This window comes from Caulobacter sp. Root487D2Y (assembly GCF_001427165.1).
Lineage (GTDB): Bacteria > Pseudomonadota > Alphaproteobacteria > Caulobacterales > Caulobacteraceae > Caulobacter.
The window spans coordinates 1-55,908 of record NZ_LMFD01000001.1 but is presented as its reverse complement, the minus strand read 5'-3'; the positions used below and the strand labels follow the sequence as shown (position 1 = coordinate 55,908).

Sequence of the window (55,908 nt, the reverse complement as noted above, 5' to 3'; positions counted from 1 at the left end):
CGATCCTGGATCTGGTCATTGCCTCATAACTCCCCCCTCCGGCTGCGCCGACACCTCCTCCACAGGGGGAGCGCCTGGGGCGCACGGCTTCGCGACCTGACGGGATGTCCCGAAAGGCAGTGGGGAGGCGCGGAGCGGTCCGGGCCGAGCCCGGATGACCGTGAGGTTGTGTGTGCGTTTCGGCTAGACCTGACCGCTCCGCCGAACCGTTTTTACCGAGGGACGGCGATTGAGGGCCTGTTTCATCCCGATCGACGTTTCCCCTCGGACGGGCAGGATCAGGTCGCCCGGAAGGGGCCGTCGGCGACTCCGACTGATCCTGGAACAGGCCGGTTTGAACTCCCGGCCCCGTCGACCCACGCAGCTCCCGGCGAGGTTTCGCGGGTTCCCGGATCTATCCACGAACAGACCCCGACCTGCCTCGCGCGCGGCCCTGCGCGGCCCCGCTCGGTTCGATCCCCATCGCCTGCTTGGGCCGGTACCAAGAGCCCTCCCCCGCGATGGGGACCTGTTCAGTATGGCGAGGCCGTGAACGCGCCAGTGATTGTGACGCTGATTATTTTCAGAAGGTTGAAGTTGTTGATGTTCTTCGCGGCGCTGACGGGGATAGACGCCGCTCGATCCCCGCCGGGGACATGCACTCACGCCACGGCCTCGGCCAATCGCCCCCCGAACGTGGGGTGAGTGCGTGTCCCCAACGCCATCCACGACGCGTCCAGGCTGCCCCCGCTCAAAGCCGGCAAGCTCAGCGGATGACGTTGGGGACACGCACTCACGGCAGTCCTCTGCAACCCGGCCGAGCCGGGGCGTGAGTGCATGTCCCCCGCAGTCCCCCGCAGTCCCCCGCGTTCCCCGCGGCTCGCCCCTCACCCCCCGGCCAGCGCGCGGCAGAACGCCGCCGTCTCGTCGTCGGCGGGGAACATGCATTCGACCCGCAGCTCCTCCAGCGTGATGTCGCGCGAGGTCCCGAAGGTGGTCAGGGTCGAGAAGAAGGTCAGGCGCCGGTCGCCCTTGCGGAAGGTCACGGTCAGCAGCGGCAGGGGCGCGGCGCCCAGCTCACGCCGTTCCCAGCGGGCCGGCACGTCCGGATAGGCCAGCACCTCGTCGAGCAGGGCGCGGGACGTCCTGTCGGTGGCCGCCTCGTGATGCAGATGGCCGATCAGGTCGCCGGCCACCTCCTCCCAATTTTCGATGAAGGGCCGCATGTCGGCGGGGTCGAAGACCTGGCGCATGATGTTGCCGTGCGGCTGGACCCCGTCGCGCAGCCAGTCGAACACCCGCGCCAGGCCCGCATTGGCCATCAGCACGTCCCAGTGCCGGTTCGCCACGAAGGCGGGATAGGGCTCCTGCTGGGCCAGGATGAACTCGATGGCCCGCCGCACCAGGGTCATCTGCGGGTCCGACAGGGCGGTCTCGCGATAGCCCGGCGCGTAGCCGGCGACGACCAGCAGGGCGTTGCGGTCGCGCATGGGCATGTCCAACGCCCCGGCCAGCAGGGCGACCAGCTCGCGGCTGGGCCGCGCCTTGCCGGTTTCGACATAGCTGAGGTGGCGGGTCGAGATCCCGGCCTCCAGCGCCAGGTCCATCTGGCTCATCCGGCGGGCGCTCCGCCACTGGCGCAGCAGGTCGCCCAAAGGATGGTCGCCCAAGGCGCTTGGCGAGGCGAGAGCGCCCCGAGGCGGCGGAGAAGTCATCGTGTTCATGACCTGACACTAACCGCGACGGGCATGATCGCCATAACCTCCCAGGTCATGGAGCCGCTGATCCCGCGGTCCTAGTCCTTCCGCTCATCGGGGCGCCGCGTCCCCGCCATGAGGATCGGACCATGCAAAGACGACAGTTCCTGACCGCCGCGGCGGGCCTGGGGGCCCTCACCGCCGCCGCCGCGAGGGCCGAGGGCGCCTTGCCCCGCGCCGAGGACGACGCCAGGGCCGCGCGGGCCTGGAACGCCGCGCGCCGCCATCTGCCCACCAAGTTCGGCGACATCGCCTATGTCGAGCGCGGGGCCGGTCCGGTCGCCCTGTTCCTGCACGGCTTTCCGCTCAACGGCTTCCAGTGGCGCGGCGCCTTCGACCGGCTGTCGCGCCACCGGCGCTGCATCGCCCCGGATTCCATGGGCCTGGGCTTCACCCGCGTGGCCGCCGGCCAGGGCGTCGCCCCGTCCGACCAGGCCGACATGCTGGCGGCGTTCCTCGACGCCCTGGGCGTCGCCTCGGTCGACCTGGTCGCCAACGACAGCGGCGGGGCGGTGGCCCAGATCTTCGTCACCCGCTTTCCGGATCGGGTCCGCACCCTGCTGCTGACCAATTGCGACGTCGAGCCCGACAGCCCGCCGCCCGCCCTGCAGCCGGTCCTGGCCCTGGCCCGCGCGGGAACCTATCCGGACGAATGGCTGGTCCCCTGGTTCAACGACCCTGGAGCGGCCCGCTCGCCGAAGGGGCTCGGCGGCCTGTGCTTCTCCGACCCCAGCCAGCCCACCGACGCGGCGATCGCGATGTATTTGGGTCCGCTGGTCGCCAGCCCGGCCAGCAAGGCCCTGGTCAACGCCTACACCCTGGGCCTGGACCCCAATCCCCTGGCCGGGATCGAGGCGGCCCTGCGCCGGTGCGAGGTTCCGACCCGCATCGTCTGGGGCATGGCCGACGACATCTTCGCCAAGGAAAGTCCGGACTATCTGGACCGCGTGCTGCCGAACGCGAAGGGCGTGCGCCGGCTGCCGACCGCCAAGCTGTTCTGGCCCGAGGAGTATCCGGACGTCGTCGCCGAGGAGGCGCGGAAGCTTTGGGGCGTGTGAAGGCGGTCGCCGGATATGGAAACGGCCGCTCCCTTTAGGGAAGCGGCCGTTTTGGTGGAGCTAAGCGGAGTCGAACCGCTGACCTCTTGAATGCCATTCAAGCGCTCTACCAGCTGAGCTATAGCCCCAAGGTTCGAAGATCTCCGGCGGGAAATCCAAGAATTCCTGAGTGTCTTCGGCGGTTCCCGGTGGGTGGCCCCCGAAGAGGCGCGGAACCTATGCCGGGAGGATTTTTGGATCAACCCTCCCGGCATACTTTTTTCGGAAAATTTTTCGGACCGTTGTTCGATCAATTTTCCGGCGGGTGCGGATGACGTCAGTCGTCGTCGTCCGCGCCCGGCAGGCCCTCGATTTCGTCTTCCAGGACGTCCTCGTCGTCTTCGTCCTCGAGGAACGGAACGTCGTCGGCTTCGTCCTCGGCGAGATCCTCGTCTTCCGAGAAGTCGACGCCCAGGTCGTCGGCGGCCGGGGCCGGGGCGACGGTCGGGTCGGTGTCGTCGTCTTCGGCCTCGACGACTTCCTCGGCGGCCGCGTCGATTTCCGGGGTCTCATCGACCTCGTCCTCGTAGCCATCCTCCTCCTTGGGAGCGGGGGCGGGCTTCTCGTCCTCGGCGTCGTAATCCGGCGTCACGGCGCGAGCCCGGACGCGGCGCGACTTCAGCGCCTCTTCAGGATCGAACGACTCGCCGCACTTGGGACAAACGGCCGGGCGGCGGCCCAGGTCGTAAAATTTCGATTGGCAGTTGGGGCAAATTTGTTTTGCGCCCAGTTCGGGATTGGCCAAGTTGGCGACCCTTTGATCCAGATGGGGAAAGCGGCCGGTCACTTGCCATGGCCGAGGGCCGCTGTCAAAAGCAAACCCCTCGCGAAAAGCTCATGATACGGAGGCCGGTGGCGGCATGACGGCGGCTGGATTGAAGAGCACCCCCGGTGGGCCCCTCCGTGGAACGGTTCGCGCGCCCGGCGACAAGTCGATTTCGCACCGGTCGATGATCCTCGGCGCCCTGGCTTCGGGGACCACCACGGTGGAAGGCCTGCTCGAGGGCGCCGATGTTCTGGCGACCGCCCAGGCCATGCGGTCGTTCGGCGCGCGGGTCGAACAGGAAGGCGGCGGCCGCTGGCGGATCGAGGGCCAGGGCGGCTTCGTCGAACCCTTGGACGTGGTCGACTGCGGCAACGCCGGCACCGGCGTGCGGCTGATCATGGGCGCGGCGGCGGGTTTCCCGCTGTGCGCCACCTTCACCGGCGACAATTCCCTGCGCGGCCGTCCGATGAGCCGGGTCCTGGACCCGCTGGCCAGGATGGGCGCCACCTGGCTGGGCCGCGACAAGGGCCGCCTGCCGCTGACCCTGAAGGGCGGCAACCTGCGTGGCCTGTCCTACAAGCTGCCGATGGCCTCGGCCCAGGTGAAGTCGGCCGTGCTGCTGGCCGGTCTGCACGCCGAGGGCGGGGTCGAGGTGATCGAGCCGGAAGCCACCCGCGACCACACCGAGCGCATGCTGCGGGCCTTCGGGGCCGAGGTGATCGTGGAAGACAAGGACGGCGTGCGGCATATCCGCCTGCCGGCCGGCCAGAAGCTGACCGGAACCCACGTGGCCGTGCCGGGCGATCCGTCGTCGGCGGCCTTCCCGCTGGTGGCCGGCCTGATCGTCCCCGGTTCGGAAGTGACGGTCGAGGGGGTGATGCTCAACGAACTGCGCACGGGCCTGTTCACCACCCTGCGGGAGATGGGCGCGGACCTGGTCATCTCGAACGTGCGCGAGAGCAGCGGCGAGCAGGTCGGCGACATCACCGCCCGCTATTCGCCCGACATGAAGGGCGTCGTCGTGCCGCCCGAGCGCGCGCCGGCGATGATCGACGAATATCCGATCCTGGCGGTGGCCGCGGCCTTCGCGACGGGCGAGACGATCATGCGCGGCGTCGGCGAGATGCGCGTCAAGGAAAGCGACCGCATCGCCCTGACCGCCGCTGGCCTGGAGGCCTGCGGCGTCGATGTCGAGGAAGAGCCCGAGGGCTTCATCGTCCGCGGAACGGGCCAGGCGCCGCGCGGCGGGACCATGGTCGAGACCCATGGCGACCACCGGATCGCCATGAGCCACCTGGTCCTCGGCATGGCCGCCCAGGCGCCGGTGTCGATCGACGAGCCCGGCATGATCGCCACCAGCTTCCCCGGCTTCGCCGACATGATGCGCGGGCTGGGCGGGACGATCGAGGAAGCCTGACCATGGCCCCCAAGAATGCGGCCTTCGTCATCGCCGTCGACGGTCCCGCCGCCTCGGGCAAGGGCACGGTCGCCAGCCGGCTGGCCAAGCTCTACGGCTACCCGATGCTGGACACCGGCCTGCTCTATCGAGCCGTCGGCATGCGCCTGCTGAACGCCGACGGCGACCTGGACGACGCGATCGCCGCCGAAGCCGCCGCGCGGCGCCTGGAGCTGGCCGAGCTGGAGATGCCGGAAGTCCGCACCCGGCAGGCCGGCGAGGCCGCCAGCCGGGTGGCCGTGCATCCGGGCGTCCGCGCGGCCCTGTTCGACCTGCAGCGCGACTTCGCCCTGCGCGAGCCGGGGAGCGTGATCGACGGGCGCGACATCGGCACGGTCATCGCCCCCGAGGCGCCGGCCAAGCTGTTCGTCACCGCCAGCCCCGAGGTCCGCGCCGACCGGCGCTGGAAGCAGCTGGTCGGCCAGGGCGAGGCCGTGACCTTCGACGAGATCCTGGCCGACATCCGCAAACGTGACGAGCGCGACGGCGGCCGGGCCAGCGCGCCGATGACCCAAGCTCCCGACGCCGTCTTGCTTGATACGTCGGAAATGACTATAGAGCAGGCCTTCGATGCGGCCCGCCGCATCGTCGAGACGGCGCGCGCCCGGTGGGGAAACCCCAAGGGCTAATCCACCGCCCGCCTCGCCGCCGCTCAGGACGCGACGGATCCGCATCAAAATCACCCAACCCGGAATCCCGAGAACCGTCATTCGACGGCGCTCATCGCAGGGCTTCCCTCAACACGAGACTAAACATCAGCATGGCTGACGATATGAGCTTCAACCCGACGCGCGACGATTTCGAAGCGCTGCTGAACGATTCTATGGGCGGCCGCGACTTCCAGGAAGGCACCGTCGTCAAGGGCATCGTTGTCGGGATCGAGAAGGACTTCGCGATCATCGACGTCGGTCTGAAGACCGAAGGCCGCGTTCCCCAGAAGGAATTCGGCGTCGACGAAACCGGCAAGCCCACCATCAAGGTCGGCGACTCGGTCGAAGTCTTCCTGGAACGCCTGGAAAACGCCCTGGGCGAAGCGGTCATCAGCCGCGAAAAGGCCAAGCGCGAAGAAGCCTGGACCCGTCTGGAAGGCGTCTACGCCAAGAACGAACCCGTGCTCGGCGCCATCGTCGGTCGCGTCAAGGGCGGCTTCACCGTCGACCTGGGCGGCGCCTCGGCCTTCCTGCCCGGCTCGCAAGTCGACATCCGCCCGGTGCGCGACGTCGGCCCGCTCATGGGCAAGGAACAGCCCTTCGCCATCCTCAAGATGGACCGTCCGCGCGGCAACATCGTCGTCTCGCGTCGCGCCATCCTGGAAGAAGCCCGCGCCGAGCAGCGCACCGAACTGGTGTCGCAGCTGCAAGAGGGTGAAATCCGCGAAGGCGTCGTCAAGAACATCACCGACTACGGTGCGTTCGTCGACCTGGGCGGCATTGACGGCCTGCTGCACGTCACCGACATGAGCTGGAAGCGCGTCAACCACCCGAGCCAAGTGCTCGCCGTGGGCGACACCGTGAAGGTCCAGATCGTCAAGATCAACCCGGACACCCAGCGCATCAGCCTCGGCATGAAGCAGCTGCAGTCGGATCCGTGGGATGGTGTCGAAGCCAAGTACCCGGTCGGCGCCAAGTTCACGGGCCGCATCACCAACATCACCGACTACGGCGCGTTCGTTGAGCTGGAAGCCGGCGTTGAAGGCCTGGTGCACGTCTCGGAAATGTCCTGGACCAAGAAGAACGTCCACCCCGGCAAGATCGTCTCGACCTCGCAAGAAGTCGACGTGGTCGTGCTGGACGTCGATCCGTCCAAGCGCCGCGTTTCGCTGGGCCTGAAGCAGGCCCTGGCCAACCCGTGGGATTCGTTCCTCGAAACCCACCCGGTCGGCTCGACCGTCGAAGGCGAAGTCAAGAACGCGACCGAATTCGGTCTGTTCATCGGCCTCGACAACGACATCGACGGCATGGTGCACCTGTCGGACATCGACTGGAGCGCCTCGGGCGAAGAAGCCATGGCCCGCTACAAGAAGGGCGACATGGTCAAGGCGAAGGTTCTCGACGTCGACGTCGAGAAGGAACGCATCTCGCTGGGCATCAAGCAGCTGGGCGGCGATCCGATGTCGGGCGACACCTACCGCAAGAGCCAGACCGTGACCGTCACGGTGACGGAAGTCACCACCGGCGGCATCGAAGTGCGCTTCGGTGAAGACGACGCCCTGATGACCGCCTTCATCCGCAAGTCGGACCTGTCGCGCGACCGTCAGGAACAGCGCCCCGAGCGCTTCGCCGTGGGTGACCGCGTCGACGCTCAGATCACCAACATCGACAAGGCGGCTCGCCGCGTTTCGATGTCGATCAAGTCGCTGGAAATGGCCGAAGAAAAGGAAGCCATCGAGCAGTTCGGCTCGTCGGACTCCGGCGCTTCGCTGGGCGACATCCTGGGCGCGGCCCTGCGCGAGCGGGCCACCAAGGACTAAGGCTTCGCCTCATCGCGAGCAAAAGAGCGGCGGCCGGAGCGATCCGGCCGCCGTTTTCTTTGGGTCCGCCGTTAACCCAATGGGTCGTAAACCCGACTCGGATATCAAGCTTTCCCCTTGAAGACTCAGGCTTGCTTGGGCAAAGGTCGCACGCGCGCCGGGTCCTGCCTCCCCAGGGCCGCTTTGCCGCGTCGGGGATATCGATGATCAAGTCCGAACTCATCGCCAGGCTCGCGAACGAAAATCCGCACCTGACCCAGAAGGACGTCGAACGCGTTGTCGGCGTCATTCTTGAACGCATGATCGGTGCGCTCGAGGAGGGCGGCCGCGTGGAGCTCCGCGGCTTCGGCGCCCTGTCCGTGCGCTCGCGCCCGGCCCGCGCCGGTCGCAACCCTCGCACCGGCGAGACCGTCGACGTGCGCGCCAAGCACGTGCCGTTCTTCAAGAGCGGCAAGGAACTGCGCGGACGCCTGAACGCCGACGAATAGGGCCGTCTCCGGACGCTCGACTCCCTCTGATTCTCGCCCCCTCCGAGCCTTGACCCAGGGGCGCGAACGCGTTCAGCCTTTCCGACCTTGATCGGAAGAGGTCCCGCATGAGCATCATCAAGGAATTCCGCGAGTTCATCGCGCGCGGCAACGTCATCGACCTGGCCGTCGGCGTGATCATCGGCGCGGCGTTCAACTCGATCGTCAAGAGCCTGGTCGACCAGGTGGTCATGCCGCCGATCGGCTTGGCCATGGGCGGGCTGGACTTCTCCAAAATGGAATGGGTGCTCAAGCCCGAGGACCCGGCGACGACGGCGGTCGAGAAGGTCGCCGTGCAGTACGGCGCCTTCATCAACACCGTGATCCAGTTCCTGATCGTGGCGGTGGTGGTGTTCCTGCTGGTCAAGCTGGTCAACCAGCTCCGCCGCGCCGAGGCCGCCGAACCCGCGCCGGAAGCCCCGGCGGCCCCGACGCCCGAGGAAAGGCTGCTGACCGAGATCCGCGACCTGCTGGCCAGGCCGGCGGCGTCGGCCAAAGTCCCGGCTAGGCCGAAGCCCAAGGCCTGACGCCACAGCTCCTCCCCCTGTGGGGGAGGTGTCGGCGAAGCCGACGGAGGAGGGAGTGATCGGCCGGTTCGGCCCAATCCCCCCACCGGCCTTCGGCCGCCTCCCCCACGGGGGGAGGGCCTAGAGCAGCGCCGCCAGCACCTCGCGCGCCGCCCGCTCGCCCGTCTCCCAGGCGCCGTGGGCGGTCGAGAAGGCGTGCGGCGAGCAGGCCTCGCCGGCGAAGAATAATCGCCCGTCGACCGGCGCGGCCAAGACGGCGCGTTCGCCGGCCCGGCCGGGCAGGGCGTGGGAATAGGAGCCCCGCGCCCAGGGATCGGCCGCCCAGGCGGTCTGGGCCAGCACCGAGACCCGCCGCCGGAGCCCCGTCCCGTAGATCCCGACCAGCTCGTCGATCGCGAACGCCGCCGACCCGCCCGGACCTTCGGCCTCGAGGGCGCGGGCGTGGGCGCCGCCGAAGAACGCCTCGATGACCGGGCGGCCCAGGGGGCGCAGGTGATAGGCCCCCGTCGCCGTCCGCCCTGGCGCTCCGTAGACCATCGACTCCGCCGCGAAGGCGTCCGGTTCCTCGAGCTTCAGGAACACCTTGTCGGCCAGGCCCAGCGGCAGGCCCTCGGCGGCGGCCAGCTTGGCGGGCAGCTCGGGCAGGATCCGCAAGCCCCCGGCGGCCAGGACGGCGGTGGGGACGCAGACGACGGCCGTCCGGGCCCGGACCACGCCCTTGGGCGTCTCCAGGCTCAGCAGAGCCCCGTCATGGCGCAGCACCGACACCGGGCAGTTGTCGATGATCCGCGCGCCGCGCGGCGCCAGTCCGGCGATCCCCGCGCCATAGCCCTCGGCGACCCGCCAGTTGAGCTCGCTGTCGTCATAGGCGGCGTAGTCCTTGACCGAGACCTGGTCGAACTCCGCGCCGTTGTAATAGGCGCTGAAGGCGTTCAGCAGCGGGGTCCAGCGGTCGCCGAGCTCCAGCAGGTCCGAGGCGGGTCGGTCCCCCGCCTCGCCGGCCGCCGTCCCGATCCGCTCGTCGAACGTCGCGAAGGCTTCGCCATAGGCCTGACGCTCGGCGGCGCTGAAATTGGCGGTGGCGCCGGGATTGGCCCAGGGCGGCGGGGTCTTGTCGATCGTCAGGCCCAGGGCGTCGATCTTCTCGACCAGCGGGTTGCGGTCGGCCGAGTGCAGCCACTCGCACCCCAGGTCCAGCGGCAGGCCGTCCAGCGATACGGTGTGGGCCCGGCCGCCGATCCGGCCCTGGGCCTCCAGCACCACGACGCGCAGCGGCGCGGCCGCCAGGACCGAGACGGCGGCCAGGCCGGCGGCCCCGGCCCCGATGACGGCGACGTCGACCTCTGTCATGGGGCGGGGGTCACGGGATGGGCGGCTCCGTGGGCGGGACCTGATCGCGCGCCAGCTCGATCGACTCGCCGGGCTTCAGACCGCAGGCCAGCAGGTTGGACCACACCGCCTCGGCGCTCTCGGCGAAGCGGAAGAGCTCCAGGTCGTCGGCGTTGATCATGCCGTGCTCGACCAGGCTGTCGAAATTGACCACCGAGCGCCAATAGGCCTCGTCGAACAGCACGATGGGAATGCGCGCCGCCTTGTCGGTCTGGCGCAGGGTCAGGATTTCGAACAGCTCGTCGAAGGTGCCGAAGCCGCCGGGGAACACCACCAGGGCGTTGGCCCGCATCGCCAGGTGCATCTTGCGCATGGCGAAATAGTGGAAGCGGAACGACAGGTCCGGCGTGGTGTACGGGTTGGGCCGCTGCTCGTGCGGCAGGGTGATGTTGAAGCCGACCGAGGGAGCGCCGGCCTCCCAGGCCCCGCGGTTGGCCGCCTCCATCACCCCCGGCCCGCCGCCGGTGGCGATGACGTTGTCGCGGACCCCCCCCGTGGCGTGGACGGCCCCGCCGCGCTCGGAGGCGATGACGCCGAAGCGCCGGGCCTCCGCATACCAGTGGGCCTGACGCCCGGGGCCGTCCTCGCGGACCCGGGCGCTGCCGAACACCACGATGGTCGAGCGCACGCCCCAGGCCCGCAGAGCCTCGTCGGCCTTGGCGAACTCCAGCAGGAACCGCACGCCCCGCATCGAGTCGCCGAGCAGGAAGTCCTGGTCCAGCGCCGCCAGGCGATAGGAGGGCGAGGCGAGCTGGGCCTGGCTATGAAGATCGGCCTGGCGGTCGTCGGTCACGCGTCTACTTGGCCTTCCTGAGGGTCGGGCTGTCGAGGTCTAGCTGGTCGATCGGGATCTGCACGGCGGCCGGCAGGGCCGTCTTGACGCCGTCGCCCATCGTCTTGGCGTCGCCGACCACGATGACGCTGGTCTGGGTCGGATCCAGCACGGCCTTGGAGAAGGCCTGGACGTCGGCGGCGCCGACCGCCTCGACCTTGCCGGTATAGGCCTGGATCTCGTTCAGCGGGATGCCGTAGATCGCCAGGTTGCCCAGGATGTCGGCCAGGCCGCCCGAGGTGCCCAGGTCGCGGCCGAAATCGCCGACCAGCACCGACTTGCGCGCCGCCAGCTCGGCGGCCGAGGTCGGCTCGGCGGCCAGGCGGGTCAGCTCGTCCTTGATCAGGCCCACCACCTGGGCGGCGGACTCGTTCTTGGTCTGGACGGTGGCGGTGAAGCCGCCGATGGCCGCGCGCGGCGACAGGCTGGAACCGGCCCCGTAGGACAGGCCGCGCTTGATGCGGATCTCCTGGTTCAGGCGGGACGAATAGCCGCCGCCCAGCACGCCGTTGGCGACGAGGCCGGCGTAGTAGCGCGGATCGGCGCGCAGGATCGCCGGCTTGGTCACCACCACCGCGGCCTGGCCGGTGCCCGGCAGGTCGACGATGACGTTCTTGGCCGCGTAGCCGGTGGGGCCCTTGACCGGGGCCGGCGGCGGACCGGCCGGCTTGGCCCAGCCGCCGAACGCCTTCTCCGCCAGGGCGAAGCCCTGCTCGGGCGTCAGGTCGCCGGTCAGCACCAGGATGGCGTTGTCCGGACGCCAGTTGGCGGCGTGGGTCTTGACCAGGGCGTCGCGCTGGATCTTCGGCAGCGAGCCCGGCGTGCCGTTGGCGACATGGCCGTAGCCCGAGCCGGCATAGATCACGGTCGGGACCACGAAGCCCGCGACCGCGCCGGGCCGCTGATAGCTGACCGACAGGCCGTCCAGGGTCTCGGTCTTCACGCGCTCCAGCTCGTCGGCCTTGAAGGTCGGGTTCTGGGCGACGTCGGCCATGATCGCCAGGCCTTGCGGCGCCTTGTCGGCGATGACGCTGAGGGTCAGGGACGAGGCCTCCCAGCCCGAGCCGGCCTCCAGATTGGCGCCCAGGGCCTCGGTGGCGGCGGCCACCTGGGTGGCGGTGCGGGTCTTGGTGCCCTCGGTCAGCAGTTCGGCGGTCAGGCTGGAGACGCCGGCCAGGCCGGCCGGGTCGGCGCCCGAGCCGCCGCGAACCGTCAGGTCGGCGGTGATCAGCGGCAGGTCGCTGGACTTGGCGACGATGACCCGCAGGCCGTTGGCCAGGGTCTTCTCGACCGGCGAGGGCAGGACCGGCGAAACCGGCTTTCCAGGCGTGGGCGGGGCCGCGCGCTCGGCTTCGGCGGCCAGGGTAGTGACCGGTCCGCTGTAGGTCACCGACGGGACCGCCTTGGGAGCCTCGAACGGATCCTTGGCGCCGGCCGGCTTGGCCGAGTCTGGCAGGTAGCGGACGGTCACCTTCCGGTCGTCGGCCAGGTACTTGGCAGCCACGCGCTGGACGTCGGCGGCGGTCACCGCCTGCAGGGCGGCCAGATCGGTGTTGGCCCGCTCGGCGTCGCCTTCGGTGCGCAGGGCGTAACCCAGCGCGAAGGCCCGGCCGTCGATGGTCTCGCGGCCGCGCACGGCGTCGGCCAGCAGGCCGGCCTTGGCCTCGGCCAGTTCGGCGGCGGTGGGCGGCGCGGCGCGCAGCTTGGCGACCTGGGCGCTCAGCGACGCCTCGCCCTGCTCGACCGTTTTGCCGCCGGCCATGATCGCCCCGACGTAGAACAGGCCCGGCTGGGCGTTGGTGGGGGCCGAGGAGAAGATCTGCTGGGCGATCTTCTGATCGTAGACCAGGCTGTCATAGAGGCGCGACGACTTGCCGGCCGACAGGATGGCGTCCAGCACGGCCAGGGCCGGGACGTCCGGATCGGCGGCGGCGGGCGCCAGCCAGGTCATGGCCACGGCCGGCAGCGGCACGTTGGGGCCGTAGGTGGTGACGATCTTGGAGCCGGTGCGGGCCGGCTCGACCGTGGTCACCTGCTTGATCGGGGCGGCGGGCGCCTTCAGGCCGGTGAAATACTGGTCGATCCAGGCGTTGAGCTGGGCCTCGTCGAAATTGCCGACCACGATCAGGGCGGCGTTGTCGGGGCGGTAGTATTCCTGGTGGAAGGCGCGGACGTCGTCGACCGTGGCGGCGTCCAGCTCCTCGATCGAGCCGATGCCCGGACGCTTGTAGGGATGGTCGGCGAACGAGGCCTGGGTGATGTTCAGGGCGAAGAACCGGCCGTACGGATTGGCCAGCACGCGCTGGCGCAGCTCTTCCTTGACCACGTCGCGCTCGGACTTGAACACCGCCTCGTCGATGACCAGCGAGCCCAGGCGCTCGCTCTCGGCCCACAGCAGCCGCTGCAGGTGGTTGGCCGGCACCACCTCGTAATAGTTGGTGAAGTCGTCGTAGGTGGAGGCGTTGTTGAAGCCGCCGACGTCCTCGGTCAGCCGGTCGAAGAACTCGTTGGGCATGTTGCGCGTCGACTTGAACATCAGGTGTTCGAACAGGTGCGCGAAGCCCGAGCGGCCCTCCGGATCGTCCTTGCTGCCGACTCCGTACCAGACCTGCACCGTCACGTTGGGCGTGGTCGCGTCGCGCGAGGTATAGACCTTCAGGCCGTTGGCCAGGGTCCGCTGCTTGTAGACGATCGGCGGCACCGCCACGCCGGCCGCTGCGGGGGCCGCCGCGGGGGCCGGCTTGGCCTGGGCCTGGGCGAGCGGTGAGAGGGCGGTGGTCGAAAGGGCCAGCGCGACGAGGGCGGCCTTGGCGGCGGGACGGATCATGAGGACGGCGCTCCGAAAGCTTGAGGGTGCGACCCTAGCATCCGGGTCCGGGGCGCCAAGCTTACCGTCTTGTCATGAAACGCGAGGATTGCCCGGCAAGCTCAACCATGCATCCTCTGGTGGACGGATGATCAGTGGGGAAGCATCATGAAATCTCTGTCCGTCGCGTGCGCCCTGGCGGCGCTCGCCATCGCCGTCGCCCCGGCCCAGGCCCGTCAGTCGGGGTTGGAGGAGGTGGTGGTCACCGGTTCGCGGGTGACGGAATATGATCCGGTCAAGACGCCGTTCGTGACGCTCAACAAGCGCGCCGACAATCTGATCACCACGGTCCGCGTCGTCTGCGACACGCGCGACCTTTCCCAGCGCAAGCAGGAGCTGAAGGCGACGCTGCGCAACATGATCAAGTCCGCGCCCGCCGCCGGGGTCGAGCTGGGCCTGGAGGGCGAGGAGGTGATCGGCCGCTTCGACGACACCATGCTCGACGCGGTGATCCGTCCGGACGGCAAGCCCGACACCAGCGTCGCCCTGCTGATCGTCAAGACCCGCGTGGCGCCCGCCGACACCTTCGACGCCGCCACCGGCCGCATCAAGGCCTTCGCCGAGAAGACCGCCAAGGCCGGCCGCACCGAGATCCTGCCGACCGAGGACTGGAACCTGACCTTGATCGGTCCCCAGCGTTATCGCGGCGAGGTGCTGACCCTGGTGGCCGAGGACGCCCGCAAGGTGGCGGGGACCTTCGGGCCCGACTACGCCGTGGCCGCCGAGGGGCTGCAGTTACCGCTGTCCTGGTATCAGTCGGGTCCGCTCGAGCTGGCGCTCTACGTGCCCTACAAGCTGACGGTCACGCCTCGCCCGAAGTGAGGGGCCCCGAAGTAAGCCGCCCGGCATAGCCGAAGATCACGCCCAGCCACGGATGGGCGACCAGGACGCGAAAGCGGTAGGCGCCGTCCCCGGTCTTGCTTGCAGCGCCGAAGGTCCGGGCCCGGATGCGCGGCGCCCAGGCGCGGGGCAGAGGGATCGGGCCCAGCCGCCAGCCCTCGAAGGTCCAGGAGAAGCCGCCCGGATCGGGCGCGGCCGCGAAGCGGAAGGTCAGGGCCCCGGCGGCCTCCTCGAACGTCCAGGGATCGTCGCGGGCCGGGGCGATGGTCGAGGCGAAGGCGCGGTCGCCGAATCGCCGGACCCAGCGCTCGACGTCCGCCGTCGGGGTGATCGTCACGGACGTCGCGTGCCGGCCGGGGGGCGGCAGGCCCTGCAGGCGGCGCAACAGGGCGGCCAGGCCGGGCGCTCCCCAGGCGCGCGCCGCGCCGGTCAGGGTGACGGGATCGAGGCCGGCGTGGGCGCGGCGAACGCTGTCGGGCAAACCCTGCCAGGCCGCGCCCAGCAGGCGCGGGAACAGGCCGGGCGTGTCCGGGTCCTGGCGCTCCAGCCGGGTGCGGATCGGCAGGTCGCGCAGCTCCCGCAGGATGGCGTCCAGATCGACCAGGCCGACGCAGGGCGTGGCGCGCGGCTCGCCCGGCTTGCCGTCGAGCAGGGCGCGCAGGGCCGCCGCCGCCGGGGCGGCCGGGGTGTGGGGTCCGGCGCCGGCCTCGGCGCACAGACTCCAGCGCGCCAGGCGTCGGACGCCGTCGGCGTCCAGCCCCTCGGCGCTGACCACCATGCCGCCGCGATCCGATCCCAGCGGCGCGACCAGGCCGGCCGCCTCGCCCAGCAGCACGGCCAGCGGCTCCAGCGTGGAAAGCAGCCGCGCGCGGCGAAGCAGGCTCAGCGCCCACAGGCCCAGATGCAGGATCGGCAGCTCCAGCCCGGCCCGGAACACCGCGTCGCGGCGAGGGTGGAACCGGGCCGGCAGCAGGTCGAGGTCGGGCGTCTCGGCCAGGCTGGTCCAGCGCCGACCCAGGCCCGGGAAAGGCGTGCGGCGCGGATCGCCCCAGCCGGGGCGGGTGGTCCAACGGCCGCGCGCGAACACCCGCACCGGCGCCCCGGCCCAGCCCAGGATGGCGCGGATCACCGACAGGCCGCGCGGGGCGCGGGCGCCGGGCGAGATCGCGGCCTCCACCCGGTCGATCCGGGTCCAGCCGGCGGTCATGGCGTCGAGGGCGGCGTGGCTGAGGGCGGGAGTCGAGCTGGCGCCGGTGATCGCCCAGCGCCCGACGGCGCGCGCCTGGTCGTCCAGCGCCGCCTCGAAGCCGGCCACGAAGTCGCGGGCGTCGGCCAGGTCGACATAGTGGGCGCGGGCCGCGAGCGCGGCGCGGGGGAAGGCGTGGTCCTGCCCCTGGAACGGTCCGGCGGCGTCGACCACCGCCCAGGCCCCCAGCGCCGCCAGGCCCTTCGGGTCCAGGCGGTCCAGCCGGGCGACCTCGATCCGCGCGGCGGGCCGGGTCCTGGCCAGATCGGCCGCCACAGCCTCCAGCGGTGGCAGGCTTCGGGCCGCCAGCACCAGGACCACGTCAGGCCAGCGGGCGATCATCGCCGCCAGTCTCTGGCCGAACACGCCGCTGGCGCCGACCAGCACGATGCGCTTGCGGCCGTCTTCCGTTCGGTCGGGGCTCATGCGGCCAATCTCATGAAGGAGGCGGCTCCAGCACGAAGCGGGCGCGCTGCTCGGGGGTGGGCAGCATGCAGGTCGAGCGCTTGCCCATCAGCCGGTAGCGGTTGGCGGCCAGCCCGTCATAGGCGCCGTCCAGCCAGGATCGCGGCAGGGCGCCGATCACGCCCAGCCACGACCAGGGCGCGCCCAGCCGCCGCAGCAGGGCCAGGACCGCCGCGCTCTTCTCGAACGCCTGGCCGCCGTCGAGGAACAGGAAGCTGGTCGGCCGGTCCGGGTCGATCCCGTGCTCCAGAGCCAGCCGCCGCCCATAGGCCGACTGGATCGGCGTGAAGCGGATCAGGCCCTCGCGGTCGATGGCCAGAACCGCCTGGACCGAGCCGGAACAGAGATTGCAGACCCCGTCGAACAGCCAGAGCGCGTCAGGTTGGGGCGCATCCGACGGTCCGCTCATCGCGCCGCCGCCACGCTTTCGCGGCGCAGGGCCCGGAGGGCCTCGGGCACGTCGCGACGCATGGCCATGGTCGTCATGCCGTTGGGCAGGCCGAAGGGGGCGACGGCGCGGTTCTCGTAGGTGACCCGGGTGCCCTTGCCGCCATCGAGCGGCTCGAGCAGCCACTGGCCCTCGCAGTCCTTGATGTCGCCGCCCTCGCAACGGAAGGCGATGCGCCGATAGGGCTCCAGAGTCAGCCGCGAGGTCGAGTGCAGGGCCGGCAGCAGGAAACTCCATTTGACCACGTGCTCGCGCAGCTCCACGCGGCCGCCGGCGTCGCGCGACAGCACGGTGCAGCGCTTGACGCTGGGGGTCATCCGCGCGGCCCGCTCGCAGTCGAGGATGGTGGTCCAGACCACGGCGGGCGGCGCGTCGATGTCGATCATCGCCCGGACCTGGCCGCCGCGGCCGGTCGGGTCGGTGTGAGCCTCCAGCGCGACCTCGCCGCTTTCGATCCGGTGCAGCCAGTCCCGGCTGATGTCCTGCGCCCCGGCGGCCGCGGGCGCGGCCAGCATCACGAACGCAATGACTAGGGCTCGGCCAGGCATGAGGTGGAGCCTAGCCGAATTTTCGCCCTCGGCGCATCAGGCTTTGGCCCGATTTTTCACCAGATCGTCGACCACCGACGGGTCGGCCAGGGTCGAGGTGTCGCCCAGGCTGCCCAACTCGTTCTCGGCGATCTTGCGCAGGATGCGGCGCATGATCTTGCCCGAGCGGGTCTTGGGCAGGCCGGGCGCCCACTGCAGGATGTCCGGCGCGGCGAACGGGCCGATCTCCGCTCGCACCCAGAGGATCAGGTCCTTGCGCAGCTGGTCGCTTGGTGCAACCCCCGCCTTGAGCGTCACGTAAGCGTAGACGCCCTGGCCCTTGATGTCGTGCGGATAGCCGACCACGGCGGCCTCGGCGACGGTGTCGTGGGCGACCAGGGCGCTCTCGATCTCGGCGGTGCCCAGGCGGTGGCCCGAGACGTTGATCACGTCGTCGACCCGGCCGGTGATCCAGTAGTAGCCGTCCTCGTCGCGCTTGCAGCCGTCGCCGGTGAAGTACTTGCCCGGATAGGCCGAGAAATAGGTCTCGAAGAACCGGCCATGGTCGCCATAGACCGTGCGCATCTGGCCCGGCCAGCTGTCGGTGATGACGAGGTTGCCCTCGGTCGCGCCCTCCAGGACCTTGCCCTCGGCGTCGACCAGCTGCAGCTTGACGCCCGGCAGGGGCTTGGTGGCCGAGCCGGGTTTCAGGGCCGTGGCGCCGGGCAGGGGCGAGACCAGGATCCCGCCGGTCTCGGTCTGCCACCAGGTGTCGACGATCGGCAGGCGGTCCTTGCCGACCACGCGGTGGTACCAGAGCCAGGCCTCGGGATTGATCGGCTCGCCCACGCTCCCCAGCAGGCGCAGGGACGACAGGTCGTTCTTGGTCACCCAGTCGTCGCCCTCGCGCATCAGGGCGCGCAGGGCGGTGGGGGCGGTGTAGAAGATCTCGACCTGATGCTTGTCGACCACCTCCCAGAACCGGGCCGGTGTCGGATAGTTGGGCACGCCCTCGAAGATCAGGCTGGTCCCGCCGTTGGCCAGCGGGCCGTAGACGACATAGCTGTGGCCGGTCACCCAGCCGACGTCGGCCGTGCACCAGAACACTTCGCCGGGCCGGTAGTCGAACACCGCCTCGTGGGTCCAGCTGGCCCAGGCCAGATAGCCGCCGGTGGTGTGCAGCACGCCCTTGGGCTTTCCGGTCGAGCCGGAGGTGTAGAGGATGAACAGCGGATCCTCGGCGTTCATCGGCTCGGGCGGGCAGTCGGCGGAGGCGGCGTCCTCGAGATCGTCCCAGACGATGTCGCGGGCGTGGACCAGCGGAACCTCGGCGCCGGTCCAGCGGACCATCAGCACCTTGGCGACCCACGGGCAGCTTTCCAGCGCCTTGTCGATATTGGCCTTCAACGGCACCCGCTTGCCGCCGCGACGGCCCTCGTCGGCGGTGATCACGAAGTGCGAGGCGCAGTCCTGGATGCGGCCGGCGATGGCGTCGGGCGAGAAGCCGCCGAACACCACCGAATGCACCGCGCCGATCCGCGCGCAGGCCAGCATCGCCACGGCGGCGATCGGGATCATCGGCAGGTAGATCGTCACGCGGTCGCCCTTGCGGACGCCCTGGTCCTTGAGGACGTTGGCCATCTTGCAGACCTGGGCGTGCAGCTCGCCGTAGGTGACCTTGAACGAATGGCCTGGGTCATCGCCCTCGAAGACCAGGGCCACGTCGTCCTTGCGGTGCGGCAGGTGGCGGTCCAGGCAGTTGACCGAGGCGTTCAGCACCCCATCGGCGTACCAATGGATGCGGAAGTCGTCCTTGGCGAACGAGACGTCCTTGATCTTGGTCGGGGCCTTGATCCAGTCCAGCCGGCCGGCCAGGTCGCGCCAATAGCCCTCGGGATCGGACTCGACCCGGGCCAGGGCGGCCTCATAGCCGGCGGCGTCGATATGGGCCTTGCCCGCCCAGCCGTCGGGAACCGGAAAAACCTGTCCGTCGCTCACGCCGTCAACTCCCATGATCTTGTTGCGGCGGAGTTATGCGCGTGGCGTGGCGGGGCGCAAGAAGACCATTTGGAAATCGACCTCGACCGCGGCGCCGCCCGAAGCGCCCGCCGCATGAAACCTCCCGCGGTCGGCGAAGCCAATCGCGTCAAAGCTTCATGCGTTCCAATTCTATCCAAAATAAATTGTGCCACTTCAAGGGAACGAAATAAATCCTCAAAACAATGAACTTTATAAAGATGCAATAGTTTTCCCAACCCCGCGAACAGAGGCCAAGTATCAGCCTTGAGATCGCTAAGGTATATTATTCAGGAAAACTCAATTGAAGCGCATTATCTATGTACCGTCGATTGTTTTGTTGTCCTTACTCGCGTCCGCGTGCGTCACGCATGAAACGGTGATGGCCGACGCCAAGCGCACCCTGGCGTTGCCGATCGCGAGCGACAACGGCCAGGCGGCGGGGGCCGGTCTGGCTTCGGCGGCGTGGGGCGATCAATGGAGCGCGACCAACCTTTACAAGCGCGCCGCCACGGCCGACCCCTCGGTGCTCAATCGCTTCAACCTCGCCAGCGGCTACTATCTGACCGGCCGCACCGAAGAGGCCGTGGCGCTCTATCGTTCGGTGGCGCGGGACGGCCAGTTCACCCGAGTCCAGCTGAGCCCGTTGAACGGGGCCGTCGAGGGCACGGCGCGCTACATCAACCTGGGCGACGAGGCCTCGCGCCGGCTGAACGCCATGGCGCGGATCCAGGTGGCCGAGGTCGGGGCGATCGACATCGCGACGCTCCAGCCCGGCGCTGGATCCGATCGCGCTGGCGATCTGTCCGCCATGAGGGTCGTGGCCGGCTCGAGCGCGCACGACATACCCGACGATCAGGCCTTCGCCCTCGACGCTCAGGGGCCGAACGCCACGCTGCCCTAGCCGCCGCTCCGGCGGACGGCCGGTTCGTCTTGACGGGAGATGCCTTGCGACCATCTCCCGCCTTTCCGACAGCGCCTAGGCCGGCTGCCTGACCACGCGCAGATAGGGCTTCTGCTCGTCCCAGCCGCCCGGGAACAGCGTCTTGGCCGCTTCGTTGTCCACCGAGGTGACGATGATCACGTCCTCGCCCGGCTTCCAGTCGGCCGGGGTGGCCACCTTGTGGGCGGCGGTCAGCTGCATCGAGTCGATGACCCGCAGGATCTCGTCGAAGTTCCGGCCGGTGGTCATCGGATAGACCAGGATCAGCTTGATGGTCTTGTCGGGCGCGATGATGAAGACGTTGCGCACCGTGGCGTTGGCGGCGGCCGTGCGGCCGTCCGACGTGCCCGCCGCGTCGGCCGGCAGCATGCCGTACAGCTTGGAGACCAACAGGTCGGTGTCGGCGATCAGCGGGAAGTTGGGGGCGACCCCTTGCGTCTCGGCGATGTCGGCCGCCCACCGCGCGTGGTTGTCCGCCGGGTCGACCGACAGGCCGATGACCTTGACGCCGCGCTTGTCGAACTCGGGCTTCAGGCGCGCCACCGCGCCCAGCTCGGTGGTGCAGACGGGGGTGAAGTCCTTGGGGTGCGAGAACAGCACCACCCACTTGCCGTCGACCCAGTCGTGGAAATGGATCGGACCCTCGGTGGTGTCCTGGGTGAAGTCCGGCGCGATGTCGCCGAGTTTGAGCGTCATGGATGTCTCTCCTGTCCGCCAGAATGAGGTCGGCCCAAAAGGGATGCGTGGAGCCCTAGGATGGGCGTAAAGCCGTGCCCAAGTTGTAGGCGCGCGCCTCCCCCCGCGCCGCCCAGGATTTCTCGCGGAGTTTCCAGCCATGCTGCTCGCCCTTTCGACCTGGCCCGAGATCGAGGCTTATCTGGCGACGTCGAAGACGGTGGTGGTGCCGATCGGCTCCAACGAGCAGCACGGGCCGACGGGCCTTCTGGGCACCGACTGGCTGTGCCCTGAGATCATCTCGCACGAGGCGTCCAAGCTGTCCTCGAGCGTGCTGGTGGCGCCGACCTTCAATGTCGGCATGGCCCAGCATCACCTGGCCTTCCCGGGGACGATCTTCCTGCGGCCCTCGACCTTCATCGCCGCGATCGGCGACTGGGTGCGCTCGCTGGGGGCTCATGGCTTCGAGAAGATCTATTTCCTCAACGGCCACGGCGGCAATGTCGCCTCGATCGAGGCGGCCTTCTCCGAGATCTACGCCGAGTACAGCTTCCGCCGGGAACGCAGCCCCTTCGCCCTGAAGCTGAAGAACTGGTGGGACCTGAAGGGCGTGCTCAGCCTGGCCAACCAGCAGTTCCCCACCGGCCACGGCAGCCATGCCACCCCGTCCGAGATCGCCGTGACCCAGTGGGCCTATCCGGACAGCATCAAGACCGCCGATTACGCGCCGAGGATCGCGCCCACCGGCCCGATCCGCGAGGCCCTCGACTTCCGCGCCCGCTACGCCGACGGCCGCATGGGTTCGGACCCGGCCCAGGCCACGCCGGAAAAGGGCGGCGCGCTGGTGGCCCAGGCGGCCAAGTCGCTGATCGAGGATTTGGCGGAGTTCTCGGCCGAGGCGAGGGTCTAAGGCGGGAGATCAACAACGTTTGTCATCCCGGGCGTAGCGAAGCGAAGACCCGGGACCGACGCCTGAACGCCGCGTTCCACGTCGGTCCCGGATCGGCGCGCTACGCGCTTGTCCGGGATGACAAGGTTGGTGTGATCGCGACCTCGCCTACCGCGGGATCTCCGCGATCTTGGTCAGGGCCACCTGGCGGTAGACCGCGGTGATCTCGAAATACCGGCCGAACGCGCCGTGGAACTGGTCGACGGCCTGCTTCACGCCCGGGCCGCCGATCTCGCTGATGTCGTGCCAGTAGTCGTCCAGCACCATCATGCCGCCCACGCTGAGCAGGCTGGCGCAGAAGCACAGGTCGATCAGCACGGCCAAGGCCGTGTGGCTGCCGTCGACATAGATCAGGTCGAACCGCTCGCCGACCGCCAGCATCCGGGGCAGCTCGTAGGTCGAAAAGCCCTTGCGGGCGGTCATCGACCGGAAGCCGGTCTTGGCCATGTTGCGGTGAAAGCGCGGCTCGACCGCGTGGTACTTCTCTTCCGGGTTCAGGGCCTCGTCGAACCAGGGATCGATCACCGTCACGTCCAGGCGGCCGGGGATCAGCCAGTCCATGAAGGCCAGGTTGCGGCCCTCATAGGCCCCGATCTCCAGATAACGGATCGCCCCGTCGGCCCTCTTCGCGGCGAAGTCGCGCAGCAGCGGCGTCACGAACGGAATGTTGTTCGAAGCCCAGCCCGAGGTGAACTCGTAGCCGACCTTTTCGCTGTGGGCGTCGAAGGCCTCGACCACCGCATGGTCGCGCTTGGCCAGCATGGTGCGGGCCAGGTCCGGGGCGAAACGCGGATTGACCTTGGCGAACGAGCGCAGCTTGGCGCCCAGGCCGCGCGCGTCCTGCGCGTCGGTCAGGGCGGCGTCGAAATTCGGATTGGACCCGTCGGCCATGGCGCGGCTTCCCCGTTTGCGTCGGAAAACCCTAGCGCCAAGGGGTTAAGGAACGGTCAGGTGAAGCTGATGATCGGCCGGCTCTGCAGGGTGCTCCAGCCGGTGTGCAGCGTCCCGGCCCCGCTGTAGTAGGTCCACAGCATTTCGGAGGGGGCCAGGGTCAGGCGCTCGACGGTCGATCCGTCGGCCTGGGCCTGCAGCTGGATGTCGGCGATCACCGCGTCGCGCAGGGCGACGCTGAACATCAGGACCCCCGCGCCATTTATGGTGCTGACCCTGTGCAGATAGCTGGGGCGATCGTGACCCACGCCCAGCGGGCGGGCCCGCAGGCAGAACTCGTAGAGTTTCACCGACAGGGCGTCGATCGGCTTGAGCACGGTGAAGGCGGTGGCCGGCGGCGCGGTCGCCGAGGCGGGCGCCTTCAGCTCTTGGCCGAAGGCTGTCAGCGGCACGCACAGGCTGGGATCGAAGCCGCCGATCACGGCGGCGGGCAGGCCGTCGATCCTGGGATTGGCCGGGGCATAGACGATGTCCGGATCGCCCGGCTGCAGCAGAATGATGTCCATGGCGCGTCCCCGTCTCGTTGGGGCGGACCCTAACCTTGGCCATGACGTTTGGCGACCGGCGTTCTCTCAGCCCGTGACGACCGCGCCGTCCGTCACCCGCACCGGCCACGGGGTCAGGGCCACGTTCTGGCAAGGGCCAGCCACCATCGCCCCGTCCTCGATGCGGAACAGGGCCGCGTGGCCGCCGCAGAGGATCAGGTCGTTCTCGCGGGTCAGGAACCGGCCGTTCGGCCCGGCCAGCGGCCAGCCGGCGTGCGGGCAGCTGTCGACATAGCCGACCACGTCCTGACCCCGCCGCACCACGAACCCGGCGAACACCGCGTCGCCGGCGCGGAAGCGAAAACCCCGCGCGCCGGGCGAGGCGATCTCGTCCAGCGGGCACAGCACGGTCCCGCTGGCGGGCCGGGCGGGGTTGGAGGGATCGGTGCGGGACATCTTTGCTCGAAATAGGCTGTCATCCCGGAAACGGCGCAGCCGTTATCCAGGACCGCCGGAAGCGCATGCGTTCACGCGTCGGTCCCGGACCTTCGCGCTGCGCGCTCGTCCGGGATGACAACGATTGTTAGAGGCTGCCGATCGCCAGACGCCAGAAATGCACCTCGACGCTCTCGAACACGCCGGCGGCGGTGAAGGGGTCGTTGTCGGCCTGGGCCTGGGCGGCGGCCTTGTCTTCGGCCTCGACCACGATGATCGAGCCGATCGCATTGCCGTCGTCGTCCAGCAGGGCGCCGGCCAGCTTCAGGTTCTTGCTGTTGTTCAGGTAGTCCAGGTGGGTCGGGCGGGTCGCCAGGCGGGTTTCGAGCGCGCCGGGCTTGTCCTTGCAGACGATGGCGTAGAGCGGCATGGGCGGTGGTCCTTTCTTGGGGATGGGCCCTGCGTCCTTCGAGGCCCGCTGCGCGGGCGCCTCAGGATGAGGAATTCAGAAACAACCCACTTACCTCATCCTGAGGCGTGAGCCGAAGGCGAGCCTCGAAGGCCACGCGGCGCTTCAGGCCTCCGCCTTCAACGGCCGCGACAGCAATCCCAGGATGGCGCTGTCGACGCCGACCTCGCCGGCCAGGATGGCCGCGACGGCCTCGCAGATCGGGGTCTCGACGCCGAGGGAGCGGGCCAGGGCGCGGACGGCGGGCGCCGAGGCCACGCCCTCGGCCACCGAGACCTTGCCGGCCAGGGCCTGCTCCAGGGTCTGGCCGCCGCCCAGGGCCAGGCCGACGCTCATGTTGCGCGACTGCGGGCTGGAGCAGGTCAGGACCAGGTCGCCCAGGCCGCACAGGCCGGCGACGGTCTCGCTCTTGCCGCCCAAAGCGACGGCCAGGCGGGTCAGTTCGGCGAAGCCGCGGGTGATCAGGGCGGCGTGGGCGCTGCGGCCCAGGCCCTTGCCCTCGGAAATGCCGCAGGCGATGGCCAGGACGTTCTTCACGGCCCCGCCGGCCTCGGCCCCGATCACGTCGGCGGCCCAGTAGGGACGGAAGGTCGGGATGGCGATGGCCTGGCCGATCCGTTGGCCCAGGTCTTCGTCCTCGCAGGCCAGGGTGACGGCGGTGGGCAGGCCGCGCGCCACCTCGCCGGCGAAGCTGGGCCCCGACAGCACGGCGATCGGCTGGCCCGGCAGCACCTGCGCGGCCACGTCGCTCATCAGTTTCAGCGTGCCCTGCTCGACGCCCTTGGAGCACAGCACCACCGGGACGCCGGCCCCTAGGTGCGGCTTCAGGGCCGTGAGCGCCGAGCGCAGGTGCTGGGCCGGCGGCACGGCCAGGATCAGGTCGCAGGCCGACAGCGCGGCCATGTCGGCCGAAGCGGCGATGGCGGCCTCCAGCTTCACCCCGGCCAGGAACATGGTGTTCTCGCGGTCGGCGGCGATCGAGGCCACGACCTCGGGTTCGCGCGCCTGCAGGGTGACCCGGAGGCCGGCGCGGGCCGCGACCTGGGCCAGGGCCGTGCCCCAGGCCCCGGCGCCGATGACGCCCACATGTTCGAACGTCATGCCTTGGCTCCCTTGCGACCGAAACTGTTGCTCGGATTGGATAACGCCGCCGCCTCGTCCAGCGGCCAACGCGGACGCGCCACGGCGTCCAGGTCGTCGGAAATGCCGATCGCCAGCCGCTCGGCCCCGGCCAGGGCGATCATGGCGGCGTTGTCGGTGCAGTAGGCCAGGGGCGGGGCGTCGAAGCTGAAGCCGTTGTCGGCGCAGTTCTTCCGCAGCGCCTCCTTGACCGCGCCGTTGGCCGCCACCCCGCCGGCCACGACGAAGCGCAGGGCCTGGTCCGGGTGGCCGGCGGCGTAGAGCTTCATGGCCCGGTCGGTGCGTTCCGAAAGCTGGCGGGCGATGGCGAACTGCACGGCGGCGGCCAGGTCGGCACGCTCCTGCTGTGACGTGACCTTCTCGGCCAGCCGCGCGGCGGCGGTCTTCAGGCCCGAGAACGAGAAGTCGCAGTCCTTGCGGCCCAGCAGGGCGCGCGGCAGGTCGAACTTGGAGGGGTCGCCGCTGGCCGCCAGCGCCTCCAGGGCCGGGCCGCCGGGATAGGGCAGGCCCAGGCTCTTGGCGATCTTGTCGAAGGCTTCGCCGGCCGCGTCGTCGATCGTGGTGCCCAGGCGGGTGCAGGCGCCCACGCCCGCCACTTCCAGCAGCTGGCAATGACCGCCGGAGACCAGCAGCAGCAGGAACGGATAGTCGATCGACGCCCCCAGCCGGGCCGAGACCGCGTGGCCTTCCAGGTGGTTGACCGCCACCAGCGGCAGGTCGCGGGCCAGGGCCACGGCCTTGCCGAACGCCAGGCCGACCATCACCCCGCCGACCAGGCCGGGCCCGGCCGTGGCGGCCACCCCGTCCAGGGCGTCGAAGCCGATCCCCGCCGTCCGCATCGCCTGGGCGACCACCGCGTCGATGGCCTCGACATGGGCGCGGGCGGCGATCTCGGGCACCACCCCGCCGAACGGGGCGTGCTGCTCGAACTGGGTGCCGACGATCGACGACAGCACCTCGACACGGCCGTCCTCGTCCCGGCGCACGACGGACGCGGCGGTCTCGTCGCAGCTGGTTTCCAGTCCAAGGATGGTGAGGCCCATTTTCCTTAAGGGGGTCATTCGGTTGCGGCCGCTTCGCCGCTCCTGTAGCAGGCAAGGCGTCTTTCGACCTTGCAGGTAACGTTCGAACCTTGTCCCGGCAACCCATCCGTATCGGCGCGCGCGGCTCCAAGCTGTCGCTGGCCCAGTCCGGCCTGATGCAGGCCCGTATCGCCAAGGCGCTCGGCTGGAGCGGCGGGGACGATCTGGACGCCTACGCCCGGCTGATCCCGATCGTCACCAGCGGCGACCGCATCCAGGACCGCCGGCTGATGGAGATCGGTGGAAAAGGCCTTTTCACCAAGGAGATCGAGGAGGCGCTGCTGGACGGCCGCATCGACTGCGCCATCCATTCGCTGAAGGACATGCCTGCTGAATTGCCGCCAGGTCTCGTCCTGGCCGCCGTGCCCGAGCGCGAGGATCCGCGCGACGCCTTCATCAGTCATGTCGCCGAGCGCCTGGAAGACCTGCCCAAGGGCGCGCGCCTGGGCACCGCCAGCCTTCGTCGCCAGGCCCAGGCCCTGCACGTGCGGCCCGACCTCGAGGTCGTGATGCTGCGCGGCAATGTCGACACCCGCCTGGCCAAGCTGGAGCGCGGCGAGGCCGACGCCATCCTGCTGGCCCAGTCCGGCCTGAACCGCCTGGGCCTGGGCCATCTGACCAAGAGCTGGCTCGACCCGCTGGCCGCGCCGCCCGCGCCGGGCCAGGGCGCCCTGGTCATCGAGACCCGCGCCGAGGACGTCGATCTGCCCTGGCTGCAAGCCGTGCGCTGCCAGGCCACGACCCTGGCCGTCGCCGCCGAGCGTGGGGCGCTCTACGCCCTGGAGGGCTCGTGCCGCACGGCGATCGGCGCCTATGCGCGCCTCGACGGCCTGGCCCTGACGATGATCGTCGAAGCCCTGACCCCGGACGGCGTCCAGCGTTTCCGCCGCGAGGGTTCGATCGTCCTGTCCAGCGCCGACGCGGCCGACGAGGCCCGGGCCCTGGGCCTCGACCTGGGCGCGGCCGTTCGCCAAGAGGGCGGTCCAGCCCTCATCCTGACCGAGTAAGGCCGATGGTGGCGGCGGCGCCGCGGATCTGGATCACGCGCGCTTCGCCAGGGGCCGAGGAGACCGCCGCGCGCCTGGCGGCCATGGGCCTGCCGCCGCTGGTGGATCCGCTGCTGGAGGTGGTCGCTCTCTCGCCGTCGATCGATCTGGACGGCGTGGCGGCCCTGGCCTTCACCAGCGTCAACGGCGTGGAGGCCTTCGCCCGCCTGTGCGCCGACAGGAGCCGCCCCGCCTTCGCGGTGGGCGACCGCACCGCCCGAGCCGCGCGCGAGGCCGGCTTCGCCGAGGTGGTCTCGGCTGACGGCGACGTCGGCGCCCTCGCGGCGCTGATCGTGGGCCAGAGGGGCCGGATCGGCGGCGTGGTGCTGCACCCCAGCGCCCTGGCGCCCGCCGGCGACCTTGTCTCGCCCCTGGTCGCGGCCGGCCTGACCGCCCGGCGCGTGGCGGTCTATGAAACGGTCGAGCGTGATCCCGAACCCGCCACCCTGGCTCAGCTGGGAACCATGGCCGCGGTCCTGCTCTATTCGCCGCGCGCGGCCGGCAAGCTGGCCCGGGTGCTGAAGGCCCGCCCCGCGCCCAGCCTTCGGGCCTTGTGCCTGTCGCCGTCCGTGGCCGGAGCGCTGGGGACGGCGGAGCAGGACGGCCGCCTGGCGTCCGTGGTCTGCGCGCCGCACCCCAACGAAACCGCGCTGCTGGATCTGCTCACGCTCTAGCTGAACGATTGCGCGGCGCGGCGGCGTGGGGCACGAATGGCGCATGACGCTCGCTCCCGACCCCGTTGAATCCGTTGCTCCGCGCGACCCGGCGCTGTATGGGCGCCGCCGCCTGCTGGGGCCCGGCTTCTGGGCGGTGATCGCCTTCGGGATCGTCTGCGTGGCGATCGGCGCGGCCCTGGCCCGATTCGGTCCGACCTGGTTCTCGGGTCCCAAGGCGCCGCCCGCGAGCCAGCCGTCCGCCGCGAGCGCGCCCCCGCCCGCTCCAGCTGGATCCGTCCCGCCGCTCTACGGCGCGCCCAGCGTCGCCGCGGTCCCGCCGCCGGCCTCCGAGGACGTGGCGCAGCTGGAGGGCCGGGTCGCGGTCCTCGAGACGGGTCAGCAGCGGGCCCTGGACGCCGCCGGCGCGGCCCTGGCCGCCGCCACGCTCGCCGACGCGGCCCGCACCGCCCGGCCGTTCGCCGAGGAACTGGCCAGCCTGGAGCGCGTCCTGCCGCTGTCGCCCGACCTGCGGGCCCTGGCGCGCCTGGCCCGGGACGGCGCGCCGACCCGCGCGGGTCTGGCCGCCGAGTTCGAGACCCTGACCGGCCGCGCCGCCGTCGCCGCCCGCGATCCCGGCCGCAACGCCGACTTCCTGGCCCGGCTGCGGCACGCCCTGTCCAGCATCGTCTCGATCCGCCAGGTCGGCTCGACCCAGGGCGCGACGCCCGACGCGGTCCTGGCGCGCGCGCAGAAGCTGCTGAACGAAGGCGACATCGAAGGGGCGCTTACCGCCCTGGAGGGTCTGCCGGCCCCGGCCCAGACCGTGCTGGCGCCCTGGCGCGCCGCCGCCGAGCGCCGGGTCGAGATCGACCGTCACATCGCCGCGATCCGCGCCGAGGCCCTGGCCGGCATGGTCCAGGTGACGCGCGCCCAGGGCGAGGCCGCCCCGCCCCATGCCCCGTCCAACGCGCCGCCCGTTTCGGTGACCCCATGATCCGCGCGACGTTGGTCTTCTTCGTGGTCGCCGCCATCGCCGTGGCGGTGGTCGCCCTGACCGGCGAGCCGGGCGCGGCCAGCCTCGACTGGATGGGCTGGCGGGTCGAGATGACCGCCGCCGCCGCCGCCCTGCTGACCCTGTTCACCGCTCTCGTGGCCACGATCCTGTGGCGCGGTCTGCTGTGGGTGGTCGAGGCGCCGCAACGCGCCGCCCGCGCCCGCGCCGACGCCAAGCGCAAGCAAGGCGTCGAGGCCCTGTCGCGCGGCTTCCTGGCCGTCGCCGCCGGCGATGGTTCCGAGGCCCGCCGCCTGGCGCAGAAGGCGTCCGAACTGGCCGAGGACGCCCCGGCCCTGGTTCGCGTCCTGGCCGCCCAGGCCGCCGAGGCGGCCGGCGACCACGTCGCCGCGCGCCAGGCCTACAACGCCATGCTCGGCTTCCCGGAGATGCGTCTGGCGGGCCTGCGCGGCCTGATGCAGACCGCCCTGGCCGAGGGCGACAGGGCCCTGGCCCTGCGGCACGCCGAGACGGCCTACGGCCTGGCCAAGACCGCCCGCTGGGCCTGGCGCGCGCTTCTCGAGGCGCGCCTGGAGGCGGGTGATTGGAAAGCCGCCCTGGCTCTGGTCCAGGGCGCGCTGGAGCGCAAGATCGTTCCGCCGCTGGTCGCCGAACGGGCGCGGGCCGCCCTGCTGGCGGCCTCCGCCGGCGGGCTGGAGGAGTCCGACGATCCCAAGGTCCTGGCCCAGGCGCTGGACTTCGCGACCCAGGCCGCCAAGCTCAAGCCCGACTTCGCGCCGGGCGTGGTGATGGCCGCGCGCCTGCAGGCCGCCGAGGGCAAGGCCGCCAAGGCCGGAGCCCTGATCGAGCACGCCTGGAAGCAGGCCCCGCACCCGGCCCTGTGGCTGGCCTATCGCGACCTGAAGACCAGCGAGACCCCCAAGCTGCGCGCCACGCGTCTGGCCGCCCTGGCCAATCTGAAGCCCGAAGCCCGCGAAAGCCGGCTGCTGAAGGTCGAGAGCGCCCTGATCGGCGGCGATCCGATCGCCGCCCGCGCTGCCGCCCGGCTGCTTCCGGAAGAAGCGCTGACCGCCCGGATCGCCGGCCTGATGGCCCGGGTCGCCTATGCCTGCGGCGAGGCCGACGAGGCTCGCGCCTGGGTCGCCCGGGGCGCGGCCGCGCCGCAGGAGCCCGACTGGTCGGATCTGGACCCCGAGGGCCGCGCCTTCGCCTATGCCCGGGACGACTGGGCGCGGCTGACCGTCAGCTACGCCGAGACCGGCGAGCTGATCCATCCCCGCTTCGAGCGTCGCGAGCGCACGATGAGCGAACTGCCCGAACTGCCGTCGGCCTATGCGGAATCCACGCCGTTCGTCCGGGCCGCCGAGACCGGCGGCGCGCTGATGCCCATTCCCGACGATCCGGGAATCGGGCCGGCGGGCGGCGCCGGCGGGTTCGATCCGGCCCCGTCGCCGGAGCCCGAAACCAGCGGTCCGGCGCCGCGTCGCAAGACCGGTTCACGCCGACGCTTGGCAAGCGGCCCTCGCGCCGCTAAATAGGCCCCTCCTCGCGCCGGGTCGGTGATTTGGCGCCAGGAACACCAGTGTCTTCCGACCCTGTTTCGACGGGCCCGGAGACGAAGCGCGCCGCTTTAGCTCAGCTGGTAGAGCACCTCATTCGTAATGAGGGGGTCACAGGTTCGAGTCCTGTAAGCGGCACCACCTTCCTTTTCCCTTGGCGTTCGGCGGCGCTTGGCGCCTGGGCCTGCTTGCTCGCGGAAATTCGTCCGCCGCGAGGCCGTGCGACGAAATGCCCGCCGGCGGTCTACCGCTCTAGGACAGCGCCCCCGTTGCTCAAGCTCGTGGCTAACGCCTGCCCGAAACAGCGCGTCGAACGACCATGTTCGATCAATCGCCATGAAGCTCGACAGTATGAATGCGGTATGGGGTTACATTGCTACTTGTAATGAGTTTGATTGCCTTGTGTAATTTTTCCAATGTGTGGCAATAAGTCGCGATATTTACATGGAATATGCTCTAATTTTTACTTTGAGATGATCCGCTAGTTATGGATGAACATTTCACTGTAATGATTTGTTCACATGAAAATCGACATCACCACTCCCACAAGTCCGGAAAATCCGGTCAGGGGATGCAAGAAATGTCGAAGAGAAACACCCGGAGCGGCATCGTGCTCTGCGCGCTGGCGCTGGTCGCCGCGCCGCTGAGCACCGCCCACGCCGACGCGGCCAAGGATGTCCAGGTCGCGGGCCGCGCGCTGACCTTCCTTGAAAACGGTCCGACCGGCAAAGCCGTGCTGGGCGTGGTCTTCGACCCGTCCAAGCCCGCCTCGGTCGCCGAGAAGAACGCGCCTCGGCCGTCTCGGGCGTCAGCGGCGTCGCCGCTCTCTATGTCACCGCCGGCGTCAATGTCGGCGCGGCCGCCAAGGCCAAGAAGCTGATCACCATCGGTTCGGATCCCTCCTGCGCCGCCAGCGGCGCGTGCGTGATGAGCGTCTCGGCCGACCCGAAGGTGGAGATCATCGTCAATCGCGCCGCCGCCGCGGCGGTCGGGGCGGTCTTCAAGGCCGCCTTCCGCATGATGATCCGCGAAGTCTGATCCAGCTCGAGCCCAGAGAAACAATCATGAAAAAGACACTTCTGGCCGGCGTTTCGGCCACCTTCGCCCTCTCCCTGGCCGCCACGGCCGCCCACGCCCAGTCGATCGACTACGGCGCGATGGAGCAGCTGTTCAACGAACCGGTGACCACCAGCGCCACCGGATCGCCCCAGCGCGCCACCGAAGCCCCGGCCGACATGCAGATCATCTCGGCCGATGAAATTCGCCGCTCCGGCGAGACGACCCTGCCGGGCATCCTGCAGCGCGTCGCCGGCGTCGACATGCTCAACTTCTCGGCCGGCCAGTCGGACGTCACCGTCCGCGGCTATGATCAGGTCAGCTCGCCGCGCCTGTTGGTGCTGGTTAACGGCCGTCAGGTCTATCTCGACCACTATGGCCTGACGATGTGGCAGACCATCCCGGTGCAGCTCGACGAGATCCGCCAGATCGAGGTGGTCAAGGGTCCGGGCAGCGCGCTGTTCGGCTTCAACGCCGTGTCCGGCGTCGTCAACATCATCACCTTCAACCCGAAGTTCGACAACCGCAACGTGGCGACCGTCCGGGTCGGCGATCATGGTCAGAAGAGCGCTTCGCTGGTCGCGACCCACAAGTTCGGCCAGTCGGTCTCCGCGCGCTTCTCGGCGGGCGCCGAAGAGCGTGACGAATGGGCCCGCACGGGCGCCCTGCCCACGGCGGCCACCCTGCACGATCCGCAAAGGGTCTCGACCGCGCTCGACGTCGTCGCCCAGCTGGCGCCGAAGACCGAACTGCGTCTCGAAGGCTCGTGGGCCAACGCCCAGCAGGACAGCCTGGTCGGCTACAGCTACGCCGTCACCAAGATGATCACCACCTCGGGCAAGGCGACGCTGACCTCCGACACCCGCCTTGGTCAGATCCAGGCCCAGGCCTATCAGAACCAACTGAACGCGAAATACGGCATCGCCAACGGAGTCCATTGGAAGAACACCATCACGGTGGCCAGCCTGCAGGACCTCTTCAAGGTCGGCGCCGCCCATACGTTCCGGTTCGGCGGCGAATACCGCCACAACACGCTCAACGTGGCGCCGATCGGCGGAGCGGACGTCAGCTATGACGTCTGGTCCGGCTCGGCCATGTGGAACTGGGCGATCAGCAAGACGGTGACGACCACCGCGGCCGCGCGGATCGACAGCCTGCAGCTGCAGCGCAAGGGTGTCTTCCCGGCGCGCATCCCGCTGGCCGACAACAGCAACTGGGACCGCACCATCAGCGAACCCAGCCTGAACTTCACGGCCGCCTGGACCCCCACGCCCAAGGACACCTTCAAGGCCTCCTACGCCCGCGGCGTCCAGGCGCCGAGCCTGATCGAGCTGGGCGGCGTGCAACTGGCCTCCGGGCCGGTCTATCTGCTGGGCAACCCGAACCTGGAGCCGACGATCGTCACCAACTACGAGCTGGCCTATGATCACCAGTTCGCGGCGGCCAAGCTCGGCGTCCGGCTTTTCACCCAGGATTGGCAAGGCCTGAAGAGCGGTCTCGGCACCGCGGCGCTTGACTATATGCCCACGGCGACGACCAATCCCGGCTTCACCTACAAGAACGCCGCCGACTCCAAGATGAAGGGCGTCGAGCTGACCCTGGCCGGCAAGTTGGCCGGCGGCTTCGGCTGGCACGGCGACTACACCTACACCGACGTCAAGGACACGCCGTTCGCCGGCATGAACCCCGTCGCCCGCTACACGGCCTTCGAGTCGACCACGCCCGAGACCCGCGGCAATATCGGCGCGGACTGGGTCAAGGGTCCTTGGGAAGCCGACGCCAACCTGCACTATGTCGGCGACTTCCAGTGGTACGACATCACCAACGGCGCCCTGAAGCCGGTCAAGGCCTATGCCTCCCTCTCGAGCCGCGTCGGCTACCGGATGGACAACGGCGTGACCCTGGCGGTCAGCGGTCAGAACCTGCTCAGCGAGCAACAGAAGCAGACCCGCGGTCTCGAAGCCGAGCGTCAGGTGCTGTTCTCGGTCAGCAAGGCCTGGTGATCCCAGGCGGCTTCGTCCTTCGGGGCGAAGCCGCTGATCTCCGGGGCAGGCGCGCGCTTCGTCCGGGAGCGTGCGTCCTGTCTGCCCGGCGTCTCGCGCATTTGTCGCACCCCTCCGAACCGCCTTGCGACAAAATGTCCGTAAGCGGACTGTCGCGTCAGAAGAAGCAGGCCTTTGCTTTCCTCAGCGCCAAGTAGATCGAAGTCGTGGTTCAATAGAGCAGGTATTCGATCGGTCGTGTTCCGCTCATTGTGGGTGAAAACGATCCAAATCGTTTATATTTTCGGCTACACATTCAATGATGTTACCGCACTCTGTGAGATAGCTAAGTCATGAAGACCGGATAACTTGTCAAATTGACATAGATCAATCTCATCCGGTGCGTTGAATACCAGCGTTCTCCAAATTGATTTACGGACTTGTTTACTATTGAGGCGACATCAGACGCTCCGTGAAGCCCGGAAGAAACTCGGGCAGGGGATGCAAGATGTCGAAAAGAAAAACCCGGGGCGCCGTAGCGCTCTGCGCACTGACCCTCGCGCTGGCGCCGTTGGGCGCCGCCCACGCCGACGCGGCCAAGGATGTCCAGGTCGCCGGTCGCGCGCTGACCTTCCTTGAAAACGGTCCGACCGGCAAAGCCGTGCTGGGCGTGGTCTTCGACCCGTCCAAGCCCGCCTCGGTCGCCGAGAAGAACGCAGCCTCGGCCGTCTCGGGCGTCAGCGGCGTCGCCGCCCTCTACGTCACCACCGGCGTCAATGTCGGCGCGGCCGCCAAGGCCAAGAAGCTGATCACCATCGGTTCGGACGTCTCCTGCGCCACCAGCGGCGCCTGCGTGATGAGCGTCTCGGCCGATCCCAAGGTCGAGATCGTCGTCAACCGCGCGGCCGCCGCCGCCGTGGGCGCGGTCTTCAAGGCCGCCTTCCGCATGATGATCCGCGAAGTCTGATCCAGCTCGAGCCCAGAGAAACAATCATGAAAAAGACTCTTCTGGCCGGCGTTTCGGCCACCTTCGCCCTCTCCCTGGCCGCCCTGGCGTCCACGGGGGCCGCCCACGCCCAGTCGATCGACTACGGCGCGATGCAGCAGCTGTTCAACGAACCGGTGACCACCAGCGCCACGGGCTCGCCCCAGCGCTCGACCGAGGTTCCGGTCGCCATGGAAATCATCTCGGCCGACGACATCAAGCGCTCGGGCGCCGTCGACCTGCCGACCATCCTCAGCCGCGTCGCCGGCCTGGACGTGCTGAACTGGGGCGCCGGCGCCTCGGACGTCAGCGTCCGCGGCTATGACCAGGCGATGTCGCCGCGCCTGCTGGTGCTGATCAACGGCCGTCAGGTCTATCTGGACCACTACGGCTACACCGCCTGGGCCACCCTGCCGGTGCAGCTGTCGGAAATCCGTCAGATCGAAGTCGTCAAGGGCCCCAACAGCGCCCTGTTTGGCTTCAACGCCGTGGGCGGCGTGATCAACATCATCACCCAGAACCCCAAGTTCGATGACACCGGCAGCGTCTCCCTCACCGGCGGCACGAACGGCTACGGCGAACTGTCGGTGGTCAAGTCGGTGAAGCTGGGCGAGCGCTTCTTCGCCCGTCTGTCGGCCGGCGCGGCCCAGATGGACGAGTACAAGACCAACGCGGCCGTTGCGTCCAACCTGCTGACCGACCCGGCCCGGGTCTCGGTCAACCTCGACACCATCGCCCAGCTGACCGAGAAGACCGAACTGCGCGTCGAAGGCTCGTGGTCGAACGTCCAGGTCAGCGAAGTGGTCTCCAACATCGACTACTCGCCCAGCAAGTACGTCACGACCTCGGTCAAGGCGACCCTGGCTTCCGACACCCGTCTTGGCCTGCTGCAGGCCTCGGCCTATGAAACCAATCTGACGGCCAAGCAGGTCGTGGTCGGCCAATCGGCCCGCTTCGAGAACAAGCTGGACGTCCTCAGCGTCCAGGACCTGTTCAAGATCGGCGCGAACCACACGTTCCGCATCGGCGGCGAATACCGCAAGAACCAGGTCAACACCGCGCCGCTGGTCGGCGGCAAGCTGAGCTACGAGGTCGCTTCGATCTCGGGCATGTGGAACTGGGCGATCAGCGAGAAGCTGGCCGTGACCGCCGCCGGCCGCTACGACGACCTGAGCCTGTCGCGTGAAGGCACGTTCCCGGCCGGCTACCCGGCCGTGACCAACGCCTACTGGGATCGCTCGATCAAGAAGGCCAGCTACAACCTCGGCGTCGTCTATCGTCCGACCCAGGCCGACACCTTCAAGGCCACCGCCGCGCGCGGCGTGCAGGTTCCGACCCTGGTCGACCTGGGCGCGGTTCAGCTGCGGGTCGCCGCCGGTCCCTACACCATCGGCGTGATCGGCAACCCGACCCTGGAGCCCTCGATCGTCACCAACTATGAAGTCGGTTACGAGCGCGCGCTGCCGGGCCTGGACGCCAAGGCCGGCGTCAGCGTCTTCACCCAGAAGACCGAAGACGTGAAGGGCCAGCCGACCTCGGCCCAGATCGATGTCATGCCGACCGCGCCGGGTGTCCTGCCGCTGCTCAGCTACCGCAACGTGGGCGACAGCGAGATGTGGGGCGTCGAACTGACCGCTTCGGGCAAGATCTCGGGCGGCTACCACTGGAGCGGCAACTGGGCGTTCACCGACGTCGACGACCAGCCGACCGCCGGCTTCTCGCCGACCATCCGCCTGACGAACTTCTCGGCCACGACGCCGGAAGTGCGGGCCAACGTGTCGTTCGGCTGGTCGAACGCCGAATGGTCGGCCGACGCCTTCGCCCACTACACCGGCGACTTCAAGGGCTACACCTCGGACCAGACCCCGGTCCTGGCGGACATCGAGGGTTACGTCACCCTGGGCGGCCGCGTGGCCCGCACCTTCGACCACGGCCTGACCCTGGCGGTCAGCGGTCAGAACCTGACCGAAGGCCGACAGCGCCAGACCACCGGCCTGGAAGTCGAGCGTCGCGCCTTCGTGACCCTCAGCAAGGCCTGGTAAGCCCAGCGCTCACCGGAAACGAGAAGGGCCCCGTCGCGAGACGGGGCCCTTTTTCGTTGGAGATCCCCGATCTCGGCGCCGAGAGCGGACAGAATGAGCGTCCGCCGTGGGTGGAAGGTGGACATCGACCGGATGGTCGCGCCAAGCGAGACCCACGCCCCGCCACAAGGCGGATACTGGGGCGGCTTGGGCATGGCTGGGCGTCCCCAAGCCGAACCGGGTTAGACCTCTTCAATATCCGGCAGCGCCCAACTGGCGTCGAAATACGCCTCCAGTGGCGCGTAGAGGCGGAAGTACGTGAACCAGGCCCGTCCGGGCACGGTCGGGATCCAATTCGACTCCGGCGCGCCTTCAGGGGGCTCGGGACCGAACACCAAGTCGATCGAGCCGTCGGGGTTGGTCGCCAGGTCGTGGCGCGAGCTGCGGTCCACCTTGTCCAGCGGCGTGTCGATGAAGCACCGGGTCTCGATGTCGTAGAGCGTCACCGACCACCACTGACCCACCGGGACATTCGGCGGCACATGCAGGCGATAGGTCTTGCCGCCGTCGAGCCAACGCCCAGCTGCGTCGCGATAGGTGGACAGATAGGCCTGGCCCTCGCCTGGCGTGTGGGTCGTCATGCCCGCCGAAAGCCCGACAGCCTCGTAGAACCACGACGCCCGCTCATCGAGCTCGGAATAGAATTCCGACTGCTGGCTGAGGTCGACGTTCACCACCCGGTCCCAACGCCCGCGATAGGTCGCGGTGGCAAAGCGCTTGTCGAAGGAATTGGCGATGGCCATCAGCCGGCCGATCCGGGCGCCGTCGGCCAGCGCTTTGGCCTGAACCGAGGTCGGTTGGAACGGCTTGCCCTTCTCCAAACCCAACGGTTTGAGCATCGCCATGATCAGACGATCCTCTTCCTTGACCGGTTCGACCTGCAAGATCGCGTCGAGCCGCTCCCAGTACGCCATGCCGGTCGGATGGGTCCCGCTCCAGGCCCGCCCTTCGGGCCGGACCACGCGGGTCTTGCGCGGCGCGGCGGCGTCCTGGGCTGGATAGGCCTGATAGCCCGCCAGGACTCGCGCGGCTTCGTCCGGGTCGGTGGCCAGGATGCGGGTGGCGTGCATGATGTTGAAGGTCGGCGAACGCACCACGTGATCCGCCGTAAAGCCTTTCGGCGCGTCCTGGCCAGGGCCCAGGATCAGATAGCGCCCCCCATTGCCCTTGTCCGGACCGGTCAGGCCGAAGTCAACGATCGACCGCTGCCAGAAGTCGCCGCAACCGCCCGCCGTTTCGCCCGCCGGATAGTCGACGACGAGCGGACCGGTCCGCGCCAGGTTCACGAAGCCGACGATATAGGGCGTGGTGCCGTTGGCGGTGATCAAGCCAAGCTTGTCGCGAGGGCTGACGTACTGGACGATGTCGCCGTCCCGAGCGCCGAACACCGTCTCGTGCTGGTTCTGCCATTGGGCGTACCCAATGATCGGCAAGGCCCACAGATAGGCTTGGCAGGCCCGCTGGAAGTCGCGCTCCTCGTAGAGGTGGTCGATGGCCGCTTGATCGGGCAAGCCCTGCCTGTCCAGGCCTAACGGCCCGATGCGGGTGTCCGTCTCGCCGCCTTTCGGACTGAAGCTGCGTTCGGAAGCGACGGGCGATGTCTCGAGATCGGACATGGGCGAAACTCCTAGGTCACTTTGCGGACGGAAGGCGGCGGCCAGCCGCCGGTCTGAGCCGGCTGGCTGGGGCCGTAGAGACGGAAGATCACGTTGAATGGTCCGCTCTTGGGCGACGGCAGCCAGTTGCCCTGATTGTCGGCTCCCGGCGGATTGTGCTGGACGTAGATTGTGAGCGAACCGTCGTCTCCGAACTTGAGCCCCGGACTGCGGTCGCCCAGGGAATAGCGGTTGATGCTGTTTTCGGAGAGCAGCCGGCTGGGCAGCTCATAGAGCGTCGCCGACCAGAAATACTTGGCGGGCGGAAGCTGGTCCTTGGCCAAGCGTATTTCGTAGCGGCTGGCCCCGTCCAAGGGCTGGCCGGTGGAGTCCTGGTCGGCCCCGACATAGACCGCCTCCTCGGCCGCGTTGCCGTAGATGCCCATGGCGGCGGCGACCGCCCGTTTGAGGTAGTCGTCGCCCAGTTGTTCACGGGACCCGAACAGGCCGATCGAACTCTTGGTCACCGCGATCTTGGCCTTCAGGGCCGCCTGACCGTCCTGCGCTCCGCCAATGACGGCGGCGCGGTCGGCTTCGCTCAGGCTCGCCAGGTCGAAGGGCTTGCCCGGCCCGATCCCGACCTTGGCGAAGCGGGCCATCAGGCCGGCCTCCGACGCCGCCGGCGGCTGGGTGAACTGCAGCAGGAAATTCAACAGGCCGATGAACTCTGGCCCCAGCCACTTCTTCTCATCCCAGGCGGGCCAGGTGATGGCGGGCGCGGCCGCTGGCGCGGCCGTCTTGGCGAAGGCCGATAACGGTTGGAGCTTGTACTGGGCCTGGAAGGCCTTGAGCGCGGCGATGTCCGAAGGCCCCAGCAGGCTGGTGCGGCCCAGGTCGACCACGATGTCGCTTTCAGCCTTCAGCACCTTGGCGATCCCGGCCGGGGGCGGTCCGTTCCATTTGGGACCGGCGATCAGGTAGCTGCCCGGACCTTCACCCGTGGCGCGTACGCCGACATAGCCGAAGATCTGCGTGAACAGGTCCATCCACTGGTGGACATAATACCGGCCGGCTTGGGCGGCTGGCACGGTCAGCACCCAGGGTTCGGCCCGCAGGTCCAGCCAAGCCCAGCTATAGGGCGTGTCGTTGTTGGGGGTGACGATGTCGCGGTTGGCCGGAGTGAAGAACTGGGCGTAGTGGCGGAACTTGCCGAAGCCGCCGACATAGCCGGGATTGGCTGGGTCGAGCGTCTGCTTGGCCAGGGTCGCGTAGTTCATGATCATGGGATAGGCGTAGATCCAGGCGTCGCGGACGATGGTGCGTGGATCGCTTGACCCCGCTGTGTCGTCATCAGAGGGCGGAGCCGAGATCTGGCTCTTGGGACCGCACGAGGCCATCAGGCCGATTCCGCCGAGCGACGCCGCGCCGGCCAAAAGCAAACGTCTGGATGGGATCATGGCAGCCTCCATCGCCACAGACTGCGGCGCGGAGCACGTCGCCGACATGGAGGCGAACCCCTGCGGAGACACGGGATTCCCGCAGACAGGTACGGAAAAAAGCCTGAGCCTCCATCCCGCAAATCGCCCGTAGGCCTTGGACGCCGCCGCAGGGGCGATCTAGCCTGGGAGCGTGCCGACAGCGGGCGGTCTGCTATCGCCGCGCCAATGTCCGAAGGGTCGAAGGCGGACCTAGTCCCAGCCCTTGATCTTTTTCTTTTTGCCCAGGGCGAACAGGCCCGGATAGGGGCCCTTGCCGGTGCGGTACAGGCACCAGTCGTCGTCCTTCTTGCAGTCGCCGTCGAAGGCCGCCTTCTTGTCGGGGTCGATGGCGGCGTACAGCGCCGGCCCGTTCTTGTTCTTGGCGCCCAGGGCCTCGGCGCAGGCCTCGCGCTCGGCCTTGGTCAGCTGGACGATGTCGGCCTCGGTGCAGCCGCTCTTGCGCGCGGCCTCGCGCAGGGCCTCGCCGCCGCCGGTCAGGGTTCCTCGCGCCGTGAAGCCGGGCGGGGCGACGACCTGGCCGCGCTGTGAAGGAGTCGGCGCCGGGACGGACAGAGTCGGCACGCCCGGCGGCGGAGCGCGGAGGGCGGGATGGAAGGCCGTCGTCGCGGAGGCCCGCGCCCGCGGCGCGGGGCGGTCGGGCGCGGCCGGGGCCAGCAGGCTCACCTCGACGCTGCGGGGCTCGACCAGGCTCGGCGCGGGCGGCACGGCGATCAGCAGCGCCCAGCCCAGCAGGCCGTGGAACGCCAGCGACAGGCCGCCGACCACCAGCCAGCGCCGCCTGCCCGCGCTAATGGCCGATCTCACGGAACGCGGTCCTGGACCTGAGGCATGCCGACCTTCCTGGCGGACCGCTCGGGCGCCGTCACTGGCGGGATGCGTCAAGAATAGGCTCGATCTCACCGAACCGAGCTCTAGCGACGGGGTGGGGCCGGACGATGGCCGCGACAAGTCGGGCCTGAAACGAATGCGGCCAAACGAAAAGGGCCCGGCGTCGCCGCCGGGCCCTTCCATTGTCATGAGGCGCGGCCGTCAGGCGGCGGCCTTCTCCTTGACGCCGAAGCGGCTGTAGAAGGTCTCGCCCTTGGCGGCCATGTCGCGCAGCAGTTGCGGCGGGGCGAAGCGGGCGCCGTACTTCTGGGCCAGGGCGTCGCAGGCCTCGACGAACTTGGCCACGCCCACGCCGTCGATCAGGCTGACCGGGCCGCCGGTCCAGGGCGCGAAGCCCCAGCCCAGGATGGCCCCGACGTCGGCTTCACGCGGGTCGGTGATCACGCCTTCCTCGAAGCAGCGGGCGGCTTCCACGGCCTGGCGGTAGAGGAGCCGGGTGCGGATCTCCTCGATGCCGGCCTTGTCGACCTCGGCGATCTTGACCGGCGCCAGCTTGGCCAGGCCCGGCCACAGGGTCTTGGGGCCGTTCTCCGGATAGTCGTAGAAGCCCTTGCCGTTCTTGCGGCCGTAGCGGCCTTCGCCCTCGACCATCTTCTCGATGATCGTGGTGAAGGGGCGCTCCTCGTACTTGTCGCCGAGGTCCTTCTTGGTCTGCTGGGCGATCTTGTAGGAGAGGTCCAGCGCGACGTCGTCGTGCATCTCCAGCGGACCGCGCGGCATGCCGGTGGCCCGGCCGACATTGTCGATGATGGCCGGGGCGTAGCCGTCGGCCAGCAGCTCCATGCCTTCCTGCACGAAGGTGCCGAAGCAGCGGCTGGTGTAGAAGCCGCGGCTGTCGTTGACGACGATCGGGGTCTTCTTGATCTTCAGGACGTAGTCGATCGACTTGGCCAGGGCTTCCTGGCTGGTCTCGTCGCCCATGATCAGTTCGACCAGGCCCATCTTGTCGACCGGCGAGAAGAAATGGATGCCGATGAACGAGGCCGGACGCACCGAGGCCTTGGCCAGGCCGGTGATCGGCAGGGTCGAGGTGTTGGAGCCGAAGATCGCGGTGTCGGCCAGCTGGGCTTCCGCCAGCTTGGTGACCGAAGCCTTGACCTCGCGGTTCTCGAACACGGCCTCGACGACCAGGTCCGAACCCTTGACGTCGGCGTAGTCGGCGGTCGGGTGGATCAGGGCCAGGATCGCTTCGCCCTTTTCCGGGGTCATCTTGCCGCGCGAGACGGCCTTCTTGACCAGGCCCTCGGCGTAGCCCTTGCCCTTGTCGGCGGCTTCCTGCGTCTGGTCGATCAGCACGGTCTCGATGCCGGCCATGGCTTGGACATAGGCGATGCCCGCGCCCATCATGCCGGCGCCGAGCACGGCCACCTTCTTGACGTCGTAGTGCGGCACGCCGGCCGGACGGCCCGAGCCCTTGCCCAGTTCCTGCAAGGACAGGAACAGGGTGCGGATCATGCCCTTGGCCTGGGGCGACATCATCGTCTTCAGGAAGTAGCGGGTCTCGATGCGCAGGGCGGCGTCGAACGGCACCTGCAGGCCCTCATAGACCGCCTTCATGATGTTCAGCTGGGCGGGATAGTTGCCGTAGGTGGTCTTGCGCAGCATGGCGTTGCCCATGACGAAGACCTGGCTGCCGCCGGCCGAATAGGGGCCGCCGCCGGGGATCTTGAAGTCCTTCTTGTCCCATGGCGCGACCGGGTCGCCCTTGGTCTTGATCCAGGTCTTGGCGGCCTCGACCTCTTGGCCGGCCGGGACGACCTCGTGCACGACCTTGAGGGCCAGGGCCTCGGCCGGCTTCATCGACTTGCCTTCCAGCAGGTACGGCGCGGCGGCCATCACGCCCATCAGGCGCGGCAGGCGCTGGGTGCCGCCGGCCCCCGGCAGCAGGCCGACCTTGGCTTCCGGCAGGGCCAGCTGGATCTTCGGATTGTCGGCGACCACGCGATAGTGGCAGGCCAGGGTGATTTCCAGCCCGCCGCCCATGGCCAGGCCGTTGACGGCCGCGGCCACCGGCTTGCCGCAGGTCTCCAGGGCGCGGAACGCCTTGTTCAGCGCGAAGCCGGCCTCGAAGGCGGCCTTCAGGCCCTCTTCGCCCGGCTTGCCGCCGCCCAGTCCGCCGCTGCCGCCCAGTTCGCCCAGGTCGGCGCCGGCGCAGAAGCCGGTGGTCTTGCCCGAGGTGATCACCGCGCCCTTGATGGCGGCGTCGGACTTGATGGTTTCCACCACCTCGCCGATTTCCTTGATCACCGAAGCGGTCAGGGTGTTCATCGAACGGCCGGGCACGTCGAAGGTGACCAGGGCGATGCCGTCGCCGTCGACCTCGATCTTGAAGTTTTCCATGTCTCTAGTCCTCGGCTCTTAGACGCGTTCGATGACGGTGGCGGTGCCCATGCCGGCGCCGACGCACAGGGTGATCAGGGCGGTTTCCTTGTCCGAGCGCTCCAGCTCGTCGAGCATGGTGCCCAGGATCATCGCGCCGGTGGCGCCCAGCGGGTGGCCCATGGCGATGGCGCCGCCGTTCACGTTCATCTTGTCGTGCGGGATGTTCAGCGCCTGCATCATGCGCAGGACGACGGCGGCGAAGGCTTCGTTCAGCTCGTAGAGGTCGATGTCGGAGACCTCCATCTTCAGCTTCTTGAGCAGCTTCTCGGTGACCAGCGACGGGCCGGTCAGCATGATCGAGGGCTCGCTGCCGATCGAGGCCGCGCCCTTGATGCGGGCGCGGGCCTTCAGGCCCAGGGCCTCGCCCATTTCCTTGGTGCCGATCAGCACGCCGGCGGCGCCGTCGACGATGCCCGAGCTGTTGCCGGCGTGGTGGACGTGATTGACCTTTTCCACCTGCGGATAGCGCTGCTGCACGACCGCGTCGAAGGCCATCTCGCCCATGCCCGTGAACGACGGGTTCAGCGAGGCCAGGGTCTGCATGGTGGTGTTTCCGCGCACCGTTTCGTCGTGATCGAGGATCGTCAGGCCCAGCTGGTCCTTGACGCCGATCACCGACTTCTTGAAGCGGCCGTCGGCCCACGAGGCGGCGGCGCGGCGCTGGCTCTCGACGGCGTAGGCGTCGACGTCGTCGCGGCTGAAGCCGTACAGCGAGGCGATCAGGTCGGCCGAGACGCCCTGCGGGGCGAAATAGGTCTTGAAGGCCGAGGACGGGTCGGTGGGCCAGGCGCCGCCGTCGCTGCCCATGGGCACGCGGCTCATGCTCTCGACGCCGCCGCCGATTGCCAGCTGGGCTTCACCCGAGGCGACCTTGGCCGCGGCCATGTTCACCGCTTCCAGGCCCGAGGCGCAGAAGCGGTTGATCTGCACGCCGGCGACGCTTTCGGCGTAGTCGGCGGTCAGCACAGCGGTGCGGGCGATGTCGCTGCCCTGCTCGCCCACCGGGGCGACGCAGCCGAGCACGACGTCGTCGACATGCGAGGTGTCGAGGTTGTTGCGGTCACGGAGGGCTTCCAGGACCTGGGTCGCCAGGGACAGCGAGGTGATCTCGTGCAGAGATCCGTCCTTCTTGCCCTTGCCGCGCGGCGTGCGCACGGCGTCAAAGATGTAAGCGTCGGCCATTTGATGGCTCCTTCCTGCGTAGGCTTGGATGGTTCGTTAACCAAAAAGGCGTCTGATTCCGGTGATTTGGAGATCAGGACGATGACGGCAGCTGAGCGCTCGACGGACGTGGCCCACCCGGCGGTGAGCGACTTCATCGCGCGCGGCTATCATGTGTTCGGCGACGGTGTGGACCCGGCGGCAGCGAGCGCGCTGCTGGCCAAGATCCGGAGCCTGCGGACGTTCGACGCGGATCTTTTCCTGTCCGAAGCCGAGTTCGACGCCGACCCGCAATATATCGGGGTCAACCCCGCGCCGGGCCGCAACCTGCTGGAGCGGTTCGAGGACGACCTGGCCTTCGTCGAGAAGGACCCGGCGATCGTCGCGGCCCTGAACGCCCTGCTGGGCGACGGCTACGAGATCCTGCTCAAGAAGCTGATCTGCGGCGTGCCGGCCAGCGTCGTGCCCGACTGGCTGAAGGCCCGCATCGCCGGCAACCCGGTCAACAACCTGGGCGCCTATGTGAGGGCCCCGTTCCGGGACATCACCTATTTCTACGGCATCGACTTCCACCAGGACCTGATCGACTACAAGGACCGGGAAGCCGACTTCATCACCCTGTACATCTACCTGCACGACGTGGGGACGCACGACGCCCCGCTGTTCCTGCTGGAGGACAGCCACAAGCTGGGCGGGACGCTGTTCCCGCACGATCTCGCCAAGAACGACGCCGGCTGGCTGTACCGCGACGGGCGCGGCCACGAGGTCCAGACCAAGCAGCACCTGCTGACCGGCAAGACCGGCTACGCGGCCATGTGGCACGCCTGCACCCTGCACGGCACCCAGCCCGACGCGGCCGACAACGAACGCCTTTCCCTGCGCTACCTGATCGCCCGCAAGCCGGGCGTCGCCGCGCCGGGCATGGACGCGGTCAACGCCACCCTGCTGGGCCCCCTCAGCCTGGAGGCCACGCGCAAGGATCTGGACGCCCGCGGCGCGGCCCAGATCAAGGCCAACAGCGTCAACAAGGCGTAGGGCCAGGCTCATTATTTCCACGTGCCGATCGGCGCCTTGGCGATCTGGGCGCACGACAGGCCCCGGGCCGAGGCCTTGGCGCTGTAGGTGACGCGGTAGCCGAACTCGGGCGGCGGCAGGGCGCAGGCCTTGAAGCCCGGCGTGGTCACCGACAGGGTCCAGTCGGCCACCTTCGAGCGCAGCAGGTTGTTGCACTGGTCGACATTGGCCTTCAGCGGCAGCTCGAAATCGCCCGGCGGCTTGGAGTGGGGGTTCTTGGCCACCAGCTTGCCGGAGAAGAACAGCGGGCGCGGACCGGCCGCGCGCACGCAGACCACGGCCGAGCGGCTGTCCGAAGCGGCCCCTGGAGCAGCGGGCGCGGCGTGCTGGGCGGGCGGCTGGGGCGGCGGCGCGACGATCAACGGCATCAGCGGATCTCCTTGCAGGTCAACGGCCCGAAAAAGCTCTTGCGATAGACGAAGGTCAGGCGCTCGCCGGCCTTGAGCGGCCGCGTCGGACGGCAGATCGTGTCGCCGCGGCGCCGGTCGCCGCCGACGGAGCCGCCGTGGATCACCAGCTGCGGCTTGGCCGGGGTCAGGCCCTCGACGTTGGCGCAGCCTGTCTGGCGGGCGTCCACCGCCGGGAACGGCGTCTCGACCAGGGGTGCGCGATAGGTGAGGCTGGTCCCCTCGAGCTTGGCCGAGGTGGTCTTGAAGCGGCCGTCGCGCACCAGTCCGGACACGGCCGTATCCGTCGCGTTGGTCAGGCACAGGACGATGGCGGCTTCCAGCAACATGGCTAGAGCGTCCTCGCGATCAGCAGCTTCATGATCTCGTTGGTGCCGCCGTAGATGCGCTGCACACGGCTGTCGCGATACATGCGGGCGATCGGATACTCGTTCATAAAGCCGTAGCCGCCGAACAGTTGCAGGCAGCGGTCGACGATCTTGTTCTCCAGGTCGCTGACCCAGTATTTGGCCATCGAGGCGGTGGCGGCGTCCAGCTTGCCGGCCAGATGTTGCTCGATGCAGTGGTTGACGAACACCTTGGCGACGGTCGCCTCGGTCTTGCATTCGGCCAGCACGAACTGGGTGTTCTGGAAGTCGATGATCGCCTTGCCGAACGCCTTGCGCTGCTTGACGTAGTCGATCGTCAGCTCCAGCGCCCGCTCGATGGTGGCCATGCCCTGGACGGCGATGTTCAGCCGCTCCTGGGGCAGTTGGCCCATCAGCTGGAAGAAGCCCTGGCCCTCGTCGGAGCCCAGCAGGTTCTCGGTGGGAACCTTGACGTCGTTGAAGAACAGCTCGGAGGTGTCCTGGGCCTCGTGGCCCAGCTTGTCGAGGTTGCGGCCGCGCTCGAAGCCTTCGGTCCCGTCCGTCTCGACGACGATCAGCGAGGTGCCGCGCGCGCCGGCGGTTGGGTCGGTCTTGACGACGACAATGATGAGATTGGCGGTCTGGCCGTTGGTGATGAAGGTCTTGGACCCGTTGATCACGTACTGGTTGCCGACGACCTTGGCGCTGGACTTGATGCCCTGCAGGTCGGACCCCGCGCCCGGCTCGGTCATGGCGATGGCGCCGACCAGTTCGCCGGTGCACAGGCGCGGCAGCCAGCGCCGCTTCTGCTCCTCGGTGCCGTAGTGGAAGATGTAGGGGGCGACGATGGCGTTGTGCAGGCTGATGCCGAAGCCGTCGACGCCCTTCAGGCCCAGCTGCTCCATCAGCACGGCCTCGTGGCGATAGTCGCCGCCGGCCCCGCCGTATGCCTCCGGAACGGTCAGGCCGAGCAGTCCCGCCCGGCCCGCCTTGTTCCACATCTCGCGGTCGACGACGTGGTTCTTGCGCCACGTCGCCACCACGGCCTCGGGGGCGTGCTCGTCGAAGAACTTGCCGACCGCGTCCTCGAAGATCGCGATGTCCTCTTCGGCCATGAAGGCCGGCTTTTCGACGTTGAGCACGCTCATGATCAGAAGGCCTCCGCGGGCAGCGCCATCAGGGTCGCCGAACCGGTCTTCAGCTTGGCCAGATGCGCCCCTGCGTCAGGCAAGATGCGTTCGACGAAATATTTCGCCGTGACGACCTTGGTGGTGAAGAAGGGGTCGGTCGAGCCGGCGGCGATCTTGGCGTTGGCCGCCTTGACCATCAGGCACCACATGTAGGCCAGGCCCGTCAGGCCGAACAGGTGCATGTAGTCGGTCGAGGCCGCGCCGGCGTTGTCGGGGTTCTGCAGGCCGTTCTGCATCAGCCACATGGTGCCGTCCTGCAGCTGGGCCTTCACGCCGGCCAGGGCCTCGATGAACGGCTTCAGCTCGGCGTCGCTGTCGTTCTCGCCGATGAACTGGTCGATTTCCTGGAAGAAGGTCATCACGCCGCGGCCGCCCTTGGCCGCCAGCTTGCGGCCGACCAGGTCCAGCGCCTGGATGCCGTTGGTGCCTTCGTAGATCAGGGCGATGCGGACGTCGCGCAGGTACTGGCTGGCCGGGAAGTGCTCGGTGAAGCCGCTGCCGCCGTGCACCTGCATGGCGTCCGAGCAGATCTTGAAGCCCTTGTCGGTCAGGTAGCCTTTCAGCACCGGCGTCATCAGGCCCATATAGTCCTCGGCCTTGGCGCGCACGGCCTCGTCCGGGTGGTGGTGGGCCAGGTCGCCGTGCAGGGCGGTCCAGAACAGGAAGGCGCGGCCGCCTTCGATCAGGGCCTTGCTCTCCAGCAGCATGCGACGCACGTCCGGGTGGACGATGATGGGGTCGGCCGGGCCGTCGGCGTTCTTCGGGCCGGTCAGCGAACGGCCTTGCAGGCGGTCCTTGGCGAAGGCGACGGCGGCCTGGTAGGCGGCCTCGGCCTGGGCCACGCCCTGCAGGCCCACACCCAGGCGGGCCTCGTTCATCATCACGAACATCAGCTTCAGGCCGCTGTTCTCTTCGCCGATCAGCCAGCCCTTGGCGTCCTCGTACTGCATCACGCAGGTGGCGTTGCCGTGGATGCCCATCTTCTCTTCGAGGCCGACGCACTTGACGCCCTCGTTGCGCTCGCCGACCGAGCCGTCGGCCTTGGGCAGGAACTTCGGCACGATGAACAGGCTGATGCCCTTCACGCCGGCCGGGGCGCCCTCGATGCGGGCCAGCACCAGGTGGACGATGTTGTCGGCCATGTCGTGTTCGCCGGCGCTGATCCAGATCTTCTGGCCGCTGATGCGATAGGTCCCGTCAGCCTGCGGAACCGCCTTGGTCCGCAGCAGGCCCAGGTCCGTGCCGCACTGCGGCTCGGTCAGGTTCATGGTGCCGGTCCATTCGCCGGACACCATCTTGGGCAGATAGGTCTGCTTCTGCTCGTCGCTGCCGCCGGTGTGGATGGCCGAATAGGCGCCGTGGGCCAGGCCCGGATACATCGAGAACGCCATGTTGGCCGAGCTCGACATCTCGCTGAAGGCCAGGTTGACGACGTGGGGCAGGCCCTGGCCGCCGTAGGCCGGGTCCGAGCCCAGGCCCGTCCAGCCGCCTTCGCACAGCTGCTTGTAGGCTTCCTTGAAGCCGTCCGGCGTCTTGACCGTGAAGTCCTTGCTCCAGACGCAGCCCTGCTTGTCGCCGACGGGGTTCAGCGGGGCCAGGACCTCGCCGGTGAACTGGCCGGCGGCCTCGAGGATCTGCTCGACGGTCTCGAACGACGCGTCGGCGAAGCCCGGCAGGTTGCCGTGCTGATCGATGTTGAGCACGTCGCGCAGGAGGAAGGCGTGTTCGCGAACGGGCGGCTGGTAGGTCATGAAACAGTCCTGGTCAGTCAGATCGGGGGAGGAGAGAGAAGACGCCGCGCGCCGTTCCGGTCTTGGAGGAGGAACACGGTGTCGGGTCTACTTGCCCAACGCCGCTTCGCCGTGACCGTCGAGCCGGGCGCGCAGCACCTGGTCGTAGTCGGCGGCGCGGGGCAGCAGGTCCGGGCGGATCTCGGCCAGGCGCCGCTCGAGGCGGGCGCAGGCTTCGCGCAGTTCGATCAGGGCGCCGTCGATGTCCTCGCGCTGCTGCTCCAGCGCGGTGGCGCGCTCGCGGAACTTCTTCAGCGACCGGGCCATCTGGGCCGCGCCGTCGTCGTTCTCGTCATAGAGGTCGAGCAGTTCGCGGATTTCCGACAGCGAAAGGCCCACGCGCTTGCCGCGCAGGATCAGCTGCAGGCGGACGCGGTCCTTGTGGGAATAGACGCGGTTGAGGCCCTCGCGGGCCGGGGTCAGCAGGCCCTTGTCCTCATAGAAGCGCAACGCGCGCGGCGTGGCTTTGAACTCGTTGCACAGCTGACGGATTGTAAAGGTGCGCTCTGGACGTCGCAGGTCGGCCAACATTCGAACCCTCCCTGGGCAGGCCCGACTTCTGCGGCCGGGCCGGTTGGTTATCGTCGATCACCATAGGCCCGCGGCATTCTGTCGTCAACGTTTACGTAAACGTCAACTTGGCTGTAGGCGAATAGGTTTACTTTCCTAGAGGCGAGGCATATTTTTCGGGACCACGGCCCAGGATGCAGCCATGTCGTCTCTGTCGCACACCGAAATCTGGACCGCGATCGACGCCCTGGCCAAGCGTTTCGACATGAGCCCGTCGGCCATGGCCAAGCTCGCCGGTCTGGACCCCACCAGCTTCAACCGCTCGAAGCGCGGCGACGGCGACGCTCGCCCGCGCTGGCCCTCGACCGAGAGCCTGGCCAAGGTGCTGGAGGCGACGGGGGTCGGATTTTCGGAGTTCGCGGCCCTGACCGAAAGGGCGCCCAGACCCAATCCGCGCGCCGTCCCGCTGATCGGCTTCGCCCAGGCCGGGGCTGAAGGCCTGTTCGACGAGACCGGCGCGCCGACCGGTCCCGAGTGGGACGAGATCGATTTCCCGGGGTTGGGCGAGGAGAGCGTCTACGCCCTGGAGATCACCGGAGACGCGCTGGTCCCGGTCTTCCGCGACGGCGACCGCATCCTGGTCTCGCCGACGGTCCCGCCGCGCCGGGGCGACCGGGTGGTGGTGCGAACCGCGGGCGGCGAATTGCTGATCAAGGAGTTGGCGCGGGTCACGGCCCGCAGCGTCGAGCTGGCGTCGCTCAATCGCGTTGATGGGGGCGACGGCGGGGATCGGACGCTGGATCTGGCCGAGGTGGTGTGGATCGCCCGGATCCTGTGGGCCAGCCAGTAGGCGACCCCTGGTCGGATAGGGGGGTCAGGTGCGGGGGCAGTCGGCGTGCTTGCTCTGCAGCCAGGCGGTCAGGTCGCCTTCCCAGGGCGCGTCGCACGAGATGTCGACGCGGTAGGACGCCCAGTTGTCGTTGTGAGCGGCTTCGACATGCGCGGCGGGGAACTGGGCGGCCAGTTCGCCAAGCAGCGAGTCGAATTCCGAACGGTCCGAAGGGCGAAGGGTGAAGCAAGCCATGAGACTAACCTTGGTTCTGATGAAACCAGACTAGACTCCAAATTGCGGACAGACCCTTAACCGACAATTTAGCTGTTGTTCATCTATCGGGTCATGGTGTCGCAGGCGACGGTCAGCCGCCCAGCGCGCCGGCGACCACCTCGCGCGCCTGATCCTGAACTTCCCGCAAGTGGTCCGGACCGAGGAACGACTCGGCGTAGATCTTGTAGACGTCCTCGGTGCCCGAGGGGCGGGCGGCGAACCAGGCGTTTCGGGTCACCACCTTGAGGCCACCGATCGCCTCGCCGTTGCCCGGGGCCTCGGTCAGGATCCGCTCGATCGGCTCGCCGGCCAGCGTGTTCGCCGTAACGTCGCTGGGGCTCAGGGAGGCCAGGCGCGCCTTTTCCTCGCGCGAGGCGGGGGCGTCGATGCGGGCATAGGCCGGGGCGCCGTGCTCGGCGGTCAGGTCGGCATAGAGCCGGCTGGGGCTGGCCCCGGTCACGCCCTGGATCTCGGCGGCCAGCAGGCCCAGCAGCAGCCCGTCCTTGTCGGTGGTCCAGACCGTTCCGTCCTGGCGCAGGAAGGCCGCGCCCGCCGACTCCTCGCCGCCGAAGCCGACGCTGCCGTCCAGCAGCCCCGGCACGAAATGCTTGAAGCCGACCGGCACCTCCAGCAGGCGGCGGCCCAGCTTGGCGACCACGCGGTCGATCATCGAGGACGAGACCAGGGTCTTGCCGACGGCGACGTCCGCGCCCCATCGCGGGCGATGGGTGAACAGGTAGGCGATCGCCGCGGCCAGGTAGTGGTTGGGGTTCATCAGGCCGGCGTCCGGCGTGACGATCCCGTGGCGGTCGGCGTCGGCGTCGTTGCCGATCGCCACGTCGTACCGCGCCCCGCCCCGCATGGTGCGGATCAGGTTGGCCATCGCCGAGGCCGACGAGCAGTCCATGCGGATCTTGCCGTCGGTGTCGAGCGGCATGAACGCCCAGCGCGGATCGACGCGGTCGTCGACCACGGTCAGGTCCAGCCCGTGCCGGTCGGCGATCTCGCCCCAATAGGCGACGGCCGCGCCGCCCAGCGGGTCGGCCGCGATCCTGACGCCGGCGCGGCGCACGGCCTCCAGGTCCAGGACGCTGGGCAGGTCGTCGACGTAGTTGGCCAGGAAGTCGTACGCGCCCGCCGCCGCCCGGGCCCGTTCGAACGGAATGCGGCGGACGTCCGCCAGGCCGTCCTTCAGCAGCTGGTTGGCCCGCGCCGCGATCGCCGTCGTGGCGTCCGAACCGGCGGGCCCGCCGGACGGCGGATTGTACTTGAAGCCGCCGTCGCGTGGCGGGTTGTGCGAGGGGGTGATCAGCACGCCGTCGGCCGATCCCGGCGCGACCCGGTTGTGCTTGAGAATGGCGTGGGACACCGCCGGGGTCGGCGTGAAGCCGTCGCGGGAGTCGACCATCACCGTGACGCCGTTGGCGACCAGGACTTCCAGCGCCGTGCGCCAGGCCGGTTCGGAGAGGCCGTGGGTGTCGCGGCCCAGGAACAGCGGGCCGGTTATGCCGGCGCTCGCGCGGTGCTCGGCGATCGCCTGGCTGATGGCCAGGATGTGGGCCTCGTTGAAGGCGCCGTCCAGGCTGGAGCCGCGATGGCCCGAGGTGCCGAAGGTCACCCGCTGGTCGGGCCGCGAAACGTCCGGGCGGATCTCGTCATAGGCCTTGAGCAGGGCGGTCAGGTCGACCAGGTCTTCGGGACGGGCCTGCTGGCCGGCGTGACTGTGCATGACGAAATCCTATTGCGCGCCCCTTGTGACGGGCCGGCGGCGGCGGTGTCTAGCCGCCGAATGCGTCAGTGTTGATACGGGAGCGATCAACGTTTCAGGTCGAGCGCCCCGTTGGCGTGCCACGCCCAGGCGTGCTCGATGATCGCGTCCAGATCGTGGCGCGGCGTCCAGCCCAGCTGCTGGCGGGCCTTGCGGTTGTCGGCCACCAGGCTGGGCGCGTCGCCGGCCCGGCGCTCGGCCAGCTCCAGCGGGAACGGCCGGTTGGACCGCCGCTCGATGGCGCCGACCAGTTCGCGCACGGTGGTGCCCGTCCCGGTGCCCAGGTTGAACACCGCGCTGTCCTTGCCGTCCAGCAGCCACTTCAGCGCCAGGACGTGGGCGTCGGCCAGGTCCAGCACATGGATGTAGTCGCGCACGCAGGTGCCGTCGCGGGTGTCGTAGTCGCCGCCGAACAACATGAACTTGTCGCGCTCGCCCCGGGCGGCGGCGATGGCCAGCGGGATGGCGTGGGTCTCGGGTTCGTGCTTCTCGCCGATCCGGCCCAGGGGATCGGCCCCGGCGGCGTTGAAATAGCGCAGGGCCACCGAGCGGAAGCCCTTGTAGCGGGCCAGGTCCTCGAGGATCTGCTCGACCATCAGCTTGCTGCGCCCATAGGGGTTGAGCGGCGCCTGCGGATGCTTCTCGTCCATCGGCACATAGACCGGGGCGCCATAGGTCGCGCAGGTCGAGGAGAACACCAGCTTGTCGACGCCGGCCCGGCGGGCGGCCTCGATCAGGGTCAGGGTCCCGCCGACATTGTTCTCGTAGAAGGCGCCCGGCTCGGCGATCGAGAAGCCGACCTCGATGAAGGCGGCGAAGTGGATGACGGCGACCGGCCTGTGCTTGGCGAACACCGCGTCCAGCCGCGCGGCGTCGCGGATGTCGCCGACTTCCAGCGGGCCCCACTGGACGAACGACTCCCAGCCGTTCGACAGGTTGTCGTAGACGACGGGCGTATATCCGGCTTCGGCCAGGCGAAGACAGGTGTGCGCGCCGATGTAGCCCGCGCCGCCCGCCACGAGAATGGTTTCGCCCAAGATTTGAATCCCCCGATGTCTCGAAGCGGCGAATGTACGCTCTGCCTCCTATCGTCAATGCATGACGGCGGAATGGCGGAGGATTTTCGGTTTCGACGCTCGCTGAGCGAGCGTCAGCCCAGCTTTTCCTCGATCAGCGCCGTCGTCCTGTCCAGGCCAAAGATGGCGGCGAACGAGCCGAAGCGCGGGCCCTGGCTCTGGCCCAGCAACACTTCGTAGAGGGCCTGGAACCAGGCGCGCAGCGGCTCGAAGTCGTGGTCCTTGCCGACCGCGAATACCTCGTTCTGGATCAGCTCGGCGTCCTGGCAGTCCGAGGGCAGGGCCTTCAGGCGGGCCAGGAGGTCCAGGATCGCGGCGCGTTCCTTGTCGTCGGGCGCGCGGAACGCCTTCGTCGGTTTGACGAAGTCGTCGTAATAGTTGATCGCGTAGCCGGCCAGGCGGTCCAGCAGCGGCTGGCTTTCCGGCGTCGCGCCCGGGATGTAGCGCGACAGGAAGCCCCACAGGATCGCCTTGTCCGAGGCATTGGCGGCCGAGACCAGGTTCAGCATCAGGCTGAACGACACCGGCGAGCCGTACCGCGGCGGGCGGCCCGCGTGGACGTGCCAGACCGGGTTGTCCAGCTGCTTGGCCGGCTCCTGCTTCTGGTAGGCGTCCAGCTGCTGCAGATACTCGTCCGTCGCCTTGGGGATGACGTCGAAATACAGCTTCTTGGCCGACTTCGGGCTCTGGAACATGTAGTACGACAGGCTCTCGGGCGCGCCGTAGCGCAGCCAGTCCTCCATCGACAGGCCGTTGCCCTTGGACTTGGAGATCTTCTGCGAGTTTTCGTCCAGGAAGAGCTCGTAGTTGAAGCCCTCGGGCGGAACCCCGCCCAGCGCCTTGCAGATCTGGGCCGAGGCCTTGACCGAGTCGATCAGGTCCTTGCCGCTCATCTCGTAGTCGACGCCCAGGGCCGTCCAGCGCATCGCCCAGTCGGGCTTCCACTGCATCTTCACGTGGCCGCCGGTCACCGGGACCTCGACCTTTTGGCCGTCCTCGTCCTGGAAGACGATCGTGCCCTTGTCGACGTTGCGCTCCAGGGTCGGGACCTGCAGCACCTTGCCGGTGCTGGGGCTGATCGGCAGGAACGGCGAATACGACGCGCGGCGCTCCTCGCCCAGGGTCGGCAGCATGACCTTCTGGATGGCGTCGAAGCGGGCCAGGGCCGTCAGCAGGGTCTCGTCGAACTTGCCGCCCTTGTAGCACTCGGTCGACGAGACGAACTCGTAGTCGAAGCCGAAGCCGTCGAGGAAGGCGCGCAGGCGGGCGTTGTTGTGGGCGCCGAAGCTGTCGTGGGTGCCGAACGGGTCGCGGACCACGGTCAGCGGCTTGCCCAGGTCCTCGATCAGCGGCTGCTTGTTCTCGATGTTGTCGGGAACCTTGCGCAGGCCGTCCATGTCGTCGCTGAAGGCGATCAGGCGCGTGGGGACGGCGTCGTCGGTCAGGGCGCGGAAGGCCGAACGCACCATGGTCGTGCGCGCCACCTCGCCGAAGGTGCCCAGGTGCGGCAGGCCCGACGGGCCGTAGCCGGTCTCCAGGATCACCGGTCTGGCCAGGGCCGGAAAGGTCTTCACGGCCTCGTCGGCCTTGCCGCTGTTGATCAGGACGGAGGCGAGGTCGCGCTCGGCGTCGGACAGACGCAGGCGCAGGACGCGGGCGAGCAGGGCGCGCGCCTGCTCGAACGGCCAGGAACGAGCATCGCGGGCGAGGGGGGAGAGGCCTTCAAACATGCGGGCGGTATAGGGGGAAGTGGCGGTGGTGGCTAGGTTTTGGGTGAGGGATGTGCGGCGTCCGGGTCCGGGCGAGGGGCCGGCGGCATTCGGCTCGTTGCGGAAAGCCCTGGTCGTCGGCAGATTGCGCCAATGCGTACGAAGATGCCCCCTGCGTTCTCCGCCACCATGACAAGTCCTGACGGCGTCTATGAGCTTGCCTTTCGCCCGCTCGATGAATGTGACGGCGTGGTCGAAGTGACAATCGCGGGAGAGGCGATGTCCTGGTACGTTGTCCGTGGCGATGAGGAAGAGGATGGAACGGTCTCGCTCAGCGGGATGACCGTGGGATCCGATGTGATTTGGGGTGATCAATTCTGGTTCGAACTGGTGCTCAAGCCCGGACCTGTTCAAATCAAATACTGGGGTGATCGAGTGCTCTGGCGTAGCGACACGATTGGGGCCTCCGAGGGTCGGCCGCATTGAGGTCCGAAAGCCGCTCATCTCGGAGGCCTGAAGCGTCCGCTTGGCGCAAGCCCCCATCCGCCCCGGATGGCGCCGCGCCTTAAAGCCTTGGTGGATCGGAGCTCTGTCGTCTGGCCGTGTCAATGACGACGCGGAGCGTCGCCGCGTCGCGGCCGCCAGAGGCGGTCATTGACACGGCCAGACGACAGAGCAGGCTCGCCATCAAGG

Annotated in this window: 50 protein-coding genes and 2 tRNA genes; 21 read left to right on the top strand and 31 right to left on the bottom strand. The window is 68.9% G+C overall.

Annotated elements, in window-relative coordinates; all coding sequences use genetic code 11:
- Window positions 1-866: 866 nt before the first annotated feature.
- The gene (locus ASD38_RS00260) at window positions 867-1,694 is read right to left on the bottom strand and encodes a helix-turn-helix domain-containing protein (protein WP_056438341.1); all 828 of its coding nucleotides are present in this window, start codon (window positions 1,692-1,694) and stop codon (window positions 867-869) included.
- 131 nt (window positions 1,695-1,825) lie between these two features.
- Between ASD38_RS00260 and ASD38_RS00255 the strand changes: the two genes are divergently transcribed.
- Window positions 1,826-2,794 carry an alpha/beta fold hydrolase gene (locus ASD38_RS00255; protein ID WP_056456666.1) on the top strand — a complete coding sequence of 323 codons (969 nt, stop codon included), beginning with the start codon at window positions 1,826-1,828 and terminating at the stop codon, window positions 2,792-2,794.
- Window positions 2,795-2,846: 52 nt separating this feature from the next.
- Here ASD38_RS00255 and ASD38_RS00250 read toward each other — a convergent pair.
- Together ASD38_RS00250 and ASD38_RS00245 are read right to left on the bottom strand one after the other, a co-directional pair.
- Window positions 2,847-2,922, bottom strand: a tRNA-Ala gene (locus ASD38_RS00250).
- 188 nt (window positions 2,923-3,110) lie between these two features.
- Window positions 3,111-3,578, bottom strand: a complete 468-nt coding sequence (locus tag ASD38_RS00245) for a TIGR02300 family protein (protein ID WP_056438342.1) — start codon at window positions 3,576-3,578, stop codon at window positions 3,111-3,113.
- A gap of 115 nt (window positions 3,579-3,693) precedes the next feature.
- Here ASD38_RS00245 and aroA point away from each other — a divergent pair, with 115 nt between their 5' ends.
- From aroA to mscL, 5 genes are all read left to right on the top strand, one after another.
- Window positions 3,694-5,016 (top strand): 3-phosphoshikimate 1-carboxyvinyltransferase, encoded by a 1,323-nt coding sequence (aroA, locus tag ASD38_RS00240; RefSeq protein ID WP_056456663.1) that lies wholly within the window; start codon window positions 3,694-3,696, stop codon window positions 5,014-5,016.
- Window positions 5,017-5,018: 2 nt separating this feature from the next.
- The gene (gene cmk, locus ASD38_RS00235) at window positions 5,019-5,684 is read left to right on the top strand and encodes a (d)CMP kinase (RefSeq protein ID WP_056456660.1); all 666 of its coding nucleotides are present in this window, start codon (window positions 5,019-5,021) and stop codon (window positions 5,682-5,684) included.
- Window positions 5,685-5,815: 131 nt separating this feature from the next.
- Window positions 5,816-7,525 (top strand): 30S ribosomal protein S1, encoded by a 1,710-nt coding sequence (gene rpsA, locus ASD38_RS00230; protein ID WP_056438241.1) that lies wholly within the window; start codon window positions 5,816-5,818, stop codon window positions 7,523-7,525.
- Window positions 7,526-7,728: 203 nt separating this feature from the next.
- On the top strand, window positions 7,729-8,013 hold the full coding sequence (locus ASD38_RS00225) for an integration host factor subunit beta (RefSeq protein WP_007676040.1): 285 nt from the start codon (window positions 7,729-7,731) through the stop codon (window positions 8,011-8,013).
- 107 nt (window positions 8,014-8,120) lie between these two features.
- Window positions 8,121-8,579, top strand: coding sequence for a large-conductance mechanosensitive channel protein MscL (mscL, locus tag ASD38_RS00220; protein WP_056456657.1), 459 nt, complete (start codon window positions 8,121-8,123; stop codon window positions 8,577-8,579).
- Between the two features lie 120 nt (window positions 8,580-8,699).
- Here the strand turns inward: mscL and ASD38_RS00215 are convergent, their stop codons facing one another.
- The 3 genes from ASD38_RS00215 to ASD38_RS00205 are packed head-to-tail and all read right to left on the bottom strand — an operon-like array spanning window position 8,700 to window position 13,627.
- A complete protein-coding gene (locus tag ASD38_RS00215; RefSeq protein ID WP_056456654.1) occupies window positions 8,700-9,929 on the bottom strand; it encodes a flavin monoamine oxidase family protein in 1,230 nt (409 codons plus the stop codon).
- Window positions 9,930-9,939: 10 nt separating this feature from the next.
- Window positions 9,940-10,761: a TIGR00730 family Rossman fold protein gene (locus ASD38_RS00210; protein ID WP_056456651.1), complete on the bottom strand. Its 822-nt coding sequence runs from the start codon at window positions 10,759-10,761 to the stop codon at window positions 9,940-9,942.
- 4 nt (window positions 10,762-10,765) lie between these two features.
- Window positions 10,766-13,627 (bottom strand): M16 family metallopeptidase, encoded by a 2,862-nt coding sequence (locus tag ASD38_RS00205; RefSeq protein WP_056438250.1) that lies wholly within the window; start codon window positions 13,625-13,627, stop codon window positions 10,766-10,768.
- A 147-nt stretch (window positions 13,628-13,774) separates the two neighbouring features.
- On the opposite strand from ASD38_RS00205, the gene ASD38_RS00200 reads away from it, so the two are divergent.
- Window positions 13,775-14,488: a hypothetical protein gene (locus tag ASD38_RS00200; protein ID WP_056456648.1), complete on the top strand. Its 714-nt coding sequence runs from the start codon at window positions 13,775-13,777 to the stop codon at window positions 14,486-14,488.
- Here the strand turns inward: ASD38_RS00200 and ASD38_RS00195 are convergent.
- From ASD38_RS00195 to acs, 4 genes are read right to left on the bottom strand one after another with little or no spacing between them, the layout of a single operon-like run.
- Window positions 14,469-16,178 (bottom strand): DUF4166 domain-containing protein, encoded by a 1,710-nt coding sequence (locus ASD38_RS00195; RefSeq protein ID WP_056456645.1) that lies wholly within the window; start codon window positions 16,176-16,178, stop codon window positions 14,469-14,471. The genes ASD38_RS00200 and ASD38_RS00195 overlap by 20 nt on opposite strands.
- Window positions 16,179-16,188: 10 nt before the next feature.
- A complete protein-coding gene (locus ASD38_RS00190; protein WP_056438259.1) occupies window positions 16,189-16,626 on the bottom strand; it encodes a thiol-disulfide oxidoreductase DCC family protein in 438 nt (145 codons plus the stop codon).
- Window positions 16,623-17,213: an SRPBCC family protein gene (locus ASD38_RS00185; protein ID WP_056438262.1), complete on the bottom strand. Its 591-nt coding sequence runs from the start codon at window positions 17,211-17,213 to the stop codon at window positions 16,623-16,625. The genes ASD38_RS00190 and ASD38_RS00185 overlap by 4 nt, the downstream gene beginning before the upstream one ends.
- 36 nt (window positions 17,214-17,249) lie before the next feature.
- A complete protein-coding gene (acs, locus tag ASD38_RS00180; RefSeq protein WP_056456642.1) occupies window positions 17,250-19,205 on the bottom strand; it encodes an acetate--CoA ligase in 1,956 nt (651 codons plus the stop codon).
- Window positions 19,206-19,590: 385 nt separating this feature from the next.
- Between acs and ASD38_RS00175 the strand changes: the two genes are divergently transcribed.
- A complete protein-coding gene (locus ASD38_RS00175; RefSeq protein WP_056456639.1) occupies window positions 19,591-20,112 on the top strand; it encodes a hypothetical protein in 522 nt (173 codons plus the stop codon).
- Between the two features lie 75 nt (window positions 20,113-20,187).
- Here ASD38_RS00175 and ASD38_RS00170 read toward each other — a convergent pair whose 3' ends face one another.
- Window positions 20,188-20,847 carry a peroxiredoxin gene (locus tag ASD38_RS00170; RefSeq protein WP_056456636.1) on the bottom strand — a complete coding sequence of 220 codons (660 nt, stop codon included), beginning with the start codon at window positions 20,845-20,847 and terminating at the stop codon, window positions 20,188-20,190.
- Window positions 20,848-20,986: 139 nt separating this feature from the next.
- On the opposite strand from ASD38_RS00170, the gene ASD38_RS00165 reads away from it, so the two are divergent.
- Window positions 20,987-21,736, top strand: coding sequence for a creatininase family protein (locus ASD38_RS00165; RefSeq protein WP_056438276.1), 750 nt, complete (start codon window positions 20,987-20,989; stop codon window positions 21,734-21,736).
- 147 nt (window positions 21,737-21,883) lie between these two features.
- On the opposite strand, the gene ASD38_RS00160 is transcribed toward ASD38_RS00165, so the two are convergent.
- From ASD38_RS00160 to tsaD, 6 genes are all read right to left on the bottom strand, one after another.
- Window positions 21,884-22,666: a class I SAM-dependent methyltransferase gene (locus ASD38_RS00160; RefSeq protein WP_056438281.1), complete on the bottom strand. Its 783-nt coding sequence runs from the start codon at window positions 22,664-22,666 to the stop codon at window positions 21,884-21,886.
- A 56-nt stretch (window positions 22,667-22,722) separates the two neighbouring features.
- Window positions 22,723-23,232: a hypothetical protein gene (locus ASD38_RS00155; protein ID WP_056456633.1), complete on the bottom strand. Its 510-nt coding sequence runs from the start codon at window positions 23,230-23,232 to the stop codon at window positions 22,723-22,725.
- A gap of 66 nt (window positions 23,233-23,298) precedes the next feature.
- The gene (locus ASD38_RS00150) at window positions 23,299-23,667 is read right to left on the bottom strand and encodes a Rieske (2Fe-2S) protein (RefSeq protein WP_056456631.1); all 369 of its coding nucleotides are present in this window, start codon (window positions 23,665-23,667) and stop codon (window positions 23,299-23,301) included.
- A gap of 127 nt (window positions 23,668-23,794) precedes the next feature.
- On the bottom strand, window positions 23,795-24,076 hold the full coding sequence (locus ASD38_RS00145) for a YciI family protein (RefSeq protein WP_056438284.1): 282 nt from the start codon (window positions 24,074-24,076) through the stop codon (window positions 23,795-23,797).
- A 144-nt stretch (window positions 24,077-24,220) separates the two neighbouring features.
- Window positions 24,221-25,216 (bottom strand): NAD(P)H-dependent glycerol-3-phosphate dehydrogenase, encoded by a 996-nt coding sequence (locus tag ASD38_RS00140; RefSeq protein WP_056456628.1) that lies wholly within the window; start codon window positions 25,214-25,216, stop codon window positions 24,221-24,223.
- Window positions 25,213-26,316 (bottom strand): tRNA (adenosine(37)-N6)-threonylcarbamoyltransferase complex transferase subunit TsaD, encoded by a 1,104-nt coding sequence (tsaD, locus tag ASD38_RS00135; protein ID WP_056456626.1) that lies wholly within the window; start codon window positions 26,314-26,316, stop codon window positions 25,213-25,215. Before tsaD ends, ASD38_RS00140 begins: the two co-directional genes overlap by 4 nt.
- 71 nt (window positions 26,317-26,387) lie before the next feature.
- Here tsaD and hemC point away from each other — a divergent pair, with 71 nt between their 5' ends.
- From hemC to ASD38_RS00090, 9 genes are all read left to right on the top strand, one after another.
- The gene (gene hemC / locus ASD38_RS00130; RefSeq protein ID WP_056456624.1) at window positions 26,388-27,344 is read left to right on the top strand and encodes a hydroxymethylbilane synthase; all 957 of its coding nucleotides are present in this window, start codon (window positions 26,388-26,390) and stop codon (window positions 27,342-27,344) included.
- A gap of 5 nt (window positions 27,345-27,349) precedes the next feature.
- Window positions 27,350-28,057 carry a uroporphyrinogen-III synthase gene (locus ASD38_RS00125; RefSeq protein WP_056456620.1) on the top strand — a complete coding sequence of 236 codons (708 nt, stop codon included), beginning with the start codon at window positions 27,350-27,352 and terminating at the stop codon, window positions 28,055-28,057.
- Between the two features lie 43 nt (window positions 28,058-28,100).
- On the top strand, window positions 28,101-29,033 hold the full coding sequence (locus ASD38_RS00120) for a COG4223 family protein (RefSeq protein ID WP_056456617.1): 933 nt from the start codon (window positions 28,101-28,103) through the stop codon (window positions 29,031-29,033).
- Window positions 29,030-30,589 carry a heme biosynthesis protein HemY gene (locus ASD38_RS00115; protein WP_056456614.1) on the top strand — a complete coding sequence of 520 codons (1,560 nt, stop codon included), beginning with the start codon at window positions 29,030-29,032 and terminating at the stop codon, window positions 30,587-30,589. Before ASD38_RS00120 ends, ASD38_RS00115 begins: the two co-directional genes overlap by 4 nt.
- Window positions 30,590-30,675: 86 nt before the next feature.
- Window positions 30,676-30,751: transfer RNA gene (locus ASD38_RS00110), tRNA-Thr, on the top strand.
- 346 nt (window positions 30,752-31,097) lie between these two features.
- On the top strand, window positions 31,098-31,490 hold the full coding sequence (locus tag ASD38_RS00105; RefSeq protein WP_235523731.1) for a hypothetical protein: 393 nt from the start codon (window positions 31,098-31,100) through the stop codon (window positions 31,488-31,490).
- A gap of 184 nt (window positions 31,491-31,674) precedes the next feature.
- Window positions 31,675-33,669, top strand: coding sequence for a TonB-dependent receptor plug domain-containing protein (locus tag ASD38_RS00100; RefSeq protein WP_056456611.1), 1,995 nt, complete (start codon window positions 31,675-31,677; stop codon window positions 33,667-33,669).
- Window positions 33,670-34,156: 487 nt separating this feature from the next.
- Window positions 34,157-34,615, top strand: a complete 459-nt coding sequence (locus ASD38_RS00095) for a hypothetical protein (RefSeq protein ID WP_056456609.1) — start codon at window positions 34,157-34,159, stop codon at window positions 34,613-34,615.
- Window positions 34,616-34,641: 26 nt separating this feature from the next.
- A complete protein-coding gene (locus ASD38_RS00090) occupies window positions 34,642-36,675 on the top strand; it encodes a TonB-dependent receptor plug domain-containing protein (protein ID WP_056456607.1) in 2,034 nt (677 codons plus the stop codon).
- Window positions 36,676-36,896: 221 nt separating this feature from the next.
- On the opposite strand, the gene ASD38_RS00085 is transcribed toward ASD38_RS00090, so the two are convergent.
- The 5 genes from ASD38_RS00085 to ASD38_RS00065 all read right to left on the bottom strand — a co-directional run bounded on the left by ASD38_RS00085 (window position 36,897) and on the right by ASD38_RS00065 (window position 44,260).
- Window positions 36,897-38,330: a DUF1254 domain-containing protein gene (locus ASD38_RS00085; RefSeq protein ID WP_082560635.1), complete on the bottom strand. Its 1,434-nt coding sequence runs from the start codon at window positions 38,328-38,330 to the stop codon at window positions 36,897-36,899.
- Between the two features lie 11 nt (window positions 38,331-38,341).
- The gene (locus ASD38_RS00080; RefSeq protein WP_056456604.1) at window positions 38,342-39,766 is read right to left on the bottom strand and encodes a DUF1254 domain-containing protein; all 1,425 of its coding nucleotides are present in this window, start codon (window positions 39,764-39,766) and stop codon (window positions 38,342-38,344) included.
- A 231-nt stretch (window positions 39,767-39,997) separates the two neighbouring features.
- Window positions 39,998-40,612: a hypothetical protein gene (locus ASD38_RS00075; RefSeq protein ID WP_056456601.1), complete on the bottom strand. Its 615-nt coding sequence runs from the start codon at window positions 40,610-40,612 to the stop codon at window positions 39,998-40,000.
- Between the two features lie 225 nt (window positions 40,613-40,837).
- Window positions 40,838-43,036, bottom strand: a complete 2,199-nt coding sequence (locus tag ASD38_RS00070; protein WP_056456598.1) for a 3-hydroxyacyl-CoA dehydrogenase NAD-binding domain-containing protein — start codon at window positions 43,034-43,036, stop codon at window positions 40,838-40,840.
- A gap of 18 nt (window positions 43,037-43,054) precedes the next feature.
- Window positions 43,055-44,260 carry an acetyl-CoA C-acetyltransferase gene (locus tag ASD38_RS00065; RefSeq protein ID WP_056438321.1) on the bottom strand — a complete coding sequence of 402 codons (1,206 nt, stop codon included), beginning with the start codon at window positions 44,258-44,260 and terminating at the stop codon, window positions 43,055-43,057.
- An 81-nt stretch (window positions 44,261-44,341) separates the two neighbouring features.
- On the opposite strand from ASD38_RS00065, the gene ASD38_RS00060 reads away from it, so the two are divergent.
- Window positions 44,342-45,274, top strand: coding sequence for a hypothetical protein (locus ASD38_RS00060; RefSeq protein WP_056456595.1), 933 nt, complete (start codon window positions 44,342-44,344; stop codon window positions 45,272-45,274).
- 11 nt (window positions 45,275-45,285) lie between these two features.
- Here ASD38_RS00060 and ASD38_RS00055 read toward each other — a convergent pair whose 3' ends face one another.
- The 5 genes from ASD38_RS00055 to ASD38_RS00035 form a co-directional block, all read right to left on the bottom strand.
- Window positions 45,286-45,681 carry a hypothetical protein gene (locus ASD38_RS00055; RefSeq protein WP_056438325.1) on the bottom strand — a complete coding sequence of 132 codons (396 nt, stop codon included), beginning with the start codon at window positions 45,679-45,681 and terminating at the stop codon, window positions 45,286-45,288.
- Window positions 45,681-46,049 carry a hypothetical protein gene (locus tag ASD38_RS00050; protein ID WP_056438326.1) on the bottom strand — a complete coding sequence of 123 codons (369 nt, stop codon included), beginning with the start codon at window positions 46,047-46,049 and terminating at the stop codon, window positions 45,681-45,683. Before ASD38_RS00050 ends, ASD38_RS00055 begins: the two co-directional genes overlap by 1 nt.
- A gap of 2 nt (window positions 46,050-46,051) precedes the next feature.
- On the bottom strand, window positions 46,052-47,215 hold the full coding sequence (locus ASD38_RS00045) for an acyl-CoA dehydrogenase family protein (protein ID WP_056456594.1): 1,164 nt from the start codon (window positions 47,213-47,215) through the stop codon (window positions 46,052-46,054).
- Window positions 47,216-47,217: 2 nt separating this feature from the next.
- Window positions 47,218-49,008 (bottom strand): acyl-CoA dehydrogenase C-terminal domain-containing protein, encoded by a 1,791-nt coding sequence (locus tag ASD38_RS00040; RefSeq protein ID WP_056456591.1) that lies wholly within the window; start codon window positions 49,006-49,008, stop codon window positions 47,218-47,220.
- Between the two features lie 87 nt (window positions 49,009-49,095).
- Window positions 49,096-49,575, bottom strand: a complete 480-nt coding sequence (locus tag ASD38_RS00035; protein ID WP_056438347.1) for a MerR family transcriptional regulator — start codon at window positions 49,573-49,575, stop codon at window positions 49,096-49,098.
- Between the two features lie 184 nt (window positions 49,576-49,759).
- On the opposite strand from ASD38_RS00035, the gene ASD38_RS00030 reads away from it, so the two are divergent.
- On the top strand, window positions 49,760-50,407 hold the full coding sequence (locus ASD38_RS00030) for a S24 family peptidase (RefSeq protein WP_056456588.1): 648 nt from the start codon (window positions 49,760-49,762) through the stop codon (window positions 50,405-50,407).
- Between the two features lie 24 nt (window positions 50,408-50,431).
- Here the strand turns inward: ASD38_RS00030 and ASD38_RS00025 are convergent, their stop codons facing one another.
- From ASD38_RS00025 to ASD38_RS00010, 4 genes are all read right to left on the bottom strand, one after another.
- Entirely contained in the window at window positions 50,432-50,641 is a 210-nt protein-coding gene (locus ASD38_RS00025) for a hypothetical protein (RefSeq protein WP_056438330.1), read from the bottom strand.
- A 112-nt stretch (window positions 50,642-50,753) separates the two neighbouring features.
- On the bottom strand, window positions 50,754-52,391 hold the full coding sequence (gene pgm, locus ASD38_RS00020) for a phosphoglucomutase (alpha-D-glucose-1,6-bisphosphate-dependent) (RefSeq protein WP_056456585.1): 1,638 nt from the start codon (window positions 52,389-52,391) through the stop codon (window positions 50,754-50,756).
- Window positions 52,392-52,477: 86 nt separating this feature from the next.
- On the bottom strand, window positions 52,478-53,467 hold the full coding sequence (galE, locus tag ASD38_RS00015) for a UDP-glucose 4-epimerase GalE (RefSeq protein WP_056438335.1): 990 nt from the start codon (window positions 53,465-53,467) through the stop codon (window positions 52,478-52,480).
- Window positions 53,468-53,580: 113 nt separating this feature from the next.
- Window positions 53,581-55,236 carry a lysine--tRNA ligase gene (locus ASD38_RS00010; RefSeq protein WP_056456582.1) on the bottom strand — a complete coding sequence of 552 codons (1,656 nt, stop codon included), beginning with the start codon at window positions 55,234-55,236 and terminating at the stop codon, window positions 53,581-53,583.
- Window positions 55,237-55,368: 132 nt separating this feature from the next.
- Between ASD38_RS00010 and ASD38_RS00005 the strand changes: the two genes are divergently transcribed.
- The gene (locus ASD38_RS00005; protein WP_056456579.1) at window positions 55,369-55,701 is read left to right on the top strand and encodes a hypothetical protein; all 333 of its coding nucleotides are present in this window, start codon (window positions 55,369-55,371) and stop codon (window positions 55,699-55,701) included.
- Window positions 55,702-55,908 lie beyond the last annotated feature (207 nt).

Coding starts and splice junctions, on each gene's coding strand:
- ASD38_RS00185 (WP_056438262.1), bottom strand. CDS start 17,213: ATGCCTGGCCGAGCCCTAGTCATTGCGTTCGTGATGCTGGCCGCGCCC.
- ASD38_RS00010 (WP_056456582.1), bottom strand. CDS start 55,236: ATGTTTGAAGGCCTCTCCCCCCTCGCCCGCGATGCTCGTTCCTGGCCG.
- pgm (WP_056456585.1), bottom strand. CDS start 52,391: ATGCACAGTCACGCCGGCCAGCAGGCCCGTCCCGAAGACCTGGTCGAC.
- ASD38_RS00100 (WP_056456611.1), top strand. CDS start 31,675: ATGAAAAAGACACTTCTGGCCGGCGTTTCGGCCACCTTCGCCCTCTCC.
- tsaD (WP_056456626.1), bottom strand. CDS start 26,316: ATGACCCCCTTAAGGAAAATGGGCCTCACCATCCTTGGACTGGAAACC.
- ASD38_RS00040 (WP_056456591.1), bottom strand. CDS start 49,008: ATGACCTACCAGCCGCCCGTTCGCGAACACGCCTTCCTCCTGCGCGAC.
- ASD38_RS00175 (WP_056456639.1), top strand. CDS start 19,591: ATGGCCGACGCCAAGCGCACCCTGGCGTTGCCGATCGCGAGCGACAAC.
- ASD38_RS00170 (WP_056456636.1), bottom strand. CDS start 20,847: ATGACGCTCAAACTCGGCGACATCGCGCCGGACTTCACCCAGGACACC.
- ASD38_RS00140 (WP_056456628.1), bottom strand. CDS start 25,216: ATGACGTTCGAACATGTGGGCGTCATCGGCGCCGGGGCCTGGGGCACG.
- ASD38_RS00025 (WP_056438330.1), bottom strand. CDS start 50,641: ATGGCTTGCTTCACCCTTCGCCCTTCGGACCGTTCGGAATTCGACTCG.
- ASD38_RS00165 (WP_056438276.1), top strand. CDS start 20,987: ATGCTGCTCGCCCTTTCGACCTGGCCCGAGATCGAGGCTTATCTGGCG.
- ASD38_RS00120 (WP_056456617.1), top strand. CDS start 28,101: ATGACGCTCGCTCCCGACCCCGTTGAATCCGTTGCTCCGCGCGACCCG.
- ASD38_RS00200 (WP_056456648.1), top strand. CDS start 13,775: ATGAAATCTCTGTCCGTCGCGTGCGCCCTGGCGGCGCTCGCCATCGCC.
- ASD38_RS00050 (WP_056438326.1), bottom strand. CDS start 46,049: ATGTTGCTGGAAGCCGCCATCGTCCTGTGCCTGACCAACGCGACGGAT.
- aroA (WP_056456663.1), top strand. CDS start 3,694: ATGACGGCGGCTGGATTGAAGAGCACCCCCGGTGGGCCCCTCCGTGGA.
- rpsA (WP_056438241.1), top strand. CDS start 5,816: ATGGCTGACGATATGAGCTTCAACCCGACGCGCGACGATTTCGAAGCG.
- acs (WP_056456642.1), bottom strand. CDS start 19,205: ATGGGAGTTGACGGCGTGAGCGACGGACAGGTTTTTCCGGTTCCCGAC.
- ASD38_RS00190 (WP_056438259.1), bottom strand. CDS start 16,626: ATGAGCGGACCGTCGGATGCGCCCCAACCTGACGCGCTCTGGCTGTTC.
- ASD38_RS00055 (WP_056438325.1), bottom strand. CDS start 45,681: ATGCCGTTGATCGTCGCGCCGCCGCCCCAGCCGCCCGCCCAGCACGCC.
- ASD38_RS00150 (WP_056456631.1), bottom strand. CDS start 23,667: ATGTCCCGCACCGATCCCTCCAACCCCGCCCGGCCCGCCAGCGGGACC.
- ASD38_RS00030 (WP_056456588.1), top strand. CDS start 49,760: ATGTCGTCTCTGTCGCACACCGAAATCTGGACCGCGATCGACGCCCTG.
- ASD38_RS00225 (WP_007676040.1), top strand. CDS start 7,729: ATGATCAAGTCCGAACTCATCGCCAGGCTCGCGAACGAAAATCCGCAC.
- ASD38_RS00005 (WP_056456579.1), top strand. CDS start 55,369: ATGCGTACGAAGATGCCCCCTGCGTTCTCCGCCACCATGACAAGTCCT.
- ASD38_RS00060 (WP_056456595.1), top strand. CDS start 44,342: ATGACGGCAGCTGAGCGCTCGACGGACGTGGCCCACCCGGCGGTGAGC.
- ASD38_RS00090 (WP_056456607.1), top strand. CDS start 34,642: ATGAAAAAGACTCTTCTGGCCGGCGTTTCGGCCACCTTCGCCCTCTCC.
- ASD38_RS00155 (WP_056456633.1), bottom strand. CDS start 23,232: ATGGACATCATTCTGCTGCAGCCGGGCGATCCGGACATCGTCTATGCC.
- ASD38_RS00070 (WP_056456598.1), bottom strand. CDS start 43,036: ATGGAAAACTTCAAGATCGAGGTCGACGGCGACGGCATCGCCCTGGTC.
- ASD38_RS00095 (WP_056456609.1), top strand. CDS start 34,157: ATGTCGAAAAGAAAAACCCGGGGCGCCGTAGCGCTCTGCGCACTGACC.
- ASD38_RS00085 (WP_082560635.1), bottom strand. CDS start 38,330: ATGTCCGATCTCGAGACATCGCCCGTCGCTTCCGAACGCAGCTTCAGT.
- cmk (WP_056456660.1), top strand. CDS start 5,019: ATGGCCCCCAAGAATGCGGCCTTCGTCATCGCCGTCGACGGTCCCGCC.
- ASD38_RS00045 (WP_056456594.1), bottom strand. CDS start 47,215: ATGAGCGTGCTCAACGTCGAAAAGCCGGCCTTCATGGCCGAAGAGGAC.
- ASD38_RS00160 (WP_056438281.1), bottom strand. CDS start 22,666: ATGGCCGACGGGTCCAATCCGAATTTCGACGCCGCCCTGACCGACGCG.
- ASD38_RS00215 (WP_056456654.1), bottom strand. CDS start 9,929: ATGACAGAGGTCGACGTCGCCGTCATCGGGGCCGGGGCCGCCGGCCTG.
- ASD38_RS00125 (WP_056456620.1), top strand. CDS start 27,350: ATGGTGGCGGCGGCGCCGCGGATCTGGATCACGCGCGCTTCGCCAGGG.
- ASD38_RS00105 (WP_235523731.1), top strand. CDS start 31,098: ATGGATGAACATTTCACTGTAATGATTTGTTCACATGAAAATCGACAT.
- mscL (WP_056456657.1), top strand. CDS start 8,121: ATGAGCATCATCAAGGAATTCCGCGAGTTCATCGCGCGCGGCAACGTC.
- ASD38_RS00080 (WP_056456604.1), bottom strand. CDS start 39,766: ATGATCCCATCCAGACGTTTGCTTTTGGCCGGCGCGGCGTCGCTCGGC.
- ASD38_RS00145 (WP_056438284.1), bottom strand. CDS start 24,076: ATGCCGCTCTACGCCATCGTCTGCAAGGACAAGCCCGGCGCGCTCGAA.
- ASD38_RS00255 (WP_056456666.1), top strand. CDS start 1,826: ATGCAAAGACGACAGTTCCTGACCGCCGCGGCGGGCCTGGGGGCCCTC.
- ASD38_RS00115 (WP_056456614.1), top strand. CDS start 29,030: ATGATCCGCGCGACGTTGGTCTTCTTCGTGGTCGCCGCCATCGCCGTG.
- ASD38_RS00205 (WP_056438250.1), bottom strand. CDS start 13,627: ATGATCCGTCCCGCCGCCAAGGCCGCCCTCGTCGCGCTGGCCCTTTCG.
- ASD38_RS00065 (WP_056438321.1), bottom strand. CDS start 44,260: ATGGCCGACGCTTACATCTTTGACGCCGTGCGCACGCCGCGCGGCAAG.
- ASD38_RS00195 (WP_056456645.1), bottom strand. CDS start 16,178: ATGAGCCCCGACCGAACGGAAGACGGCCGCAAGCGCATCGTGCTGGTC.
- ASD38_RS00260 (WP_056438341.1), bottom strand. CDS start 1,694: ATGACTTCTCCGCCGCCTCGGGGCGCTCTCGCCTCGCCAAGCGCCTTG.